Annotated in this window: 45 protein-coding genes (2 of these 45 cut by a window edge); 18 read left to right on the forward strand and 27 right to left on the reverse strand. The window is 50.1% G+C overall.

The genetic code is table 11. From position 1 onward, the window contains the following. Nucleotides 1-150 carry the 5' portion of a hypothetical protein gene (locus B153_RS0107975; protein ID WP_020596169.1) on the reverse strand. Its footprint begins 2004 nt before the window's first position, so only the first 150 of its 2154 coding nucleotides appear in the window; it begins with the start codon at nucleotides 148-150; its stop codon lies beyond the left edge, outside the window. 298 nt (nucleotides 151-448) lie between these two features. On the opposite strand from B153_RS0107975, the gene B153_RS0107980 reads away from it, so the two are divergent. Then, entirely contained in the window at nucleotides 449-1093 is a 645-nt protein-coding gene (locus B153_RS0107980) for a peroxiredoxin (RefSeq protein WP_020596170.1), read from the forward strand. On the opposite strand, the gene B153_RS34840 is transcribed toward B153_RS0107980, so the two are convergent. Beyond that, complete coding sequence (locus tag B153_RS34840; protein WP_169518474.1) at nucleotides 1090-4944, reverse strand: ATP-binding protein; 3855 nt, start codon at nucleotides 4942-4944, stop codon at nucleotides 1090-1092. The two genes, B153_RS0107980 and B153_RS34840, sit on opposite strands and share 4 nt — an antisense overlap. A gap of 955 nt (nucleotides 4945-5899) precedes the next feature. Continuing rightward, a complete protein-coding gene (gcvP, locus tag B153_RS0107990; protein ID WP_020596172.1) occupies nucleotides 5900-8806 on the reverse strand; it encodes an aminomethyl-transferring glycine dehydrogenase in 2907 nt (968 codons plus the stop codon). A 160-nt stretch (nucleotides 8807-8966) separates the two neighbouring features. Between gcvP and B153_RS0107995 the strand changes: the two genes are divergently transcribed. The 3 genes from B153_RS0107995 (at nucleotide 8967) to B153_RS34845 (ending at nucleotide 12597) form a co-directional block, all read left to right on the forward strand. Then, entirely contained in the window at nucleotides 8967-10784 is a 1818-nt protein-coding gene (locus B153_RS0107995; protein WP_020596173.1) for a hypothetical protein, read from the forward strand. A 63-nt stretch (nucleotides 10785-10847) separates the two neighbouring features. Continuing rightward, nucleotides 10848-11744 (forward strand): alpha-1,2-fucosyltransferase, encoded by an 897-nt coding sequence (locus B153_RS0108000; protein ID WP_020596174.1) that lies wholly within the window; start codon nucleotides 10848-10850, stop codon nucleotides 11742-11744. Nucleotides 11745-11766: 22 nt separating this feature from the next. Further along, nucleotides 11767-12597 carry a glycosyltransferase family 2 protein gene (locus B153_RS34845; RefSeq protein WP_083928180.1) on the forward strand — a complete coding sequence of 277 codons (831 nt, stop codon included), beginning with the start codon at nucleotides 11767-11769 and terminating at the stop codon, nucleotides 12595-12597. A 6-nt stretch (nucleotides 12598-12603) separates the two neighbouring features. On the opposite strand, the gene B153_RS36555 is transcribed toward B153_RS34845, so the two are convergent. Next, the gene (locus tag B153_RS36555; protein ID WP_020596176.1) at nucleotides 12604-13323 is read right to left on the reverse strand and encodes a class I SAM-dependent methyltransferase; all 720 of its coding nucleotides are present in this window, start codon (nucleotides 13321-13323) and stop codon (nucleotides 12604-12606) included. Nucleotides 13324-13420: 97 nt separating this feature from the next. On the opposite strand from B153_RS36555, the gene B153_RS0108015 reads away from it, so the two are divergent. Next, entirely contained in the window at nucleotides 13421-14248 is an 828-nt protein-coding gene (locus B153_RS0108015; RefSeq protein ID WP_157634611.1) for an FkbM family methyltransferase, read from the forward strand. On the opposite strand, the gene B153_RS0108020 is transcribed toward B153_RS0108015, so the two are convergent. From B153_RS0108020 to B153_RS0108035, 4 genes are read right to left on the reverse strand one after another with little or no spacing between them, the layout of a single operon-like run. Next, complete coding sequence (locus B153_RS0108020) at nucleotides 14245-15411, reverse strand: glycosyltransferase family 4 protein (protein WP_020596178.1); 1167 nt, start codon at nucleotides 15409-15411, stop codon at nucleotides 14245-14247. The two genes, B153_RS0108015 and B153_RS0108020, sit on opposite strands and share 4 nt — an antisense overlap. Nucleotides 15412-15415: 4 nt before the next feature. Beyond that, nucleotides 15416-15760: a DUF2304 domain-containing protein gene (locus tag B153_RS0108025; protein ID WP_020596179.1), complete on the reverse strand. Its 345-nt coding sequence runs from the start codon at nucleotides 15758-15760 to the stop codon at nucleotides 15416-15418. Then, the gene (locus tag B153_RS0108030) at nucleotides 15757-16443 is read right to left on the reverse strand and encodes a glycosyltransferase family 2 protein (RefSeq protein ID WP_020596180.1); all 687 of its coding nucleotides are present in this window, start codon (nucleotides 16441-16443) and stop codon (nucleotides 15757-15759) included. The genes B153_RS0108025 and B153_RS0108030 overlap by 4 nt, the downstream gene beginning before the upstream one ends. Further along, nucleotides 16433-18523, reverse strand: coding sequence for a DUF7657 domain-containing protein (locus B153_RS0108035; protein ID WP_020596181.1), 2091 nt, complete (start codon nucleotides 18521-18523; stop codon nucleotides 16433-16435). Before B153_RS0108035 ends, B153_RS0108030 begins: the two co-directional genes overlap by 11 nt. A gap of 128 nt (nucleotides 18524-18651) precedes the next feature. Here B153_RS0108035 and B153_RS0108040 point away from each other — a divergent pair, with 128 nt between their 5' ends. The 3 genes from B153_RS0108040 (at nucleotide 18652) to B153_RS0108050 (ending at nucleotide 22481) form a co-directional block, all read left to right on the forward strand. Beyond that, complete coding sequence (locus tag B153_RS0108040; protein ID WP_020596182.1) at nucleotides 18652-19677, forward strand: lysylphosphatidylglycerol synthase transmembrane domain-containing protein; 1026 nt, start codon at nucleotides 18652-18654, stop codon at nucleotides 19675-19677. Nucleotides 19678-19760: 83 nt separating this feature from the next. Further along, nucleotides 19761-21356 (forward strand): M28 family peptidase, encoded by a 1596-nt coding sequence (locus B153_RS0108045; protein WP_020596183.1) that lies wholly within the window; start codon nucleotides 19761-19763, stop codon nucleotides 21354-21356. A 438-nt stretch (nucleotides 21357-21794) separates the two neighbouring features. Then, nucleotides 21795-22481, forward strand: coding sequence for an ATP-binding cassette domain-containing protein (locus B153_RS0108050; protein ID WP_020596184.1), 687 nt, complete (start codon nucleotides 21795-21797; stop codon nucleotides 22479-22481). Between the two features lie 10 nt (nucleotides 22482-22491). Here B153_RS0108050 and B153_RS36560 read toward each other — a convergent pair whose 3' ends face one another. From B153_RS36560 to B153_RS0108065, 3 genes are all read right to left on the reverse strand, one after another. After that, complete coding sequence (locus B153_RS36560; RefSeq protein WP_020596185.1) at nucleotides 22492-22878, reverse strand: Dabb family protein; 387 nt, start codon at nucleotides 22876-22878, stop codon at nucleotides 22492-22494. Between the two features lie 200 nt (nucleotides 22879-23078). Continuing rightward, nucleotides 23079-23738 (reverse strand): porin family protein, encoded by a 660-nt coding sequence (locus tag B153_RS0108060; protein ID WP_020596186.1) that lies wholly within the window; start codon nucleotides 23736-23738, stop codon nucleotides 23079-23081. Nucleotides 23739-23786: 48 nt separating this feature from the next. Then, nucleotides 23787-24404 (reverse strand): hypothetical protein, encoded by a 618-nt coding sequence (locus tag B153_RS0108065; RefSeq protein ID WP_157634612.1) that lies wholly within the window; start codon nucleotides 24402-24404, stop codon nucleotides 23787-23789. Between the two features lie 234 nt (nucleotides 24405-24638). Here B153_RS0108065 and B153_RS0108070 point away from each other — a divergent pair, with 234 nt between their 5' ends. Continuing rightward, entirely contained in the window at nucleotides 24639-25835 is a 1197-nt protein-coding gene (locus B153_RS0108070; RefSeq protein ID WP_020596188.1) for a DUF4249 domain-containing protein, read from the forward strand. A 109-nt stretch (nucleotides 25836-25944) separates the two neighbouring features. Here the strand turns inward: B153_RS0108070 and B153_RS0108075 are convergent, their stop codons facing one another. Further along, nucleotides 25945-26448, reverse strand: coding sequence for a hypothetical protein (locus B153_RS0108075; protein WP_157634613.1), 504 nt, complete (start codon nucleotides 26446-26448; stop codon nucleotides 25945-25947). Nucleotides 26449-26600: 152 nt separating this feature from the next. On the opposite strand from B153_RS0108075, the gene B153_RS0108085 reads away from it, so the two are divergent. After that, nucleotides 26601-27044, forward strand: a complete 444-nt coding sequence (locus B153_RS0108085; RefSeq protein ID WP_020596191.1) for a hypothetical protein — start codon at nucleotides 26601-26603, stop codon at nucleotides 27042-27044. A gap of 123 nt (nucleotides 27045-27167) precedes the next feature. Here the strand turns inward: B153_RS0108085 and B153_RS0108090 are convergent, their stop codons facing one another. The 8 genes from B153_RS0108090 to B153_RS37615 all read right to left on the reverse strand — a co-directional run bounded on the left by B153_RS0108090 (nucleotide 27168) and on the right by B153_RS37615 (nucleotide 35851). Beyond that, nucleotides 27168-28142, reverse strand: coding sequence for an NHL repeat-containing protein (locus B153_RS0108090; RefSeq protein ID WP_020596192.1), 975 nt, complete (start codon nucleotides 28140-28142; stop codon nucleotides 27168-27170). Nucleotides 28143-28183: 41 nt separating this feature from the next. Then, nucleotides 28184-28351: a hypothetical protein gene (locus B153_RS37610; protein ID WP_020596193.1), complete on the reverse strand. Its 168-nt coding sequence runs from the start codon at nucleotides 28349-28351 to the stop codon at nucleotides 28184-28186. Nucleotides 28352-28540: 189 nt separating this feature from the next. Continuing rightward, nucleotides 28541-29836: a nucleoside hydrolase-like domain-containing protein gene (locus tag B153_RS0108100; RefSeq protein WP_040761028.1), complete on the reverse strand. Its 1296-nt coding sequence runs from the start codon at nucleotides 29834-29836 to the stop codon at nucleotides 28541-28543. A 58-nt stretch (nucleotides 29837-29894) separates the two neighbouring features. Beyond that, nucleotides 29895-30902: a pectinesterase family protein gene (locus B153_RS0108105; protein ID WP_020596195.1), complete on the reverse strand. Its 1008-nt coding sequence runs from the start codon at nucleotides 30900-30902 to the stop codon at nucleotides 29895-29897. Between the two features lie 203 nt (nucleotides 30903-31105). Beyond that, a complete protein-coding gene (locus B153_RS0108110; RefSeq protein WP_020596196.1) occupies nucleotides 31106-32482 on the reverse strand; it encodes a DUF3748 domain-containing protein in 1377 nt (458 codons plus the stop codon). 27 nt (nucleotides 32483-32509) lie between these two features. Beyond that, on the reverse strand, nucleotides 32510-33154 hold the full coding sequence (locus tag B153_RS0108115; RefSeq protein ID WP_020596197.1) for a gluconate 2-dehydrogenase subunit 3 family protein: 645 nt from the start codon (nucleotides 33152-33154) through the stop codon (nucleotides 32510-32512). Beyond that, on the reverse strand, nucleotides 33151-34896 hold the full coding sequence (locus B153_RS0108120; protein WP_020596198.1) for a GMC family oxidoreductase: 1746 nt from the start codon (nucleotides 34894-34896) through the stop codon (nucleotides 33151-33153). The genes B153_RS0108115 and B153_RS0108120 overlap by 4 nt, the downstream gene beginning before the upstream one ends. Nucleotides 34897-35593: 697 nt before the next feature. Beyond that, on the reverse strand, nucleotides 35594-35851 hold the full coding sequence (locus tag B153_RS37615; RefSeq protein WP_040761031.1) for a hypothetical protein: 258 nt from the start codon (nucleotides 35849-35851) through the stop codon (nucleotides 35594-35596). A 543-nt stretch (nucleotides 35852-36394) separates the two neighbouring features. Between B153_RS37615 and B153_RS34865 the strand changes: the two genes are divergently transcribed. Next, complete coding sequence (locus B153_RS34865) at nucleotides 36395-36607, forward strand: hypothetical protein (RefSeq protein WP_020596199.1); 213 nt, start codon at nucleotides 36395-36397, stop codon at nucleotides 36605-36607. 3 nt (nucleotides 36608-36610) lie between these two features. On the opposite strand, the gene B153_RS0108135 is transcribed toward B153_RS34865, so the two are convergent. Further along, on the reverse strand, nucleotides 36611-37945 hold the full coding sequence (locus B153_RS0108135) for a hypothetical protein (protein ID WP_020596200.1): 1335 nt from the start codon (nucleotides 37943-37945) through the stop codon (nucleotides 36611-36613). 173 nt (nucleotides 37946-38118) lie between these two features. Here B153_RS0108135 and B153_RS0108140 point away from each other — a divergent pair, with 173 nt between their 5' ends. The 3 genes from B153_RS0108140 to B153_RS0108150 all read left to right on the forward strand — a co-directional run bounded on the left by B153_RS0108140 (nucleotide 38119) and on the right by B153_RS0108150 (nucleotide 45476). After that, nucleotides 38119-41166: a SusC/RagA family TonB-linked outer membrane protein gene (locus B153_RS0108140; RefSeq protein ID WP_020596201.1), complete on the forward strand. Its 3048-nt coding sequence runs from the start codon at nucleotides 38119-38121 to the stop codon at nucleotides 41164-41166. Between the two features lie 115 nt (nucleotides 41167-41281). Then, complete coding sequence (locus tag B153_RS0108145; protein ID WP_020596202.1) at nucleotides 41282-42766, forward strand: RagB/SusD family nutrient uptake outer membrane protein; 1485 nt, start codon at nucleotides 41282-41284, stop codon at nucleotides 42764-42766. Between the two features lie 229 nt (nucleotides 42767-42995). Then, complete coding sequence (locus B153_RS0108150; protein ID WP_020596203.1) at nucleotides 42996-45476, forward strand: hypothetical protein; 2481 nt, start codon at nucleotides 42996-42998, stop codon at nucleotides 45474-45476. A gap of 220 nt (nucleotides 45477-45696) precedes the next feature. Here B153_RS0108150 and B153_RS0108155 read toward each other — a convergent pair whose 3' ends face one another. Further along, a complete protein-coding gene (locus tag B153_RS0108155) occupies nucleotides 45697-46719 on the reverse strand; it encodes a hypothetical protein (RefSeq protein WP_020596204.1) in 1023 nt (340 codons plus the stop codon). Nucleotides 46720-46798: 79 nt separating this feature from the next. After that, nucleotides 46799-47731 (reverse strand): AraC family transcriptional regulator, encoded by a 933-nt coding sequence (locus B153_RS0108160; protein WP_020596205.1) that lies wholly within the window; start codon nucleotides 47729-47731, stop codon nucleotides 46799-46801. Nucleotides 47732-48010: 279 nt separating this feature from the next. Here B153_RS0108160 and B153_RS0108165 point away from each other — a divergent pair, with 279 nt between their 5' ends. Continuing rightward, nucleotides 48011-49051 carry an SDR family oxidoreductase gene (locus B153_RS0108165; protein ID WP_157634614.1) on the forward strand — a complete coding sequence of 347 codons (1041 nt, stop codon included), beginning with the start codon at nucleotides 48011-48013 and terminating at the stop codon, nucleotides 49049-49051. Between the two features lie 24 nt (nucleotides 49052-49075). Further along, nucleotides 49076-49882 carry a helix-turn-helix domain-containing protein gene (locus tag B153_RS0108170; RefSeq protein ID WP_040761034.1) on the forward strand — a complete coding sequence of 269 codons (807 nt, stop codon included), beginning with the start codon at nucleotides 49076-49078 and terminating at the stop codon, nucleotides 49880-49882. A gap of 9 nt (nucleotides 49883-49891) precedes the next feature. Here the strand turns inward: B153_RS0108170 and B153_RS0108175 are convergent, their stop codons facing one another. The 3 genes from B153_RS0108175 to B153_RS0108190 form a co-directional block, all read right to left on the reverse strand. Further along, nucleotides 49892-50665, reverse strand: coding sequence for an alpha/beta hydrolase (locus B153_RS0108175; protein WP_020596208.1), 774 nt, complete (start codon nucleotides 50663-50665; stop codon nucleotides 49892-49894). Nucleotides 50666-50828: 163 nt separating this feature from the next. Further along, the gene (locus B153_RS0108185) at nucleotides 50829-51290 is read right to left on the reverse strand and encodes a GNAT family N-acetyltransferase (RefSeq protein ID WP_020596210.1); all 462 of its coding nucleotides are present in this window, start codon (nucleotides 51288-51290) and stop codon (nucleotides 50829-50831) included. Between the two features lie 141 nt (nucleotides 51291-51431). Then, nucleotides 51432-51803, reverse strand: coding sequence for a nuclear transport factor 2 family protein (locus B153_RS0108190; protein WP_020596211.1), 372 nt, complete (start codon nucleotides 51801-51803; stop codon nucleotides 51432-51434). A 195-nt stretch (nucleotides 51804-51998) separates the two neighbouring features. Between B153_RS0108190 and B153_RS0108195 the strand changes: the two genes are divergently transcribed. Continuing rightward, nucleotides 51999-53525 (forward strand): aldehyde dehydrogenase family protein, encoded by a 1527-nt coding sequence (locus B153_RS0108195; RefSeq protein ID WP_020596212.1) that lies wholly within the window; start codon nucleotides 51999-52001, stop codon nucleotides 53523-53525. Between the two features lie 137 nt (nucleotides 53526-53662). On the opposite strand, the gene B153_RS0108200 is transcribed toward B153_RS0108195, so the two are convergent. After that, nucleotides 53663-57154, reverse strand: coding sequence for an SdrD B-like domain-containing protein (locus tag B153_RS0108200; RefSeq protein WP_020596213.1), 3492 nt, complete (start codon nucleotides 57152-57154; stop codon nucleotides 53663-53665). Between the two features lie 384 nt (nucleotides 57155-57538). On the opposite strand from B153_RS0108200, the gene B153_RS0108205 reads away from it, so the two are divergent. Further along, nucleotides 57539-57671, forward strand: partial view of an outer membrane beta-barrel protein gene (locus B153_RS0108205; RefSeq protein WP_020596214.1) — the start only. It continues 455 nt past the right edge of the window; 133 of the gene's 588 nt are visible here — the first part of the coding sequence; the start codon lies at nucleotides 57539-57541; its stop codon lies off the right edge, out of view.

Consider the following 57671-nt stretch of genomic DNA (forward strand, 5'->3'; position numbering starts at 1 on the left):
GTCATTCGTTGCCGAGCTATCGGCTTTGACGTACCAGGTGCGTCCTTGCGCCAGGCTGATGGACAGTATACCCAGCCAGCAAAAACAAACGATGACAATACGCCAAAAAGCAACCGACTTTGGCGGAAAAAGAAATAAATAACGTTGCATGGAATGGAGCGCGATTGATTAATGATTGATTCGTCGTATTCGCGATCAAAAGTGATTGAACAGTGCTGCTTGGGCTATAAAAATCATCCCAATGGCTATAAGGATTTTCCCAAATCACTTCCAGGGGGCTTTTTTTACGTTAAAAATGGAGAATGGGAGGCCTCTTATAGGATTTGGGAGAAAATTGATAGCCTGAACCAGAGGCTTGATAGACCTTTGTTTCAACGTTTTGTCGAGGTGGATCTACGCCTGGCAGGGCGTTCAAACTTGTTCATTAATCACCTTTCCAATCAACACGATGACACTCCGATTAGGCGACCTCGCCCCCGATTTTACGGCTCAGACCACGGAAGGCACGATTCATTTTTATGAGTGGCTCGGCAATTCCTGGGGGATGCTTTTTTCTCACCCTGCCGATTTTACCCCCGTTTGCACCACCGAGCTTGGTCGCACGGCCTCGTTAAATGATGAGTTCGCCAGGCGGGGCGTTAAGGTGATTGCGGTTAGCGTCGATCCACTGGAATCCCATACTGAATGGATTAAAGACATCAATGAAACCCAAAACACCACCGTCAATTTCCCGCTGATTGCCGATGCCGACCGCAACGTGGCCGAATTGTACGACATGATCCATCCGAACGCCAGCGAGAAAGCCACCGTCCGATCGGTATTTATTATTGGCCCTGATAAAAAGATCAAGCTAACGCTGACCTATCCCGCGTCAACTGGTCGGAATTTTAACGAATTGCTCCGGGTTATCGACTCGCTGCAATTAACGGCCAATTATCAGGTAGCCACGCCCGCTGACTGGCAGGAAGGAGAAGACGTTATTGTGGTGCCTGCCGTCAGTACGGAAGCCGCCATTGAGAAATTCCCCAAAGGTGTAACCGTTGTAAAGCCATATCTACGGACGACTCCCCAACCTAATCTGCCAACCAATTAGCGTCGCCGGGCGGCAACATATTCGGTGGGGGTAAGCTGATACATTTCCCGAAAGCATTTGGAGAAATAAGCCGGACTATCGAATCCAACTCGGTAGGCTGTTTCAGAACTTGTATAACCTTGTTGGAGAAAATCGGCCGCTCGTCTGAGTCGATACGTCCGAATCAACTCCCCCGCCGACATGCCCGTCATCGCTTTCAGTTTTCGATGCAGACTCATTCGACTCAGGTGGGTTTGTCCTATCAACTCATCGGCACCAAAGGCTGAATTATCAAGACTCGCTTCGATTAAGTCGTAGATCTGATCGAGAAACGTGTCAGTCGTTAAATCTGGTGGCGCTTCCGTTAACAGCGGATCGGGCAGAATCAATGAGCTACGTACCCACTCGCGTAGTTGTCGGCGCTGCTCAAGGCGATTGCGTATCCGAAGCTGAAGTTCCTGTACGGAGAACGGCTTGGTTATGTAATCATCGGCCCCTGCTGCCAAGCCCTCTATACGGCTCTCGGGCGACGATTTGGCCGTTAGCAACACCACAGGAATGTGGCTGGTTCGAGTATCGGCTTTTAGTTGTTCACAAAGGGCATAACCCGTCATGACAGGCATAAGTACATCGCTGATGATCAGATCGGGCATTAATTCAATGGCTCGTCCAAGGCCATCAGCACCGTTGGCAGCACGGTAAATTAGGTAGGATGTGGGAAAACTATCCGCGATAAACTCGGCTAACTCTGGGTTGTCTTCTACCAGTAGTATGACTGGTGATTCATCAGATCGCTCATCCGTAGAAGTCTCCGTCGGATCCACTGTTGAAGTGCTATTTGGGTCTATTGCTGGCCTGTTTAATGTCACTGAACGATAGGGTAACACAACCGTAAACGTACTTCCCTGTCCAACTTCACTGGTAACCGTAATGGAGCCTTTCTGCAAGTCAACCAGTTCCTTCACCAGTGCTAAGCCAATACCAGTTCCTTCCTGCTGCCGGTAACCTGTTATTCCAGCATTTGAGTCATCGGTCTGATAGAAACGTTCAAAAATATGCGCACGCTTATCCGCTGGAATACCAATTCCTGAATCCGAAACGGTCAGGGTAATCGACGGAGCCAGATAAACGTCAATAAGACCGCCCGAAGGGGTAAACTTCAGGGCATTGGCCACCAGATTATACAAAATACGTTCCAGCTTGCGGGCATCAAAATAGTATTCCTGAGCCAACTCACTGGCTGAAAATTGTAGCCGTATCCCTTTCGTTTCAGCCTGAGGTATAAACAATTGGACAACGTCATCGACAAATTGAACGACATCACCTCTGGTTTCGTCAACCTGAAGAGCGCCCGCTTCCAATTTCGACAAATCCATAAGTTGGTTCACGAGTCCCAGCAACTGATGCGCATTTCGATCAATCGTTGCCACCTTGCGAAGGTCATCCGGGTCATGAAGTTTGCGCTGTAACTGCTGAACAGGGGCCAGAATCAAGGTCAGTGGCGTTCGGAATTCATGGGTAATATTTGAAAAAAAACGAGTTTTCATTTCATCCATCGCTTTGAGCTGCTCGGCTTCTTTTCTTCGCCAATACCCCCGAAATACTACTACGATACCACTGCTACCAGCGAGTAAATAAATCAGGTAAGCCCACCAACTCTTCCACCAGGGCGGGTGGATGATAACGGACAGCACCCGAACATGCGGACTCCATATACCCGATGTGTTGGACGCATTTAGTCGGAGTGTATAGGTTCCGGGTTCCAGATTCGTATAAACGGCTTCGGGTCGGTCGGCAAGTATCCACCCTCTATCAATTCCCTCCAGTTGATAGCGGTAGCGCAGTTTGTCCGTATTATTATACTGCAACGCAGCAAAGCCGACCATCAAAAAATTCTGGTCATGATTCAGCACTAATTGCTTAACCGTCTGAATCGGTAATGAATCCGTCAACCTTGCCTGAACAGGTCGATTATTAATTCGTAGATCGGTTAGTTCAACAGGCGGCTGATACCGATCATCGCTTAGAGCCGCAGGATTAAAAGCCGTGATGCCTTCCAAGCCACCGAGCAAGATCCGATCGTTAGGAAGATGCAGAAAATGAAACCGATTGAACTCATCGGCCAGTAAACCATCTTTTCGATTGTAGGTTTGTAGCTGTAGGGGCTTCCTGGCAGCCGGCCGGGTAATTCGGCATAAGCCCTGGTTGGTAGCTACCCACAGATACCCCCGCTGATCAGGAATAGCCGCGTAGATCACGTTATTCGGCAAACCATCCTGTTTGGTAAATCGTTGGCAACGCCCCGTTCGTTTATCAAATCGGCACAAGCCCCCTCCAAATGTTCCAACCCAGAGAATGGATGGGTCAGCGGGATCGCTGGAGATACAAAATAGGGTATTACTGCTGAGCGAGGTGGAATCACCGGGTTGATGGGCAAATTGTTGGATATGTCCTGAAACACGATTTACCCGGTACAACCCCCGCGAGCCAGTTGATACCCAGATGGCCTGTTCGTCGACTACGGCCTGAAACACGGTAGTCTTTTGGCTTACCCGAGCATAATTCGGTCGAACACGATAGGGGAACGACTTCCAACGGCGAGTTGAATGATCGAACCAGATGGCTGCCGAGTCACAGATCGCCCAAACATGCCCCTTAGGGTCTGTAGTCAATGAGATTGGCGAATGACCATCCGTTTTCTGCCAGGCAGTCGGAACGGGTATCGTTGTCAGCAATCGGCTATGCAGGTCAAGCTGATAAAACGGCGCATTGCCAACGGTGAACCATAGGTTTTGTTTTGAATCCAGCGTATACCGAAAGTTATAACTAGACGTACTTTGGGGGAAACTAGGCAGTTCCGACATTGGAACACCTAGTTGATGAACTAACAGATCAGTATAGAAATTGGTCTGATAAGGCCGCGCATCAAACTGCATAGCCTGCAAATTATACCGACGTACGCCTAACCCGTTGGTCCCAATCCAAAGCACATCCGACCGATCGATGTGCATACTTTGGATCTGCCAGTCTTGGGTTGCCTGAGCCAGCAGATGAAGCCCTACTTGCTCCTTAAAGCGAAATACCAGGTTATTATAAGCCAGATAATCGTTGCCCCGGCTGTCACTGGCAAACTGAACGAGGTCTGCCTGACGAATCGGATGGGGTATCGTAAAGCTGCGTAGTGTTCCCGAACGAGGCTCAAACACCGACAAAAAATGGGGAGAAGCCAGCAGTAAACAACCATCTTGGCGTTCGTAAAGCCCAACTATAGTCTGCTCTGGTAATCGAACGGGCGAATTCGGCCCGTCGTGGTAATGCGTAAACTGATTCGTTTGGGGGTCCAATCGGTCTAGTCCCGCTGAGGTAGCCACCCAAAGAAACCCTTGTCGATCTTCAAGTACGGTTCGAACCTGGTTACTGGTTAATGACATCGATTGACCCGCCACATGGCGGTAGTGGTAAACCCGTCGCGCTCCTGGGTCAAGACGGGCCAGGCCCTGATTCAGAAAAACCACCCATAGCTGGCCACGCCGACTTGCAACAATCTCGGTCAGACGATAATCAGAAAAGGGTTTATAGAAGGGCTGACGGTGAATATGGGTAAACGTTTCCTGAAAAGGATCGAATAAATCGATCGTACGTTCTCCGGCCACCCAAAGTAACCCCTGCGAATCGCGTGTAAGATGTTTAACGCCAACTACTGACAAGGATGAACGTCCATCGTCATCGGGTTGAAACACGTTAAAGTGCGTGCCATCGTATCGGCATAGCCCATCCAGGGTAGCCATCCAGATAAACCCACGCTGATCCTGGGTTATGGCTGGTACAAATGCCTGAGGTAAGCCCTGGCGATCGGTAATAGACTCTGCCACAGGCAACTGTTGGGCCTCAATAATTCCAAATCCAATAAGTAATACACTCAGTAAACTAAAAGAATAGACTGTTGGCCGTTTCAAAACGCTCCATAAACCTTCAAATCCCATCGGACACAGCGATATAGAATGAAAAATACAAGCACATTTTATCATTTCCAACAAGAATCGAAAGGGTTTTTAAGAAGATTGGCTGTGCGCTGGCAAGTGCTTAAGGCTCAGTTATAGACTTGCTATAGTGGAGATTTTCTAAGCTACCATTGAGGAAGTGAGGGACAACGGCAGCGGTATTGCCAATGTAGTAAAAGAGAAGAAATTACAACTTTCTTCACCACAAAGCCCACGGGTGTGGTAGCGAGCTTAAGCCTCTTGCTGAGTTACGATATTATTACTAAAGGACACGGGGGTAGCTTGAAGGTGGAGAGTCAGATTGGGGGTGGAAGGTTTGTTTACCATCGAGCTACCTTAAACAACTCACCCCAATACGTTGGTCTAGCAGAGATTCACAAAACGCCCTAATTTTGAGATGGATACACTTCTAGTCCAGGTTTATTCTTTCTTTATGAAGTAAAGTCTCAAATAGTTATCTCATAAATTAAAGTCAAAATCTCACGTTTTAGCTGAGTTTATGATACGAAATATCGCTCTGTGCCATTCGCATTATTTACACCGCGTTATTGGTCAAAGGCAGTCAGTTAAGTTTGCCAATTTTACACATTAGGAACAAGTCGAAAATTTACCCGCTCCAGCGGCCTGGCTCTTTGCCTGGTTATGGCCAACAATACATTGGATACCACGGCTTCGACCATGAAATGAATCGACTTGCGACAGTACGTGCGCAACGATAGCGACAATTAAACTGAAAATTGACACGCTGACCGATAGCTCCCAGCATAGAAAAAGCCACCAACTTACGATGAAGCTGGTGGCTTTGGGCTAGTTATACTATGGCTGATTAAACCTGTTGCGCTACTGTAGACTCTTCGGCTACTTCGTCGGCATAGGCTTCAACGGGTACACAGGCACAAACCAGGTTCCGGTCGCCGTAGGCCGAATCGATCCGGCTGACACTCGGCCAAAACTTCCGGGCACGCACCTGAGGCAATGGATACACGGCTTTTTCGCGGCTGTACGGACGCGTCCATTCATCGCTCAAGGCAACTGTAGCCGTGTGTGGAGCATGCTTCAGCACATTGCTGGCCTTGTCGGCGTCTCCGTTTTCAATCTCGCGAATCTCATTACGGATCGCAATCATGGCTTCAGCGAAACGGTCCAGTTCGGCTTTCGATTCCGATTCGGTCGGCTCAATCATCAGCGTACCTGCTACCGGGAATGACACCGTTGGCGCGTGAAAACCATAATCCATCAACCGTTTGGCAATATCTTCAACCTCAACACCCGTTGCGGCTTTGAAAGGGCGGCAATCGATGATCATTTCGTGTGCACAACGGCCGTTGGTTCCGGTGTATAGCGTATCGTAATGGCCCTGTAAACGCGCTTTGAGGTAGTTGGCATTCAGAATCGCCCGTTTCGTGGCATTGGTTAAGCCTTCTCCACCCATCATGGCGATATACGCATACGAAATGGTCAGGATACTGGCCGAGCCATAAGGAGCCGCCGAAACAGCCCCCGCTCCATTCGATTTCATACCCCGGCTATCGGCAACGTGGCCCGGCAGGAAGGGGACAAGCTGCGAGGCAACCCCAATAGGGCCCATACCAGGTCCACCGCCACCGTGCGGAATGCAGAACGTTTTGTGCAGATTCAGGTGGCAAACGTCGGCACCGATGGTAGCCGGCGAGGTCAGACCAACCTGTGCGTTCATGTTGGCCCCATCCATATACACCTGTCCGCCATGCTGGTGGATGATAGCGCAGATTTCTTTGATGCTTTCCTCAAATACGCCGTGCGTCGATGGATAGGTGACCATCAGGCAGGACAGATCATTGCTATACTGTTCGGCTTTCGCTTTCAGATCGGCAACGTCGATATTTCCGCGATCATCGCATTTCACGATAATCACTTTCATACCCGCCATTACGGCGCTGGCTGGGTTGGTGCCGTGTGCCGACTGGGGAATCAGGGAAATGTTCCGGTGCGAATCGCCCCGGCTTTCGTGGTAGGCCCGAATTACCATCAGACCGGCATATTCGCCCTGAGCCCCTGAGTTGGGTTGCATCGACATGGCCGCAAAGCCCGTAATTTCGCAGAGCCAGGCGTTCAGATCAGCAAAAAGTTGCTGGTAACCAACCGTCTGATCTTTAGGAGCAAATGGGTGTATTTTACCAAACTCTGGCCAGGTCACCGGAATCATTTCTGCAGTGGCATTGAGTTTCATGGTACAGCTACCCAGCGAGATCATCGAATGCACCAGCGAGAGGTCTTTCTCTTCCAGCGATTTCAGGTAACGCAGCATCTCATGTTCGGTATGGTGCGTATTGAACACAGGATGGGTTAGGTAATCGGAGGTGCGAATGAGCGATTCGGGCCAGGTAATTGACAGGCTTTCCAGCACTACTTCCATGTCGGCTTTCACCCCGAATACGGTCAGCAGTTCCGTCAGGTCGTGCAGGGTTTTAGCTTCATCGAACGATACACTGACATGCTCTTCATCAGGCAGGTAACGCAGGTTGATCTGAGCCGCCTTCGCCGATTTTTTCAGGGATTCGACATCATCAACCCGCACCGTGACGGTATCAAAATAATTTTCGGTACTGACTTCGTGGGCGCTCCAGCGCAGGGCTGTAGCAAAGGCTTTGGTGAGCGCATGAACCTGTTCGGCAATGCCCCGAAGGCGGCTGGGGCCGTGGTAAACGGCATAGCTGCTCGCCATAACGGCCAGCAATACCTGCGCTGTACAAATATTGGAGGTCGCTTTCTCCCGACGGATGTGCTGTTCCCGTGTCTGCAACGCCATACGGAGGGCGGGCTTCCCTTCGGCATCCTGCGAAACGCCGATGATCCGGCCCGGAATCTGCCGTTTGTAGGCATCGCGGGTGGCAAAAAAGGCGGCATGTGGACCACCATAACCCATGGGCACACCAAACCGCTGCGAAGAGCCGACAACTACATCAGCGCCCATTTCACCGGGCGATTTGAGCAAGGTAAGCGCCAGTAAATCAGCCGCAACAGCCGTTGTTACCCCTAATTCATGCGCAGTGGCAATCAGATCGGTATAGTCGAATACTTCCCCATCCGTAGCCGGATATTGCAGCAACAGGCCAAAAATATCCCCATTCGTCAGATCGACAGTTCGGTGATCACCAATCAGTACGTTAATGTCCAGGGGTGTAGCGCGGGTCAGTACGACATCAATGGTTTGGGGGTGACAACGTTCCGACACAAAAATGGTGGACGCATTTTTTCGGGCTGCCGGACGCAACGCATACAGCATGTGCATGGCTTCAGCCGCAGCCGTTCCTTCGTCGAGCAGCGACGCGTTGGCCAGATCCATGCCTGTCAGATCCGATATAACCGTCTGGAAATTCAGCAGGGCTTCGAGTCGCCCCTGCGCAATCTCGGCCTGATACGGCGTGTAGGCCGTATACCAGGCTGGGTTTTCCAGAATATTGCGAAGAATGACGTTCGGGGTAATGGTGTCGTAGTACCCGGTACCGATATACGATTTGAATACCTTATTCTGACCGGCCAGTTTTTTAAAATCGGTCAGAAACTGCATTTCTGACTTTGGCTGTGGCAGATTGAGTGGGTTTTCGAGCCGAATGGCCTCCGGCACAGTCTGGTCAATGAGTTGGTCGATGGAGTTTACGCCTACTGCTTTGAGCATGTCGGCCTGGGCCGCTTCGGTCTGACCGTGGTGACGGTCTTCAAATATGTCTGTCTGCTGAAGAGTTAACCTCATTGAAGGATGGCTTCTGTTATGTATATCGCAAATTTACGATAATAAGGTCAGAAAAGCCGTATGGTTGAGTCAATTGTGTAGCGCATAGCGGGCATCTGTTGTTTGCCTAATCGGCGGTAATGCGTTATACTTACAGCTCAACTTCCGATGCATATGCTCGATGGCAACGTTCACAGCCGATCTTTTTACTTCCTTTTCCTCTCGCTTATCAACCCAAAACTCTGTTTATACCGCTCGGTCTGCTTCCCATTCCGCTACGTCTCCGTCAACCAATACGACCTCTGAGGCTACTCCCCTGACCGCCATTCACCTTATTCAGTACAGTGTTCTTGCCATCCTACTGGCCATTCCGGTCGTTATCTATTACCTCACCATCTACCAGAATGCCTATAATTTCCCGTATGAGGACGATTTGAACAGCGCCCTTTCGTTCATTGCCGATTATCAGTTTGGCGAACTGAGTTTCTGGGAAAAGCTGAAGCTTATTTTTTCGCAGTACAACGAACACCGCATTGTTTTCGACCGGCTGATTTTTCTGCTTGATTACGCGCTATTTGGTCAACTGAATTTTACCCATCTGATTTTTATCGGCAACATAGCCCCCTTGCTCATCGGTTATCTGTTTATGAAGGTGGTATTTCGGGGGATGCCTCTCAATCAGAAACTTCTTTTTTTGCTGCCTGTCGCCTATTCACTTTTCTCATTTCAGTACTGGGAATTATCGACCTGGAGCATGGCGGCTTTACAGAATCTGTATGTAATCCCATTCGCGCTGTTTAGCCTGTATAGCCTCTGCAAGCCCGGTCGGAACGCGTTCATACTGGCTGCCGGGGCAGCCGTGCTGGCAACCTATACGAGTGGCAATGGTCTGTTTACGTTTATGGCTGGTGTGGGTATCCTGCTCCTGCTGCAAGCCTATCGAAAGCTGGGCCTATGGCTGCTCATTGCCGCTATCACGATCGGATGCTATTTTATTGGGTATATCCGTCCGCCCTATCACCCGGATATTGCCGACTCGCTATTCAATCATACCGGCAGGGCCATCAGTTATTTCTTTACACTCATCGGATCGATGGTAGGGCCTGGCAGGGCAAAAATAGCGTTGCTGTTCGGAGGGCTATCGGTTTTAGTTACGCTGGCGCTGTTAGGCTATTTATGGTTCCAGAAGAAACTGGTTGATTATTTACCGTTAGTTGGCTGGATTGCCTTTCTCTATCTCACCTGCCTGTCGCTCATGGCCTCCCGTTCGGGTATGGGGGTTGAGCAGGCATTTACCCCTCGGTATGGTATTATAGCCGTCATGCTGTTTGCGACCCAAGCCGTGCTGGCCATCGAAACCATACCCCATCGCTACGGCCGATGGGGTGTTCTGGGCCTCTTCGTACTGGTCAGTGTATTCTTCTATGTATCGGGCAATAATCAGGGGAATCGTCGTCGTCTGGCTGATCGTACCCTGCAAATGAAATACAACAGTGCGGTCTACAACGACAAACCGGCGATGGTGTCGTTGCATTGGGGCAATCCGGAAACAGCCAACGTCATTTTCAGCGATGTTACGCAAAAAGGCATCTATCAGGTTCCTGACCTTAGGTTCAGTGATTTGAAAAGCCCACTATTGCCCTGCGATGCCACAAAACTGGTTGCGACCAATGCCATCACGTATGAGGTAAAACCGTACGTTTCTGGGCAGTTTCTGGTCATTTACCGGGCGTGGGCGCTGCTCAATAAGGAATCTCCGCGCGATCTGTCCGTTCAGGTTATCGCCCGGTCAGCAACGAACTGCTTTGCCTTTGCAACCTATAAACATACCTGGGATGATGTGGTCGATCATACGTTAGGGGGGCAATATACACAACCCGGATTTTCGTGCGTACTGGACAAAAAAGACCTGAAACCGGGGCATTATGAGTTGTGGCTTTGCCTGACGACTGGCACGACCAGCGCCTACAAGCCAATTCACCTGACCTTCGATGTTTGAGTAACGAATGATCTACTTCACTTAGTCCGGTAATTTTATGGCCGAATTATACACCCATCTTGTATGAACAGGCGCGTTGCTGTCCAACTAAAAGGCGGCCTGGGGAACCAGCTATTTCAGTATGCGTTGGGCAGGAGGTTATCCCTGCAACTGGAGGCCGAACTTCTGTTCGATTGTTCAGTTCTGGAAAACCGTATTCCCGTTACCAATTTCACCTTCCGGTCGTTCGATCTGGACATGTTTCGGATAGCCGGCCGGGTAGCGACGCCGTCCGATCTACCCTTGTTTCCGAAATCCGCATCGATCCGGTCGCCCTGGCCCCATCTGGTCCAGCTAGCGCGATTATGGAAGCAAGGGTATTCGTATGTGTATGAGCGGGGATTTGCCTATAATCCGAAGATGCTACGCCAACTGTCCGACAGAGTCTATTTGAATGGCTATTGGCAGTCGTACCGTTACTTTGAAGACATAGCTGCTACCCTTCGCGCCGATTGTTCATTTCCCGATCCTTTGCCCGATTCTGCCGTCGGGCTGGCGGGTCAGATCAACGCTACGAACTCGATTTGCCTGCATATCCGCCGAACAGATTTCCTTCAGGTTCCTCTGCATCAGGTCAGCAACGCAGATTATGTCGGCCGGGCCATTGCTTATATGGCTGAACGGGTAAACGATCCCCATTTTTTCGTATTCTCGGATGACATTGCCTGGTGTCAAACAAATTTGAGGTTATCCTATCCGGTGGTATTTGTCCCCAACGAACTAGCAGGGCCTAAGAATAGCCTGCATTTCCGGCTCATGAGGTATTGCAAGCATTTTATTACGGCCAACAGTACTTTTAGTTGGTGGGCCGCCTGGCTCTCAGAGCCGTCAGATGGAAAAGTCATAGTCACGCCCCAAACATGGTTCAGCGATTCGCGCTCTATCGACGATCTGATTCCTGCTAACTGGATTCGACTATAAGCGCCCTTAACGTACCGACTCTATGGAATCCGTTCCCCGTATTTCTGTTGTGATGCCCGTTCATAATGGTGAGCAGTTTCTGGCCGAAGCCATAGCGAGTATTCTGGCACAAACGTATACTGATTTTGAATTGCTGATCATCAATGATGGTTCCACCGATTCGTCCGCTGCCATCATCGAGCAATTCATGGCGCAGGACAAACGCATACACCTTATTACCAACGCAGTAGCACAGGGATTTGGTGGCGAAAAAGCCTGTAATGCCGCCTATCGACTGGCGCGTGGGCAATATATTGCCAAGCTCGATGCCGACGACATGGCTCATCCCGAACGTCTGGCCAAACAACTGGCTTTTCTGGACGCCAATCCTGGTATCTTTTTAGTAGGGAGCTGGCTCACCATTATCGATACCCACGGGAAGGTCGTTGGCCAACGCCAATACCCCACTCAGCCCGACGTGATTTATCGGCAGTTTTATTACCAGAACTGCATTGGCCACCCGTCGATTATGTTCCGCAACCACCTCCTGTCCGATGATTTTTATACGCTTCGGTTCGCGGCCTTAAACGATTACTACAGCCATTTCCTGCATCTGGTCCAAGGGCTTCGTATGGCCAATCTGCCGGAGTATCTGGTTCAGTATCGCGTACACAACAGCAATACGACGTTTTCAGCCATCAAGCGTCAATGGGCAGTCAATATGGATATTAAACGAAGCTTTGTGACCGATTTTGGCTACCGCCCACCTCGCCATCACCGGATAGCGATGTCGATGATCACCTTTATTGTCGACCATGCCCCAGCCCGTTGGCTGGATGTTCTGCTCCGGTTGCGTTCCCGCTACAACTGGTGAAGAGTTTTATGCTTTCTTCCGGAAAATGCACTCGTAATTCAGGGTAAACTCTTTCCGCCGATCCAGAAAATCCAGCAATAAAAACAGAAGCCCTATTGAGAAATTGACCGGATAAAATACCAGTGCTCCCAGTGCCGTTCCATACGGGCTACCCAAATGGTGCTTGAACAGCGTAGGAATCGACCAGGCCAGAAAATGTCCGATCACAATGAATCGACCACCCTGGGGCTTGATTTCAAGTACCTCGAAACCATATTCTGCCGCATACGCCTTCATGGCATATTGGGTAAAGCGATGGTAATCGTGGGGCACTTCGTGTTCTTCCCAGGTTTGGGGAGCGGTCAGAAATAGCAACCCGCCCGGCTTCAGAATCCGGCTCATTTCAGCAATAACCCGCTCTGGATAGCGCACATGTTCGAGCATCTGATTGCTCAGTACAAAATCATAGGAGGCATCTTCAAAGGGCATGTCGTCGGCCGAACAGATGTAATCGATACCTGCTGAATAGGCATGATGGTCGGTGGTGCCGCACCAGTCGGTGCTAACATAGCGGGCATGGCTGAAATACGGTTTGTACTGACACTCGCCAGCCCCCACATCGACGATACTGGCCCCGGCAGGCACCAGCCTGGCCACGCGCTGAATATAGCGCCGAAGCGACCATACGTTATATCCCAGAACGGGGTTCTGAAAAAGAATTCGCTGTAACAAAGCTGTTACATTCATGAGATTACGAACTTTGAATACTGTACAGAAGTACTAAATAAAACTACTTTTGGCAGGAACTTTGCAGACACCTACAAAAATGCAGCCATTTATCACCATGTTTAAGCCTTTTTGGGACAGAGTAGTCGTTTTTTTTAAAGTACCGTTTATTTATCAGAACTACTGGGATGCCTACGCCGACTATTTTCGGCTGGTAAAAAATAAGCAGGTCGTTTATACGCTCCGTTCCGGTGAAAAATTTCTGGCCCGGGCTGGCAAGTTCGACATTGCCATGCTTACCGAAGTATTAGGCTTCAACGTGTACGAAAAAGCGGAAGATGACATAATTATTCGGCCCGATGATGTGGTGTATGATGTAGGTGCCTTTATTGGTGATTTTGCCATTTATGCCTCTAGCCGGGCCAAAAAGGTCTATTCGTTCGAACCCAGTCAGTCGAACTTTAGCCTGCTGGAAAAGAACATCGAATTGAATCGTCGGCGCAATGTGATTGCGGTCGATAAAGGCGTCAACGGAACCGCCGTGACCATCGATCTGCTGGTACCCGATCTGGCCGAACATTCAAACACCATCGATCCATCGCTGCTGGAAGGCCGGAATATGTCGTATCAGACCCAGACGATTGATTGCCTGGGCATAAACGACATCCTCGATGATCCCATGTTTATTTTCCCAACGTTTGTCAAGCTGGATTGCGAAGGGGCCGAGTTCAGTATTATTGATGAAATGAGCGTAGATGACCTGAAAAAGATACGCTGCCTCATTATCGAATACCATCTAACGGCTCAGACGCCCGACGAAATGGCAAAATACAAGCGGATGGTGGATAAACTTTCTGACATCTACTCCATTTCATCGACGCCGGTTGTCAAATCCGCTACGCAGGATATTGGCCTGCTCTACTGCCGCAACAAATTCGTTGATTAAGGCGTAACTTCAGAAGTCTGTGTCAGTTGTTCGATCAGCGTTTGATACTGACTGATAATGGTTGCCCAATTGTAGGTTTTCCGGACAGCCTCCAGCCCCCGACGGGCCAGTTCGTTCCGTTTTGTATCGTCCTGTAGCAGGTCCGTCAACGACTGGCGCAGCTCGCTGCCAGAACGGTACGTAATCCCGCCCGGAAATTCACTAATTCCCGCCACATCCAACGCGACAAACGGCAGTCCAAAGGCCATCGCATCGATCAGCATAAGGGGTTGCACATCAACCTGTGACGCCGTTGCAAACAAGGTCGCTTCCCGATAGGCGGCCGCTACATGATCGCGGCTAATAGCGGTCAGCAGATAGACGGTTTTGTTTAGTAAGTCGCCAGCCTGTTTTTCGAGCTGTTTACTGTATTCACTGCTATAACTTCCAATAAAGACCAGGGCCGTATCGGCGGGGCGGGTATCCAGAAAAGCAGCCAGCAAATCGTGCTGCCCTTTCGTCGGGTAATAATTCGACACGCATAAAACCATATGCCGGGAAGCGATCTGATACGTTTCGCGGAAGGTCTTGCCATCTGGCAAAGGCGTATTCTGTAGACTCGGCCCGTTCGGAATAACCGTATAAGCCTGGATTCCCTGCTGCTGAGCCAGGTAATGATCGTAAAACCGAATCTTATCCGCTTTCTGCGTCAGAAAGACCCGATGGTCAAATTGAGCCAGCTTGTTGCGAAAAGAAAATCCATATGGCTGAAAAACCAGCCAGCGCAGATAGCCACTCAGGCCGGGCGGACGCCAGGTAAATGACAGGCCATGACTAACCACAACCGTTTTGGCGCGTATCTGGGGGAGCACCTCAACCGCCAATTCCAGCGGCCACGACTCCCAGGCATGAAAGAAAATAACATCACCATCAAATTCGGTCAGGAATCGGCGGTAAGCGTCAATTTCACCGCGAAAGGGCCGTACCCACACGCCATTGCCCGACACCGCGAATTCGTGAATCCGAAACATGGGCCACCGTTCATGAACCCGATTCGCCTGTCGGCTGGTTGCTATTTCGATTTCGTAGCCAGCCTTATGCAAGCCCAGTGCATGCTGATAGGCAACAAACGAAACACCATTCTCTTCGGGAGGGAAGGTAAAACTGGCAATCAATACTTTCATGGCATCAGTTTAGCTTTTTGCCATCGCGCAGCGCTTCTTTGCGAATGATATTCGTAAGGGTTTCGTCGAGTCGCAGTATCCGGCGATACATTGAAATCAGCGCAAAAATGATGACCAGAAACAGTAAATAAAAAATCAGATCGACCCCACGGCCCACCCCCACCAGCAACGCCAGGTAAACGGTAAGGCTCGGGTACACAATAAAGACGACAGCAGCCGTCAGCCCCAGCATAAACAGAACCCGTAAATACAGCCGATCCTTGAATACGCGAAGCGAAGCAATGAACAGCAGCCCCAGCAGAACGATCAGCAGGAGCTGAATGGGGGTAAGCAAACCGACAGCGTTCATGAGCGTAAGTAGCGATTGACAAACAGATCGAACAGAATATTCAGCGAATTCGTCCAGGACTGACCTTTGGCTTTGCTGTAGTCGGTATAAGTAATGTGCGTACTCATTTCGACCACGTTCAGTTTGTGCCGATAGATTTCCGCCAGAATTTCGGTCGCATGAGCCATCCGGTTTTCCTTCAGCCGAATCAGGCCCAGGCTCCGCCGGTTCATAACCCGGAATCCATTATGGGCATCTGTCAGCCAAAGTCCGGTAATGATCCCGTTGATCAGCGTGGCTACTTTCAGGATCACCTGTTTAAAGGCGGGCACCGACACACGGTCTTCACGAAGCAGAAACCGGGAGCCTAGTACGACATCCAGTTTTCGGCTTTCCAGTTCGTCGATAAATCGGGGGATATCGTTCGGATTATGCTGCCCGTCGGCATCGAAATGCACCACAATATCGGCTCCCTGCTGGTAGGCAAAGGTCATTCCGGTCTGCAACGCTGCCCCCTGTCCCAGATTGACCGTGTGCCGCAAATAATAAATGGGCAACCCGGCCACTACCTGGCTTGTATTATCGGTCGACGCATCATCGATCAGGACAATTTCGTAAGGACCCTGCAGGGAGGCTATCGTTTTGCGAATCACGTTGGCCTCATTGTAGGAAGGGATCAGGATAAATACGCGCTTAGAAGTCATTGCGTTTGTAGATCTCAAGAGTTCCCAGCTTGGTAATCTGCGTCATACAGCGGATTTCGGCAGGCTGCGGAACATGATCGAATACAAAATATTTTGCGTTAAGCTGCTTCAGCTTAGGCGAGCATGGGTCCATTGCCACCGTATAGGCATCCTGATACGGATTGAAAATGATGACCGAGTCGCGCCCGTCGACGTATGAACTATATACTACGTGGGCGAATCGATTATAAACCGAATCGCGCTTCGCTTTGGGGTCTAGCACACGCATGGTCTTAAAATCCGGCATGTACTTCATCCCACTTAACTGGTTGGCCCCGGTGGCCGTAACCATATAGGTAATATACTGACTACCGAATACCGCCCAGCGTGCCTTAGGGTCCTGCTTCCGTATCTCATTAACGGTTTTATACAGGACATGGTCGGTAATGGGCGACAAACCAATAGCAAACGGGTTGATTTTCAGACTTGGTAAGGTATATAATACCACAGCGCCCACCACAACCAGTTCTTTTCCTTTAAACGTAAAAGCGGGGGTAAGCAGTAGATTAAGGGCAATGAAAAATACGGTTGGTAAAAACAACTGATGCGCCTTATAGTATCCACCCGAATCGCTGACATTCAGCCAGGCCGCATAAATCATGAACCCAATCGCCCAAACCACCAGAATCGTTTTGACAACTCCTGGAATAGCCGCATTCTGTTGTGCCCTCCGATGGATGTAAGCCATGTACAGCACCGCCAGCACGACATTGGCAATCCCAAACGGAACCTGCGTACGACGGGTGGGACTTACGTTCAACAACGTTGCTTTCGCCAGAAACTCCGGGAAGCCTATTTCAATCCAGATATACAGGACCAGAATGTATACCAGCAATAACAGAATCGTTGGATCTATTTTCTTCTCCGTGTAGAAGAAAGCCGCTGCACAGGCCGCAATAACCGGGGTGAAGGTGATAAAATGCGAGAGTTCGCAAATGTTCATCCAGGAAGCCGGAAAATGCTGATCATCGAGCATCCAGCCCGAAAAATATTCTGAAAACCAGTTGGCTACGAAACCCGTTCCGCCACTTTCGCTCCGGCGACCAGGATAGGCCGTGTTCGACAGAATGTCGATGGTGGGTTTGGCTTCATTGTAGTAGAAATACAGGAACAGGCCAACGCCCGCCAGAGCCACAGCAAACGTAATCAGCTTGGCCCATACATTACCAAACAGCCGCTCCGGCTGATAATAACGCCAGACAAACCCAATCAGCAACACGATGAGCATGTAGCCAAAGGGCACCTGATAGGGCGGGTACAGGAACAGCGCGAAGGCCAGCAAAGCCCAGCCAAACAGTATGCCATTGATCGCCATCGTTCTGACCGACCGAGCATAAAAGATATAGAGCGAACTGATCAGGATCAGAAGGCCACTGTACATCCAGCCCAGATTCACAAACGACCACCAGGCTACCCCCGGCGACAAAACAAGCCAGACGGCACCCGCTGCCGATAACCAGAACTGATTACGGGTCAGGGCCAGAAACGCCAGAAACCAGGTAATCAACCCCGCAAAAATGAAGAAATTCCACCGCCAGGCATACCCACGCTCCACATCAAACAAGTGAAACCCCCAGTTTTCGGGCCGAATCAGCGTGATGTAGTGATGGGTGGGAATACTCGTCACCAACGGCGGTTTTTCGCCACCGAGCGATTGGTTCTGTAACGGAAAATCGTTGTTCACCTGCGACAGCAGCATGGGCGTAGCTCCGGCCCAGTCGTCCATCCGGATTTGCCGGGGCGTCCCCGAAATCAACCCACGCTTGGCATCCGATCCATCGGGTAATACCTGATTCCAGATTGCAATGGATGAATAATTAATTTTCGCTAACGTCAGCAACAAAAACAGACCGACGCTAATGGCCAAAAATAGTTTTACCCGCTTATCGAACCGTATGATTTCAAAGGGGCGATCTTCTTCCGCAACAACAACGGGCTTAGGTTTGGCAACGGGCGGTGTCTGGATTGGGTTTACGGGCTGTGGCTTCGTAGCCTGGCCGGCTGTAGGGGCAGGATTGGGTCCTTTCCTTTTCTTCGACATGAGCTTGGTTACTGAGGTAGTTTATGGGCTTGGATTGGTATTTGCTAACGCCTTATCAAACTTACTAATACCGTGCCAAATTTTACACCTCCTCCGATTGTCTTTCTGAAAATAACTAATTTGCCTGCATGAATACATCGCTTATCAGGCAAATACTTCCCGTTGCCCTGGCTATTGGCTTACTATGGTACGTGTTAAAAGATGTACCTTTTGCCGAACTGGCCTCTCAATTCAAACAAGCCGATTATCGGTGGCTGGCCCTGGTGAGCGTATGCATTGGCCTTTATCACCTCACCCGGGCGGCTCGCTGGCAGCTTACCTTACAGGCCATGGGTTACCAGCCTTCCTTGTTTCGCACAACCGTAGCTTTACTGGCGGGCACAATGGCCAGCATGATTATTCCCGGTGCTGGTGAACTGACGCGCTGTGGCACGCTCCAGCGTACCGATGGCGTCCCCATAGCCAAAGGATTAGGCTCGGTAGTAGGCGAACGGGTCATTGACCTGCTCATGCTGGGCGTACTGGTTGGCCTGACGTTTTTTATTGAATTGAAGCGGGTGGGGCAGTTCCTTACGGATTTGTTCAATCCTATCCTGACCCGCATTACCTCGGGAGGGCAGTCTGAACTAATTATGATTGGATTTATCGGCGTCTGTCTTTTGGGAGCGGGCCTGGTCTACTGGCTAGTTCGTCAGCAAACCGTCCGGCAGAATCCATTCGTCAAACGAATAGCTCTCATCGCGCTCAATATCGGTCAGGGAATCATCGCTATTAAAAACCTCAAACGCCCTGGTTTATTTATCGGGCTGACCGTGGCCAACTACATTCTGGCCTTTCTGATCACCTATTTCCTGTTTTTTGCTTCAGCCGAAACCGTTTCTCTCCCCCCGGCAGCGGCCCTGACGATCCTGACAGTCAGCTCGCTGGGCGGATTGGCTGTGCCCACACAGGGCGGCCTGGGAACGTATCATTTTCTGGTTAGCCGGGTGCTGGTTTTATATGGTATGACCCTTACAAAAGGGGTGGTCGTTGCCACATTTCTGCACGCGGTTCAGACAGGGTTTTCGTTAGTATTAAGCAGCCTGAGTTTTCTGATTATCCCTATCCTGCTCACCAATCGCCCTGCCAAAGAAGCCGAGAGTCTGGTGAAGTGACCACGAGCAAGACAGGCCGAAATCTTTCCAGGATTGCATCGTACATTCGCAGAAAAAACACCCGATCAAATTAACCTGACTACATGACCTCTCATCAACTTACCCTGGCAGCCAGTCTGATTTTGCTGCCTGGCCTGTGTTTGGCGCAGGAAAAATTCGCTAATACCATTACTGCGACCGACCTTGAAAAAAACCTTCGTGTCCTGGCCGCCGACGATATGGAAGGGCGCGAAACGGGCACACGCGGTCAGCGGAAAGCCGCCGAATACATTGCCAATCAGTTTGCAGCCGAAGGACTTAAACCCATCGTCAAAGCCGAAGATGGTAAAATGGGATATCAGCAGCCCTTTACGCTCTATCGAAAAACCTGGGGCGATTTCTATGTCAACGCAGGTGGCAAACGGTTCGAGAACCAGAAAGATTTTATACCCAATGGGCTATTGTACCTGCCCAACGAAACCACCTACGAGACCGTTTTTGTTGGCTACGGCATTGGCGAGGCCAGTTACGATGATTATTCCGGACGGGATGTGTCGGGTAAAGCGGTGGTGATGCTGGATGATGAACCCAAAACAACCGACGGTAAAAAACTGATCAGCGGCTCGTCCGAATCCTCTAAATGGGGCGGACCGAACGGCTGGCGGGCCAAAAGTCTGCTGGCAAAAGAGAAAGGGGCCGCTCAGGTATTTATCGTTTCTGCCGATTCGCCCGAAGCGTTCAAGCAACTGATGGCGCAGCGGGGTGCTATGCAGGGCCGTATGAACCGACTTATGCTGAAACCGGGCACCGAAAACGTAAGCTCCGTTGGGGTGTTTCTGGTGACGACCGATATGGCGTCGGCATTGCTCAATACGACTACGGCAACAATCAATCAAACGGTTGAACAACTGGCTAAGTCGGCCAAACCTGATGCGTCCTCGCTGACCGGAACGATTCGCATGAAAGCCGACCGGGTGGAAGAAAAAACGCAATCGTCGAATGTATTGGGCTTTCTGGAAGGGACCGACAAAAAAGAGGAGGTGCTGGTGATTTCATCCCACTACGACCACATTGGCATCAGCCCCGATGGGCAGATCAACAACGGTGCTAACGACGATGGATCGGGGACAGTATCGGTGCTGGAGATTGCGCAGGCATTTGCCAAAGCCAAAGCCGCCGGAAAAGGGCCTCGTCGGTCTATTCTCTTCCTGACTGTATCGGGTGAAGAAAAGGGGCTTTTGGGCTCGCAATATTATGCCGACATGAGTCCGGTATTGCCCCTCGACAAAACGGTTGCCGACCTGAACATTGACATGGTAGGCCGGGTCGATGATCTGCATCAGGGCAAATCCTCGAATTATATCTACGTCATTGGCTCCGATAAGCTTTCGTCAGACCTGCACAAGATCAGTGAGGAAACGAACAAGAAGTACATCAACATGGAACTGGACTATAAATACAACGATCCGCAGGACCCACAACGCATTTATTACCGTTCTGACCACTACAACTTCGCTAAACACCAGATTCCCATTATTTTCTATTTCAACGGTCTGCACCCCGACTACCACAAACCGACCGACGACATCGAAAAGATTGATTTCAAACTAGCCGAAAAATCGGCCCGGCTCGTTTTTTACACCGCCTGGGACATCGCCAACCGCGACCAGCGGCTCGTGGTCGATAGTAATAAGCAGTAAGGATTCATTCCAGATCACAGACCGGAAACTCCAGTATACATTCTGCCAGATGCAGGCGTATACTGGAGTTTCTTTTTTCTGATGAATTACGGTCACCGTTAAAGCTTCTTAATTTCTTATTCGGTGTAGCTAAAGGATATAACTTTCCGGAATGCTCCCCTTTCGTGTCCTACTGATCCTGTACAGGCAATTATGCCCGCTAACGATAGCCGTCTCGGTATTGATGTGGTTGGCGGCTGGCTATCCCACTCCTAGGTCGGACCAGTTTATGCCCTTTATTACCAGGTTCTTTTGGCTACGTAGTCTATCTCAACTCGTAATCTGGTACCTGTATCGGCTAACGAATCGGAAAGGGTTCGTCTTTTATCATCACTTTGGCCTGTCCGAACTTCAGTTAGCGAGTGGCGTCTATCTCATTGATATCTTACTATTTAGCCTATGCGTTTGTCTGGCAAGCCTGTTTATTCAGTAACGACCCTAGAGGTCGATAGCGTTTGGCTGGAGTATGCTAATCAACGAATTCTACAGAACGTTTATCTGCGGGTCGATAAAGGTCAGCTTGTGGGCTTACTAGGTCGCAATGGCTGCGGTAAGTCGTCTCTGCTGGAGATCATTTATGGCATCAGGCCTGCACAAAACAGTTCCGTTCGTATCAATGGTACGTATATGGGTAACTTGTATAAGCATCAAGGTTTGCTGGCCTATTTACCCCAAAGACACTTTGTCCCCGATCAGTTAACCGTTCAGCAAGCCCTATCGCTTTACAACTCTAACCTAACAGAAGCAGGTGCTTATTTTCCTGAATTACCCGAATTAGCAGCCTACCGATTTGCAGACCTTTCGGGCGGACAAAAACGTTTGGTAGAAATCATCATGATACTTTCCTGCCCGGCGCCCCTGCTCATTCTCGACGAACCATTTTCAAACGTGATGCCCTTACATGTTGAAACGTTAAAAGCATGGCTTCAATCGCTAAAGGCCAGCAAAGGTATTCTGATGACCGACCATTCTTATCAGGACGTACTGGCAATCAGCGACCGGCTGTATTTATTAAACATGAACGGCCGCACGATTCAGCTAGAGCATCCCATTCAGCAACTCAGGGACTTCGGATACATCAGATAGCCCACACACGTTATTTTTCTACCCAGTAGTCCACCGCCTGCCCGCGCTCAATAATTGATTTCCCAATCTTCATGTGCTGCTGGTGCTCGGGGGAGGCCCCATAATTAGCCAGGTCTTTTTCGGAAGCAAAGCCAAATGCATATACGTGGGTAACCGTTTTCTGTTTTCCTTCGGGAATAGCCGTTCCGGTTTCGTAGCTCCTGACCATTTTTAGTTTGGCCGCCAGATTCCTGAATGAATTATCAACCTGCCTGATCTCGTTCGATGGAGCCCCTTCTTTAAACGTAATGATCACTACATGCCGTAGAAGCTTAGCGGGTTGGTTCTGAGCGTTTACAGAACGCATTGGAAGGCTCAGGATTGCCAGAAGTACAAGGGGGGCCAGTTGCTTTTTCATGAATAAATCGATTGGTTTTGTGTTCGCCCGGCAGCGCTGACTTTTATTGATGGAGTGCCTTTAAGCTGCCCGACCTAAAAGTAAGTGCTGGTTCGAAACAAAAACCAACGAATCGATGAATGGGCCGAGAACGTCGACCAGAAAGGCTCGCAAAGACGAATTTGGGTATACGACAACGGCTGTTATAACCGCAACGACGCTCAGAATCGGTACATCAACTGGGTTTGTAGACTCAAACTGTATGAATGATAGTAGTCGTATGCCGAATGCGATTCCACGTTATATTGAAGCGTAGGCTGAGCAATCAGGGTCAGGTGCTCCGTAAGATTGTACAACACCCCTACCCCTAGCAAGGGCGTAACCACAACGGGTTTACCAATTTTTATGGGTGTAAATTCCCCATTTCCGCTTAAATCAACATAGCTCGTCCTCCTATAAGCAAAGGTAGCCCCAAACGAAACATAAGGCGAAAGCCGTTTGGTCGACACTTGGTAATTGATCAGTAAAGGCGATTGATAGCTGTTCGAGAACGGATGGCTGTATGTATACCGAATGCTATAGGGGATACCATCCTGTACAACATCCAGTTTACTGCTAACGACATGGGCAGCCCAAATACCTGTCATTATTGACCATTTAGGAGAAAAGGCATACCGGGCCGACAGGCCTAACTGATAACTGAGCCCATTGGATTCCATAATGAACTCTGACGCGGGTGGCTGATTAGGCCCTCCCCCCAGTCTTATTTTTGAGTCATTGTGCCCATATATTGGCGCAAGATGGACCGATACAGCGAATTTTTTTTGTGCGAAAGCGGGCACCAGGCCCACCATAACCAGCAGTAAAGTCAGGGTTTTCATACAGTTGACATAGTAATTGTTGAACGAAGATGAACGCTACTGTACTCGTTAATCAAAAATTCCTCGTGCTTTCAAAACACCTTCTTTTTTTACCTGAAAGAGTTCATTGACATAGGCCCCCATGACACAGATGGCCCTATTATCTTTAATGACAAAATACGGTTCAGGGTACATTTGCTTTATTCTTTCCGCGTCCAGTGTACTCAGATCGAAGGAAATCGGTTTCGCAAATGCAAGCTTTACCGCTTTTACAGCCTTACGGTGGTAGTCGTCAAATTTGTAGGGATCACCACAGCTCGCCCACTTCCCGCTCTTTGTTGGGTACACATCAAAATACTGATATTTCTCATGATAAAGCTGCCCCTTATAATAAGATAAAAACAAAAGAACATACTTAAATTTTGCAAAGGCAGGATCGCCCATGTGGTCATACGCGATAAAATCAATGGTATCTGCCGGATAACGTCCGTACACGGGCTGGATTACTTTGTACCTGGCTTTAAACGCTTCATCGAATGCGATTTGCCCCTCAGCAAGCGTAGGTTTAAATTTCTTCACCTCGATTCGCTCTCCAACGAAAACAAGTAAACTATCGGCCCGTTTTTGAGCGAATGTAGCGTTCACAAGAAGTATAAAGAGACCGCAAAACAGCACCAGTTGTTTCATACAATTGCCCATAGATAATTCCCGATTCCGTTCTGGCTTTAGCCGTCTAGTAAGAAGCTCCGAATCAGTCTGTTATTACTCATCAACAAACCTGCCAGCTACCTAAATTCCCGATAACCTACTGTCGAAACCATAGGGTCCAGTACCCCTGGATATGATCACATCTTACTAATTGCATAGAAAATAGTAGAACACCGAACTCACCGTATTTTACCTATTCTATCCCTCAGATTTATGCGTGCTGTTTGTCTATTTCTATTCATTGGCGTATTGTTGCTGACCTTGCCAACCGCCTGTGTGGATATACTGGAAATTCCCATGAGCCAGCGGGTGAATGTGATTGTGGTTGATGGCACGCTGACCAACCTTAACGAGGATCAAAAAATTCACATTAACCGCGCCAAGTCCGATTCGCTGACTGGCCGTATGGGTAGCTTACCCATCACAGGTGCCCGAGTAGAGGTCGTGGTTGATTCGTCTCAGGTGCTGGTCTTCACCGAAACCGATACGGCCGGAGCCTATCGCTCACCAGCAGGCTTTAAAGCCCAGCCCGGGCACGCTTATCAACTGCGCTTTACACTCAAGAATGGAGCCCAATATCGGTCTACGACTGAAGTCATGAACTCCGTTGCCGCCATCAGCCAGGTGCACGCCCGATTCAACCCCACCAGTTTACCCCTTACACTGACCAACGGCAGCCTTAATCAGTACCGGGGTGCCCATGAATTAAGCATTGATTTCCAGGACCCGGCCGACCAGCACAATTATTACCGCTGGGACTGGCTATTGTGGGAAAAGCAGGAATGGTGCCGCAGTTGTGTGAATAGCGTGTATCTTATTTACAATAGCTTTGTAAACCCGCCAATCCTCTACGAAGACTGCTACGGCGACCGCAACACCGGAGGCTACTTTGTCAACGATTACAATTGCCGCACCCAATGCTGGGAAATTTTGCGCAATTATACGACCAATGTGTTCGATGATGTGTATAGCAATGGTGGGCTGATTCAGGGTCGATCTGTAGCTCAGATTCCATTTTATCAAAAGAATGCCTGTTTGGTCCAGATTCGCCAATCTTCGCTGAGTAAGGAAGCCTACCTGTATTATAGAACCGTTGAGGATCAGACCCAAAATACGGGTGGTGTAGCTGCCGTCGCCCCAACGGCGCTGGTAGGTAATATTCGCAACGTAGCCAATGAGCAGGAAAGCGTGATTGGCTACTTTACGGCTTCAGCAGTAGCGGTAGCGCTGGTCTGGGTTGACCGACAAGATGCAACGGGCCGTCCGCCGGGCTTATTTGAAGCCTTGAATGGTCGCCCACCTTCACAACCTAACAACCGGGGTGGCTACGGCTCTATCGATTATCCGACTGCGCTCTGCGTACCGAGTGATGGCCGTACGCCCAACAAACCCGTTGGCTGGCGCGATTAAGCACTGATGTTCAATGGAGCAGCATAACCCCGACTATCCTGTTCGGTTTGACCAAGACAATAACCAGCCCCACTGTACACGTCCATTCTGCAGATCAGACCATTTGCGATCATCGCCCCGGCTGCGCAACAATAACAACATCCGGCGAAGATGAGTTGAGTGACAGTGAATCCCCGGAGGGAAGAATGCGGAATCCACCACCTACTATGTGTTCGTAAAAAAGTCCTGTAAATCGCCCGACCCTTCCTTCGTAAAAAGTACCTGAGTTGGTTTCTGGAAGGGTAAACTGATAGTCTATATTGGTAAGCTGAACGTTGACTTCTTTGCCGAAAGTAGATTGAACACCCTTGCGCCAGTATACCGTTTTCATAGTGAGCTGGTTTGCCCCGGCAATGGCAAGCTCTACGGTAAAACTACTGACGCCCAACTTATTAATACCAGGCTTGTATCCCGTTGAGCCTGGTTGTAACGAAAATAAGGTATCTCCCGAGTCGATGTAGGCCGTCACGATATACCGACCAGCCGCCCCGGCCGACACCCCGGTAAATTGATCGTCGGGGCGACAGGAGAGCATCCCAACGAGCATCAACAGAAGACCAAGCTTGTTAATCAATTGGAGTATGGATACTTAATGGTGGAAGGTTTTCGTAGATGGGTTATCCAAAACGCCCCCCTTTTTAGCCAGCAATGTATGGTAAAAGCCAATCAACACAAAGCGTCTTTCCTTATTGATAGGCGCACTAAATTAGGCCTAAAAACCGATTAATGAGCGTCTTGGAATGGTTTCTTGAGCCAACGAATCCAGGCCCCGTTGGTAAAGTAGAGGTAAATCCACCAGAACCAGACGACGATGAACCACCCCGAAAATGGCTCATTTGGTTCGCCATTACTCTAGGGTTCGTTTTAGTTGGTATCGGCCTTTATTGGGTATTTAACAATCTGCCTGTATCAGGCATTGAGCCTGTGCTGTTTAAGCTATCCTGGCTGACTATTTATGTCCTGATAAGCCATTTCGTGAAAGTTACGCCTGATTATACCAATGTGGGCTGGTTAGGCGGACTAATAGATAATCCCTTTCGAATATCCGACGATTACAACAGATGGCTTGCCTTGTTTCAAGCGGTCTTACTTCCAGGCAAATTAATGGCGTATAGTCTGGTAATGAGCTGGCTTATAGGTCGCCATATTTATAAAAGGCATAAAAAGTAGTGGTGTTCCCTCAACAACACCCCGTACAAAGTACAAGACACATCTGCCGAGTGGACGGTATTCTGCGACTTAACGAGGTTTACCGAATACTGACATTTACAATGTCCATTACAAGTGAGTCCGTCAGTTCGGTACTAATCGGCCCTGAGCATCTTCTACGTGCAGGCGGGTCAGGTCAAGCCCATCCAGCACCAGTACGCCCTGAATAGATGATTGCTGTTTGGCGTCCTGCTTCCACGACCAGACCAGCTTCCCGGCTGGGGTGTACTCCAGAATCTGCGTACCACTACCGCCCTGATCGGCCCCATGTCCCTGCCAGTTTGCCACTACCCAATTGCCATTTTTCAGGATCTGAAAGCCCGCGAAAAAGTGAGGGTTTACGACGGGTGGGCCGCTGATACTATCGACAAAAGCTCCCTTCTTATCGAACCGCTGAAAATTGGCTGAATAACCGCCACTTACCAGCGTTTGCCCGTTACTGAGTCGCTGCGCCTGCCAGGCATGCTGAGCCTTCTCCTGTTTGGTAAGCTGAGCCTGCCACACAATAGAGCCATCGGGCCTCCCTTCAACTACCCGATCATTGGATGTAATCAGAAAATTTCCATCGACCGTTTCGCGGATAAGCCGGACATAGTTGAAATCAGGATAATTGATGGTTCGCAGCAAGGTCTGATTCTGATCCAGTTCGAGCAGGACGATCCCCTTTTTGCCTTGCCAGTTCAACCCAACCAGCATCACATGCCCATTGCGTAGACGTCGGGCGGCAATGGTCCCGTCGTAGGTTGTTAGCTCAGCGACTTTACTGCCCGTTTTGATGTCGCGCTCTTCATAGCCTTTCCCGGTCCCAAGCATCACTCGCCCCTGCCCAATCAGTTGCAAATCCCGGCCCGCCGGAACCGATACGTAATAGTTTCGGTCGGGGTGAGCCAAATCGATGTAATTCAGTTTGGATAGCCCTTCATCCCGTAACAGCATCTGCCGGGTGGGGTAACTACCAGAGGAAGGTTGTGAAAAACCCTCCAGCCCAACCAATACGAAAAGGGCAGAAAATAAGCGGATAATGCTCCAGTTGCTCATAAGTAGGTTATTGATTCGCATTCGCTAAACTCGTTTAGGGTTAAGGTAGTACGGTTTGAAAATTACTGTTCCTGCACAGGATTCACCTGCCATTGCCGCTCCAGAATCAGGCTATTAAACCCATCTGACTCAGGTGGGGTAACGATCAGATCGACCGTACCGACAGCCGGTTTTCTGTACGTCAGTACAGGCTCCCCCTTCCTGTCGGCATCGACACCAATAACCGGCATTCAGGACGATTTTTAATACATTCCATTCCCCAAATCTGGCCCCCATACCGTCGATACGTAAGGTGTTTCGACCACTGTTGACTTTGGTCGAACTGTCTGGGCAACAGCCGACAGTACACATAGCAAAAACCAGCAAGCTACTGACTAATAGACAGTTCATACGATTAACGATTGTTTTGTGGTTCGGCCCTATAGCAGCCATTTCCATCGGTTAGCCCAATCCAGCAGGACAGCGTTACGCCACTTGCGTACGGTTTTCGCTCCTTGCTGCCGACCGTCAAAAAGGGCTGGGTCTCTCCGGTCGGTAAACCAGTTGGGACCTAATCGAAAATCGTCGGTATCTTGTCTGCCCGGCCAGATGTTGCTGACAACAAATTTCCCTGTCTGTACCGAAAAGCCTGGAATAGTTGAGTTGATGGTGTAGGTTAAGATTTCGGCTTGTTTGGGAACGTACCTGATCGCGTAATGGCCTTTCCCCAGATAGTAACCCGGCCATTTCTGCTCCCCAATCTGCGCCTGAACGGTCATCGTAAAACAGGCAGAATCGGCCGGAATATTGATTTCAGGGCCTTGGATGTGGATTTCCATTATCGAATAAACACCTACTGTATCGGTAAGGGTCGTATTCCGGTTGAAAATCGTCCGGGGGCTGTGGGTGAATTTTTCAAAACTACCTCCCCAGCTTTCCCGGTAAGGGTCATTCGGATCGCCATCCATCACATAGAGCAACGAAGGGGTATCGCCCATTTTAGGATTGCCTTTGTAGTAGTTCTTAAAATCTTTGCCGAGAAAACCAGCTTCGCGGATATAATGGCCGTAGTAGTTTTGGGTATTCAGACTGTCGGGCGCACCTGTATTCGAAAAGAATCCGTTGTAGGAGCCGTTCGCTTCGATGAACCATAGGTTGGGAAAATTTCGGGCAATGTACGCGTAGCTGTTCGCACTCCATTTCTTATTGGGGCCACCAATCCAGTACACCTTGATCTTGCTTTGAATCGATGGATCGTCGTGCAGTGCCTGAGCCACATCGTCCAAACCACCCCAAACCAGTACCCAAAGCGGCTGTTTGCCGGGCTTTTTAGCACACTTGATGATCCAGTCCGACCCTTCGGTAGCCAACGTATACCCTCTGAACGGAGCCGCCCTACGACGACCCTGTTTACAAACAGCCCGCAACGCATCGGGCAACGGATAGCCCTGGCTGTGCTGACGTAGCTTAGGCAGGTCTTTTTCGTAAAGATCGATCATGGTCAGCAGGTTCTGTTTGGTACCGTTCCCGTACGACGGTGACGACACAAGCCCCTCCGTTTCGAATCGATCGCTGTACATCAGGAAGTGCGTCATGGACTGATTATCGTCCGGGTCAGTTCCGCCAATATCCGTGCTGATAAGAATCCGTGGCTTAGTGGGCACAGATTCTTGAGCCCTGAGCGCCAGCGGCACCAATACCAGCCAATAGGCTAAAATCATTTTTTCAATGCTCATTTTCGAAACTGTAGCCCGAAAGCCACCACTAAAAACCCTGCGACTTATTACCCGTTGGCTAAGGCTGCTGGACGTTAGGGAGCCAGGTTGATTGAGCCGAAAAGATGTTGGTCAGCGTATAGGATTTAGCTTCTTTAGCTGATAATTGTTTCGACCATCTAACTCGCTTTGACGAGTTTCCACCAGCGCCCGTGCTACCATATTCGGCGTAGAGAACGGTCTTTTCGTTGGCGGCATTGTCCCAGTTTTCCCAGCCTACGGGCAGGATGTGATCGCCCATATCGGTTCGAATAAAGATCGTTTTGGCATACGGCCGCCACGGCCGACCCAGGTAGACTTTTTTAGCAGCCGGATCGGCCAGTAGTTTACAGTCGAAGAAAACGAAGCCATACTTCTGGTAGTCGGGTGTAGCGGCTGCGGTGATGAATGAATCGGACAGACTTTTGATGGTGCAGGACTGAAAAACGGAGATCGATTTACCGAAGATAAAATCGGTAGTGCCCTCGATATAACAGTTTTCGTAATACTGCCGACTCCCTTCTGCGGCCGCATACAATGTATCCTGATTACCCAGCAGCACGCAGTTTTTGCAAACAAACCGATCCGCATCGACATGTAGCGCCACCGCCTGCCCCACCCGGCCAGCCGTGTTGCGGATGGTCAGATTTTCCAGGATAATATCGGGAGCGTCGACGAGCACTGTATAGGAAGTGTAGGTACTGAATTTGCTGTTGCCCGTTCCATCTTTGCCACCAGGGTACGCCTTCCCCGAATAATCGTCGCCTGTAATAATGACCCCTTCTTTGCTTTCGCCAAGGATGTGAATGTTAGGCTTCCAGGATGGGATAACAAGCTTTTCGGCATACGTACCATTTTTGACATATAGCGTGACGCGCACCTGCATATGATCGCGAAAGCTGTTGACAGCTTCCTGAATGGTTTTGTAATTCCCACTGCCATCCTGCGCAACGGTAAAGGTGATGGAGGTCGTGGGCGATAGCGTAGACTGACCTCTGGCAATCTGTGCACAAGCTATCAGGCAAAAAAATAGAAGCAGTTGTTTCATTTGATACTAAATAGGAAATCTGGCAGGCTCCATACTCGTTGCTCATCCGAGAGCCAATCGCGGACAACAACGTAAACCCAATCAGAGCCCATCTTAACTTCCTCCCTATCGTCAGTAAACCAAAAAAATAGCCTGATGAAAATTCATCAGGCTACTCATGAAAATTGAACCGCACCGTTAACACGAACTCTGCAATGAGCCGATCAGAATCCCGTCAACTGAAACAACTGTAGGTATCGCCCGGCAGTGCTCGACACGTACCGATTGTACACGATCTTATCCCCTTTGTTGGACCATACTACGGCATTGATCGGCCGTTGCTCATCGACCGAACGGGGGGTCAGTCGGTGGTATTTCCCACTCGTTAAATCCGTCAGAAAAATACTGTTGTCCGCCGTATAAGCCACCTGTTTTCCATCGGGACTAAAGTTGAACGTGGTCTGAATCGAAAACGGCTGGTGGGTCAGTTGCCGAATGGGACCTCCGTTGGGCGAAACACCAAAAATCTGGATCAGACCGTCAGCGTCTTTCGCCAGGAAGCCAATGCGTGAGCCGTCGGGCAGGCTACGCAACCAGTGCCGGGGGCCTTCTATACCGTGTTCTGTGAAGGTAATCCGGCGTTGCGTAACCCCTGCGGGTGGATTAGGGCGGGTCGTTGCCGTGCCTTCCAGCGGTTGGCCGGGTTTAGCCCGCGTCAGATCATCCGGCAAGTCAACCACAAACACCTCCGTAACGATCTGATTGGCCTGATTCCGAACATTACCCTGAAAGGCGATGGCCCGTTTTTGCCAGCTCCCATCGGCTTTACGGTAGCCATCCTGACCAATCCAGGTTTCATCAAACGCCCTTTCGATCTCATCACTACCCAACTTAGGCTGCTCGGTCACCTGCGTAATAACGGTGGCGAACCACTCCCCATCAAAACAGTCCGCATTGTTCGGATTGTGAACCTTTACGGGGTGAGCGGGACTCAAAACGCCCACTGTTCGGAGATCTTTTACAGCCGGGTTCGTTTGGGAAAGCCGCTCCATAACCTCATCGTTATAGGTAAAACTGATCCGCTGTCCATCTCCACTCCACTGATGGGCGTGGGTTCCTCCGCGTAAAGCTCCCGGCACGAAAGGCGGAGTCAGGCATCGGGCATCCAGAAAATGGGGTATCTGCGGCTGTTCGACATCCACCAGCACCCCGGTTCGCCGACTCATCGCATACGGGTAACGGGCATCGGCATTGCGGAGTCCATGCAAGAACAGAACCTTTGCTTCATTGGGTGAAAACGTAACCGCACCCGCTCCAGGGCCGTATTCGGTCTGGTTAGGCGTTTGATAGATCAGGCTGGTTTTTCCGGTGCTTACATCAAACAATTCAACGGAGCGGGTCTGGCCTAAACCCGTATCGACATTGCGCGTATCATAAACAATCCAGCGATCATCTGGCGAAAAAACCTGGTTATTATTCAGCGTATGCCCTTTGGCCTCGAAAGTCAGTTGCGTCTCTATCGGCATGGGTTGTTGTTCTCCTGCCAGCAAGAGCCCCAAAAAGGCCAGCCAGCCAGGCATCAGATTTTGAAGCGGTATCATGAACTTGTTCTCTCTGATCTTCGGCTATCAACCCATATCCGCATAGTGTACATCGGGGTCGAAGCTCAGGCCAAACTGGTCCAGTACCTCCTTTGGCGGGCCTGCCCACTGATGGGGAGTATTTCCCATATAACCAAGATCGGCAATCCCAGCCTTACTGGTGAAGTACCCGGCAGCCGTCAGGTTGCGCATACGCGAAAAGAAGGCGACTCCCGGCTTGTGTTCGAGTTTAGCTTTGGCCGGGTAGGCAATATCATCCACTACGGCTATACGCTGGGGTGGCGTACAATCTGTAAAGGCTTTGCCAAAACGCTGTCGGCATTCATGATCCAGCCAGCTCAGTCCTCCGCGAACCGGGGTCTGCATATCGGGCTGGTCTTTCAGCATAAACTCAATAAACTGGGGTACACCCACCTGCGATGCACTCGGCGACCGGGCATCGGCAGGCAGAATGATATCGCACAGCAACGTAACCGTAGCCAGTTCATGAGCCGTCAGGAATTTGGCCGTTTGCAGAGCATTGTCTCTGCGTTGCTCCTCGGGCGACTTTCCGTTCTTAAACTCAGTAATAGCGGGTTTGGGCACAGGGGCCGTTGGAGAAACCTCAGGCGTTGCGGCCGATAGACTCAGGGTAGTGAGAGGAATCGATTTTAGAATGTCCCGGCGGTTCATAAGGATTTCTTTTTGATTTGGTCGATGATGTAGTCCGAAGTGCGCATGGAAGAGGCCAGAATGGTCCAGGTCAGGTTTTTGTCGCCCTGCGACGGAAACGCAGCCGCATCGACGACAAACAGATTTTTCACCTCATGAGCCTGCTGGAATGCATTGAGGGCGGAGGTTTTGGGGTCGTTCCCCATCCGAATGGTACCCGCTTCGTGAATGATCCGCCCCGGCGCTTCCAGCCCGTAGTTTCGGTCGGCACTGGGAGCCGGACTAACCCGCTGCCCGCCCATCGCGTGAAGAATTTCGTCGAAGGTTTGCTGCATATGCCGGGCTTGTTTTATTTCATAATCCGACCACTTATAATTAAACCGCAGCGTAGGAATACCATACTGGTCAACCCGATTTGGGTCGATTTCACAATAGTTGCTTTCCATCGGTACGGGTTCACCCCGGCCCGCCATCGATACAAATGCGCCATAATACCGATGATAGTCCTCTTTTAAACTGGCACCATACCCACCTGCTTCTTTCTTTTTACCACTGGCATCGGCAATGAGCCCATTGTATGCTTCAATACCACTCATAAAACCAGCATCCGGCATACGCATCCCCCCACCGTATTCGATGTGGTACCCACGCGGAAAGTCCAGTTTTTTGTTATCGAGCCACCAGGGCGTATAGATATGACAGCTCTGGGCACCATCTTCATTGTACCGTTTGCGATTCATCAGGGCGGGTATGAATCCAGACATGGAAGCCCCAGTCGAATCATTCAGGTACTTCCCAACTACGCCCGACCCATTGGCAAGCCCCCGCTGAAAACGGGACGATTTTGAATTCAGCAGAAGCCGGGCCGACTGGCAGGTACTGGCGGCCAATACCACCAGTTTACCTTTTACGGTTCGCTCCTGTAAACTGGTCTTATCGACGTACGAAACCCCCGTACACAAGCCACTCTGTGGATCGGTCAGTACCTCACGCGCCATGGCATTGTTGATAAGCGTAAGCTTACCCGTTTTCAACGCTGGAATAACCAACGCCGACGACGATGAAAAATCGGCATAGGCCGAACAGGCCCGACCACATTGGGCGCAATAAAAACAGGTTCCCCGTTCCTGATTGATAGGCTTGGTCAGTACAGCCAGGCGCGAAGGAAATACAGGCACACCGATGCTACGAGCCGCTTTGGTAATCAGCATTTCGTGCAGGCGCGGTTTAGGGGGCGGCAGGAAAAAGCCATCGGGTTCATTGGGCAAGCCGACATTGGTACCAAACACCCCGATGAGTTTATCGACCCGGTCGTAGTAGGGCTTCATGTCGTCGTACCCAATCGGCCAGTCGGCACCAATCCCGGAAAGACTGTAACGCCGGAAATCATCGGGCCCAAAACGTAGCGAAATGCGGCCCCAGTGATTGGTTCGCCCGCCCAGCATCTGTGAGCGAAACCAGTGGAATTCGGTACCCGTTTCGGCCGAGTAGGGCTCTCCATCAATCTGCCATCCGCCCCAGGCAGCGTCGAAATCACCGAATGCCCGAACGGTACTCGCTCCTCGCCGTGGTGATTCGTAAGGCCATTTGAGTTGGGTAATGTACTTCGGATCAGCCGGGTCAAAATAGCCTCCTGCTTCCAGAAGGCAGACGTTGGCACCAGCTTTGGTAAGTTGGTAGGCAGCCATACCCCCACCAGCCCCGGAGCCAATGATGATCACATCATACATGGCTAACTCTTTACCATTCAGGTCACAAGACATAAATACGTATGAATTTTAATTTGGATAACCTTGATTTTATAAGGCGATACTCAATTTGTTGCTCAGTCATACCAACTTTCTCAACGTCAGTCTCTTAAACAGGGGAAAAGCGTTAGCCGTCAGACATCGCTGAAAGCGGCAACGACAATTTGTGTTCGGGGTACTGGTCGTTCCAGAAGGTCTTATAGTATACTACTGCCAGATGGTGTAATCGTACCTTTCTTGTTGTCAAAAAAATAAACCGTTTCAGGAGCGGCCCATCTGGCTGAATACTTTCCGTTTTACAATGGCTTCTGAAAAGTAAGCAGAATGCGCCATGATATACTCGTTTCGCCAGGTTGATCACTACCTAGCCATGAAGAAAAATGATGGCGATCAGAGAGAACTGGTGAGTCGCCCACCAGGAAATACTTACCCATACCAGCGCCGAAAGATACTCCCGCAGGTAAATATGTAGCCTTTTAATAGACTGGCTAACAGGTTACTCGACCGTAAGTTCGGGTATTTTAGCCAGGAAGAGATTTCCTTGATGGAAGGATTTTCGGACGATTTAGCCTGAAAATTTGCCGGACTTTATCGGAAAGGTCGTTTATAGGTAGGCTTCTAACTGCTCGATTCGCACTGTACTCCGGCGTTCCCATGGTTTGAGGAATCTCCCATGAACAATTTTCCCGACGGATTCAATTTTCGGTCGGAACTAGCGACGGAAGGTAGGCCCATTCAATCGTCCGGTTCTGAACCGCTCGCGTACTATCCAGAGCACCTGCCCAATTGGCCCCAACCAAAGGGGGCAGCTAATCCACCACCACGACCAATCCAGAAAGCTACTTATTTTTAAAACAAACAGGCCCAAAAAGGCCGTAAATAAAACGGCATAAGCCGTAATGGTTAAACGAACAGGCGGACGCTCGTCAGGATTCCTCTGATGAAAAAACTGAACATTATCAGTAGACATATAGTTTATGAATATTACAATACGGTAACTTATATAAATATAACGTAGCTTCCTTAATAAGGTTGTGCAACGGGCCTTTGAAAGGCTGAAAATTATTTAACCGAATGCTTTCAACTAACTACTCAAACACACATCGACGATAGCAACCTGGTCCTGCTTTTTGGACCTGGCAACCGAAATCAACTCTGTGTTTGTGCAGATTGTTTTTGGATGGTGTACTTATTTTACCGGATTGGCCCGATAATTTCAGCGGCCGATCGGGGAAAATCTGTATTGAGTATCCCTCAATAGTGTAGAGTTTATTCCCCATCCTCCTCGCATTGCCTATCAAAGCACGAATTCAATAATTGAATTTATTAGCATATATATATTACTCATACGAATCACGAAGGTACTTTTGGTTGAATACGCGTGCCTAACGACCACTACTATTCACTAGATTCCAGTTTTGGCCGATAAATTGCCCCTTTCCCGTGGTGTCACTTTTTCTGACTGACTTATTCATCCAGCCAGCAAACTAAAAATCGTCTTTGATTAACTCTTATGCGACAGCCACAGACCTTGCTACTTTTCGGTATTATTACGTTAACCATCATCGGCTTATTCGTATACTGCGCTGCCTTAATTGATTGGATACAGGATTATCAGACAGGCGTTTATACCAGCAACTTCACCGAAGCCATTTTGGAAACAGCCGCTATTCTGCTCTATACGGTGGGAGGCTTTTTCTTTTTCAGAAGCAAACTGGCTCACTGAGCTTCAGAAATTCCCCTTAAATGGGGTATTGGTTCGTAAATCCGTTAACAGAAACGAATGAATGACGCCAATGCCCGAAAACTGAATCCGAACACCGTAAATATGCCTGAGCGGTTTAGTATATCGAGCCTGGTATACCTTTTTGTTATTAACATAAATCTGAGCCAGTTTATCAACTACCTTTAGCTTGACAACTCCCCCTGTACGAAGGTCGGCCCCTAAAAAACTCAGATCGTCGCGGTGACCATTTTTGTGAATCTCGGAGGTTTGCAAATCGATCCAGTGAACGCAGCCGGGTTTCATCACATCGAACAAGTGCTGCGATGACTCTCCCCAAACCGTTAATCCTACCTGCGAACACCGAACCCCGGCCCGATCCTGCGATGTTGCAATCCGCATCGTCAATTCGAAATTATCACCGTCGATTTCAGTAGGTTGGCTATTGATGAATTCTACAAAAAATGTCCGGTTGGTATCGACACCGGCACGGGCCGCATCCTGAGCACGTACACTGAGCCGTTTATCCGCCAATAAGCCTTTCAGATTGATCGGGTAAACCCGACTCGTATCGTGCATCATGTTTGCCGTTGCGGTCCATCCTTTCGTCTGTAAATAAACGGTGGCGGAATCGACGGCCTGGCCATCGTGCTGGAGAACGGCAAAATAGCGGCCCGGTCGTTCGTAGTAATGGGTGTACACGCTATCGGTGGCATTGGTCTGCTCCCGCTTTCCATCGCCATATAGAATGGTAAACGATTCGTCGGGAGCCGACTTCTGACGTCGGAGTTCGAAAACAGCCGAATGCGGGTTTTCGCCCAGTGGATTCCGACATACCAACGAAACGGACGCCTGCTGCTCGGTGGCAGGGCGAATCCAAAAAAACAACCCAACTAATACAGCCATCCCTGCCAGCACCGGCCATAGCCACTTCCTGCCTGTTTGCTGATCTGCACTTACAACCTGTGGTTTCGGACCGATAGGGGGTGTTTCTGGCTCAGCCACAATTAGCTTAGGCTCAGTCTGTCGTTCGGTCCACTCCTGTACCTGTACGAAATGCTCCCAGTTGCGGTGGCCCAGATAGATGGCCAGGGCATCGCGGGTCGCCTTTTGCGGATAGTAGCGCGCGTCGGTTTTGATCTTGCCAAAAATCCGTTTCAGTGTATTGGGACTTATTCGTACGCGGGTTTTCCGGAAAAGAACCTGACTCAGATTAATATAATCGCCGTTTGTCCACTTTTCCCGGTCGGGTTTACCAAACACTTCGCCAACTCGCTGACAACAAACTTCTATCAGATAGAACGTTTCGGCCTTACCATGTTGTCCATTCTCCGTAATCATAAGCACTAATAGGCTATCATTCAGTCGGTTAGCTTATCCATAATTTCGATCATGGAAATGGTCATGCTCCGTTTATACTCCCCTTATAGTACAAATTTACCTTTGCATACTCGCATTTCACCCCGCCTTTCTGGCGGAACGATTGGCATAAAAACTATAAATATCTGAATATTATGCGACAAAAACTTTTACTGTACTGCGTTGTTTTCTGGGGCTGGTTTTCGCCCCTGCTGGCGCAGCCTAACCCACCCTCCAGCCAAGCAAACGACCGAACCGTTTCGGGCACCATTACCGACGAAAAAGGCAGCACCTTACCGGGGGTCAGCGTCATTCTTAAAGGCACCCAGCGTGGAACCGTTACGGATGGCAAAGGTACATTTCAGCTCGCAGTTCCCACAAAAAGCGCGGTGCTGGTCATTAGCTTTGTGGGTTACCTGAGTCAGGAATTGGCTGTGGGAAGCCGAACGACCATCAACGTTCAACTGGCCCCCGATACCAAAGCGCTGGAAGAAGTGGTTGTGGTTGGCTACGGTACACAACGCAAAATTGAAACTACGGGTGCTATTGCCTCCGTGAAGGCCGCCGATCTGTTGCAAACCCCCATAGCCAACGTAGCACAGGGGTTACAGGCACGGGTAGCCGGTGTTCAGATCACGCAGAATTCCGGTGCGCCGGGAGGTAATGTCAGCGTACGGATTCGGGGCACCAACTCGATCAATGGGAGTTCAGAACCGCTGTATGTCATCGACGGAATCCAGATTTCCAACAGTGGTGGCATCACGGACGTCAGCCCGCTTTCGCAAATCAACCCGAACGATATTGAGTCGATTGAAGTGCTCAAGGATGCGTCGTCGACGGCTATTTACGGAGCGCGGGCGGCTAATGGCGTGGTGCTGATTACGACCAAACGGGGGAAAGACGGAGCTACACGCGTCAGCTACGATGGCTACGGCGGAGTGCAACAGGTCAATAAAACCATCGACGTACTGAACGCCCAGCAGTTTGCACAACTCGAAAATGAAGTCTATAAGCGATCCATCTACGCCGATCCGTCCAGTCTCGGTCAGGGCACCAACTGGCAAGACCTGATTTTCCGAAAAGCACCCATGCAAAGTCATCAGCTTTCGGTATCGGGCGGTAATCAGAAAACGCAGCTGGCGCTGTCGCTGAACTACTTCAATCAGGATGGGATCATCAAAAACTCCAACTTCACCCGCTACTCGTTTCGCTCCAACATCGACCATCGGCTCAGCGACCGGGTTAAGATTGGGACCAGCCTGTATTATGGCTATTCGGTCAACAAAGGGCTGAGTGTAGGCGGCACCGGCTCCGACGTTACCAGCAGCCGGGCCGGAGTGCTGGGTGCTGCCGTAGCAGCTCCTCCCACGCTGACGCCCTACCGTCCCGATGGCAGTGTGTTTCCGTTTCAGGATCAGATGAATGGGCAATATCAGGAGGTGACCAACCCGCTGAATTTTATTACGCCCATCAACCGCCAAACGACCCAACGAATTCTGGCCAATGTGTACGTCGACTTTACGCTATTCAAAGGGTTCACGTATCGGCCTAGTTTCAATGCCGACCTGGGCAATAGCTTAGCTGAAGCCTACTCACCTTTGTCGTTGTTAAGTCAGTCGCAACTGGCATCGGGTGGCGGTAGCGCCAGTAATGTAAGCGGATATAGCCGTACCCTCCTGCACGAAAGCATTTTTACCTATCGCACTCGAATTGCCGAACATCATACGCTCACGGCTACGGCGGTACTGGCTACGCAAGCCAATGTCAACCAGAGCTATACGCAAACGGCATCGAACTTCCCGAACGATGTTACGGAAAACAACTCAGTCGGGCTGGCCGTCAATCAGCGAATCAGCAGCGATAAGAGCAAATCCCGGCTGGACTCGTATCTGGGACGTATCAATTATGGCTATAAGGACAAATATTTTCTCGACCTGACCGCCCGCGCCGATGGCTCGAGCAAATTTGGTGAGAATAATAAGTACGGTTTCTTCCCAGCCGTAGCGGGTGCCTGGCGGATCATCGAAGAGCCGTTTATGAAATCGGTTCCCGTGGTTTCGGATTTGAAACTACGCGGAAGCTGGGGCATCACCGGAAACGCCGGGGCTATCGACCCCTACCAATCATTGGCAACGGTCAGCGCATCGGGGCTCAACTACAATTACAACCACGTTCCGGTTACGGGTATCAACCCAAGTGCTATTCCGAACCCCGACCTGAAATGGGAACGCTCCACGCAGGTCGACATTGGGGTAGATGTCAGTTTGTTCCGCAACCGCCTGTCGCTGGTGGCTGACTATTACAACAAACGCACCGACAACCTGCTGTTTCAGAAAGTGTTGCCTATGTCGTCGGGCTATACGGCGCTGACGGGCAATTTCGGGTCGATTCAGAATAAAGGTCTGGAACTGGCCGTTAACGGGCGCATTCTGCCCGGTGGTGGCCGAGGGCTCCAATGGGATGCATCGGCCAATATCACCTTCAATAAGAACGAAGTGCTGGCTCTCGACGGCGTTATCGACGAACTGCCCCGCTCGGCCTTTGCCCTGCTTAAAGTCGGTTATCCGATGGGTCTCTATCGAACGTATGTATTCGACGGCATCAGCCAGACTGGCGAGACGATTTTATCGGGGTACGACGGGCGCGTGGGTGGCCACAAACTCAAAGACCTCAACGGCGATGGCACCATCACGGCCGCCGACCAGGCGATTGCCGGAAATGCCCAGCCAAAGTACATTTTTGGCTTCTCGTCATCATTTCGTTATCGCGGTTTCGACCTGAATCTGTTTGTGCAGGGTGTGCAGGGCAATAAGCTCATGAACCTGTTCCGCTACACCTTCGAAACGGCGCTGGGTCAGCAAAACGTCTTGGCGGGTCTGGTGAATCGCTGGTCACCCACGAATCCGAGCAACGAATACGCCAGTGGTTTTCAGGGCGGTCGATTACCGCTGTCGGACCGGTACATAGAGGACGCGTCGTTTGTCCGGCTGAAGAATATTTCACTGGGATACACGCTTCCCAAGATCAAAGGCATCAGCCAGATACGCGTGTATGTCAGTGCCAACAATGCGCTCACGATCACGAACTACAGCGGTTTCGATCCCGAGGTCAACAACTTCGGCAATGCCACCACGCAATTTATCGACAACGGTACATACCCCATTGCCCGGTCGTATCTGGGTGGATTACAGGTCACTTTTTAAAGAGCGAAAGAGTGAATGAGTGAAAGAGCGAATGGCTGACGCTTTCACAATACTTCTATCACTCATTCACCTTTTCGCTCTTTCACTCTTTCACTCTTTCACTCTTTTGTCTCCCATGAAAAAAACACTCCTGCTGCTGATGGCGTTGTCGGGCCTGACGGTTTCGTGCAGCAAACTGGATGAGTCGGTGTATTCGTCCATTTTTACGACAAACTTTTATAAAACCGCGTCGGATGCCGAAGCCGGTATTGCGTCGGCTGCGGGTTCGCTCATTAATCTCTACGGGTTTCCGCTGGTGGCCGTTTCGGATTTTGCCGCCGACCAGGCGTATCCGCGTGCGGTGGTTGGTCGAAATACCATTACGCTCTTCACCTACGACCCTTATTTCACAGCGCAGCGCAATTCGGGTCGGCATGAGACCGAAGGACCGCAGGGCGTTTGGCGATTCAGTTATAAAGGCATCGAGAATGCGAACTGGATTATCGAAAAAGTACCCGCTATTCAGATGGACGCCCAGCGCCGAACCGAAATTGTAGCCGAAGCTTATGCCCTGCGGGGATTGTATCACTGGACACTGGCCAAGACGTTCAACGAAGTACCGATCAAGACGAAAGCCAGCACCAGCGAAACCGAAGCCCTCGTTCCGAAAAGCCCCAAAGCGGACATCTACAAACAGATTTACGCCGATCTGGATCAGGCCATTGCCGGACTACCCTCTTATTCGACGAGTCTGGTGAAAGGCCGCCCGTCGAAGGAAGCCATTCAGGGCCTATACGCCAAAGTAGCGCTCTACAACGAAGACTGGGCAAAGGCGTTGCAACTGGCGCAGGCTACGATCAGTTCGGGTAAATACTCGCTCATGCCAAACATACTGGACGTGTTCGATGTCGATAAAGAAGATGCCGCCCGCGTCGAGAATATGTGGGCTGTAGAAGCCGACCGGGTAACCCCCAGCCGCTGGCTGACGGTGATGGGCATTGCCGGCCCTAAAAACAGTAGCGGCCCCGATTATGCCAAGGTATCGTATGGCTCCTGGTTCGCCTATCAGGCATTCTTCAACTCTTTCGATCCAAAAGACAAACGTCGTCAATTGCTCGACACGACGTACCGCGATGTATCGGGCGCGATTGTCCGTCAGAAAGATGTTACGCCCATCACACCCAAAGGGGTACTGATCCGCAAATACCGTGATCCCAATTCGATTGGGGAAGCGAATAACTGCAACTTTCCGATTATTCGCCTGGCCGATGTATACCTGATTGCTGCCGAAGCCGAAGCCCGGCTAAACGGCCCGACTGCGCTTGCCTATGGCTATATCAACACCATTCGCAAACGGGCCGGACTGAGCGAACTGACACCGGGCCTGAGTAAAGATGCGTTTCTTGATGCGGTGCTTCAGGAACGTTCGTGGGAGCTGTTTGCCGAAGCCGACCGCTGGTTCGACCTAACGCGCACCAATACCTTCCTGACGGTGATTCCGAAAGCGGTCAACGATGTGTACCCGACGCGTACGCCACAGGCAAAACACCGCTATTACCCTATTCCGCTGGAAGAAATCCAGGCCAATCCAAAACTTACACAAAGTCCCGGCTGGGAATAACTTTTTGACAGGATTAACAGGATTGAAATAAACTTGAAGCGGTTTAAACTTTTCTGCTCAAGCCAGAAACAGGTGCGTTTTTGTCATGCTGACGAAGGAAGCATCTTCGGTAGTCAGCTAAATGGTCATCTCCGAAGATGCTTCCTTCGTCAGCATGACAAAAACGCTCAATCCGTAAAAGTTTAATCCTGTTCATCCCGTAAATCCTGTCAGAAGAAACAGTAACGCAATGAAAAAATACATTCTTTATGCCTGTTTTGCGGGCTTGTTTTTTACGAACAGCCAGGTGTCGTTGGCACAATCAAAAGCACGGCCATCCTACAGCGGCATTTACCCGCACCTGGCCATGTATAACAATGAAGGCGAATGTGGCACGGGGGCTGTAGTGCCCTGGGCTGGTAAACTCTGGGTGGTTACCTATGGCCCTCACCTACCTTTCGGCTCGTCGGACAAACTCTACGAGATAACTGCCGATCTGAAACAGATTGTGCGGCCCGAAAGCATTGGTGGCACCCCCGCTAACCGCATGATTCATCCCGAAAGTAACCAGTTGTTCATTGGCCCCTACGCTATCGACAGCAAAGCCCATGTGCGGACAATCCCCTACAAAATCATGCAGGGACGCCACACCGGAAACGCTCGCCATCTGACCGATCCGAAAGGGAAAATCTACTACGGCACCATGGAAGAAGGATTCTACGAAGTTGACGTAAACACCTTAACACCAACGATGCTGTATGAAGACAACAACGTCAAAAACCCGAAGGTGTCGGACGAGTCGAACAACCAGCATTCGAATCTGCTGCCGGGTGCTCACGGCAAAGGCGTTTATTCGGGTCAGGGTGTTATGGTGTATTCCAACAACGGTGAACCTGGGCCCCAGGCCTTGGTTCAGTTCGATATTCCTGCCGGGTCGCTCTCGGAGTGGAATGGCAAAGACTGGACCGTTGTTCGGCGCAATCAGTTTGTGGAAGTCACGGGGCCCGGTGGCATCTACGGCAACAAGAATCCGGATTCCGACCCTATCTGGGCTACGGGCTGGGACCATAAATCGGTGCTACTGGGCGTTCGTGAGAAGGCAACGGGTTGGCATTTTTTCCGGTTGCCCAAAGCGAGTCATAGCTACGATGGGGCTCACGGCTGGAATACCGAATGGCCCCGCATCCGCGACGTCGGTACCGACCAGCAGCCCGACTACCTGATGACCATGCATGGGATGTTCTGGCGGTTTCCTGGTTCATTCACCGCGTCGAATACGGTAGGCATCCGCCCCCGGTCATCGTATCTGAAAGTAATTGGTGATTTTGCCCGCTGGAACAATCAACTGGTATTTGGCTGCGACGATTCGGCTCAAAAGGAGTTTCTGAACAAACGTAAAGCCAAAGGCAACATCGAAGGCCCCGGCCAATCGAACTCGAACCTGTGGTTTACGCCCCTGACCTTACCCGACCACCTCGGCCCCAATACTGCCGAAGGAGCTGTCTGGCAAAACGAAGCAGTGAAAGCCAGCGAACCCTCTGAGCCGTTCCTGTTTGCGGGTTGGGCCAATCGATCAGCATGGATACAGAACAGCAGCAACACCGACCTCACAATCACCTTTGAAGTCGATAAAGCGGGTAACGGCAACTGGACTCCGCTTCAAACAACCACTGTCGGCGCTCATGGGTCTGCTCATACGGCGTTTGCCGCCAATGCACCCGGCGAATGGATTCGGGTGAAAACCGATAAGCAGGCGACGCTGTCAGTCCAGTTTTTCTATGCCGCCAGCGATAGTCGTAACGCAGCGATCAGTCCACTGTTTAACGGACTAACCCATGTCAACTCGGCAACAACCACGGGCGGATTACTGTATGGGCTGGGTAAAAATCGACGGGTACTGGGTCTGGCCGCTCGCTCCTATTCAACGGGTCAACCTACCGACATTGGCTACTACGAACTGAATGGGTCGATGCAACTGGTTCGGAAAGATGACCCGGATATGCAGTCGTTTGTAAAGGAGAAATTCGCCATTCCACAAAAAGCCGTAACGATCGAAGAAGCCAGTGTGCTGGTCGTTGATGATAAAGGCCGTCGTTGGCGGCTCCCGTTAGGTAACAGCGCGTATACCAATCTAACCAATCAGGCAGCCTTACGCATTTGCCGGGAAGTATCTACCGAACGCGACCTGTTCAACTGCCACGGCACGTTTTATGAACTCCCGGCTGAAAATGCCGACGGCTACGCCAAAATCCGACCCATTGCCTCGCATACCCTCCGCATCAACGATTACGCTTCCTACCGGGGTCTGCTCATTCTGACTGGAATTGATCTTTCTTCGGCTGGCAAAAATGAGCACATTGTGGTGTCGGACGATAAAAAAGCGGCTGTCTGGGCGGGTGCGATCGACGATCTGTGGAAACTGGGCAAACCAATCGGTCACGGTGGCCCCTGGAAAAACACATCGGTTAGTGCCAACGAACCTTCTGACCCGTTTCTGATTGGCTTTTACGACCAGCGGTCTTTACAACTTTCGCATAAAGCAGCCTCGCCCATCACGTTCACCATCGAAGCCGACCCCACGGGCAATGGCATCTGGATGCGTTATAAAACGATCACCGTTTCGCCGGGCAAACCGAGTAGCTACGAATTTCCGAAAGATTTTCAGGCTCGCTGGATACGATTCAAAACCGACAAACCTTGCGAGGCTTCAGCTTTGCTGGAGTACAAATAGAACACGGATTGTTATGATGGTTATGATCTGTGTAAATCATAACCATCATAACAATCAGCGTTCTATCAGCCGTAGTAGAAAAAAATGTGAAAAATAAGTGCAATTCTGTTTCAGAGCACACAATAAAAAAGCAATACCGACGTTTTTAGAATGTTATGCGCTTCTCAAGCCCTGGTATTTCTCAATACCGGGGCTTTTTTGTTGGTTCCTGCAGGATCGATTAGTGAATCGAGATCATGGCCATACTCTGCGACACTAACTCCCCCATCGTTTGGCAGCGGAGAAAATCAGCGCTATGGTAGTGTTCCGCTAACGATTGGCGAAGACTTAGGACATTAGCCGCGGGTGCAATCTCATCCTGTCGCATTACCTCCATCAGGTCATGAAGCCGGACGGTTTCGGCCCGTATCCGACTGGCAATCAGCGCCCGTTCTTCAATCTGGTATTGCCGGACACTCTCAGGCGTCATGTAGCGTAGGCCCAATTCGATAATAGGCTGGTTTTGCTTGTAATACTGGGGCATATACACCGATTTACGCCCTTCGTACGATTGTTGATCGAAGTCGATGGCCCGAATGCGGTAGTAGACTTCATCAAAATCGGGGGTAATATCCACCACAAAATTGCTGGAATGCATATCGCCCAATAGCCTGACAAAACACCGTTCGTTGAACTTGACGAACTCCTTGCACAGCCGAATCGGATTCAAAGCGGGATCGTGAAGCTGATTATCGAAGAACATATCGCCCGGAATCCCCGCAATATGTTCCTCCACCAACGTTTGCCCGCTAGTCATGTAATTGATCCGGTTTGGCGACAGAATATGCTCTAACTCAAGGCCATAAATGCGCGATGCGTCAGCTCGCTTGATATAAAAATAATCGAAGTTGTCGTTGACCAGATTCCGAATCCGAACGCGAAATGGTTTCGTATTGCCATACAGGCACAGATCGACCCGGTCGATGGTCAGGTGCCGGGTAATCGACAGATCGCCATCAGCTTTCAACAGCGCATAAATCGCCTTCAGCGAAAGCTGCATTTCATCGGCTTCAGCCCCCGCAAAAAACACCGTTTCCCAAAGCGTGTCGCGTTCACGTTTGTCAAACAGCGTAATCGAACTGTTGTACCGCAGTAAATCTTCGTACTGTGTGGGCAGGGCCAGTTCGCGGTCGTACTGAAGCAGGTACGATTGAAGTGGCTTACGAATGGGATAAATGAGTTTCTTTCTGGATATGACAGGCATAAGCAGTAACCGACGTAAACCGGGAAATGACGCAATGTACAGCTTGAGCTGATAAACCAGCTCACAACGATCCGATAAGTCAGCACGATAACATTTGCCTGCGGTACTGAGCGGGCGACAGGCCCGTTTCCCGGCGGAACAACCGCATAAAATACGTCATATTATTGAAACCACACGCAAGGCTAATATCGGCCAGGCAACGATCTGTAGTCCGTAGTAACCTGGAAGCCAAAGCAATACGCTGCTGATTGATATAATCAATCGGCGTCAGGCCAAAGGTTTGCTTGAACGTCCGATAAAAATTAGGCTCACTCATGCAGGCTTCATCGGCCAATTCTTTAATATGAAGGTTCCGGTGGAGGTTTCTGGCAATATACTGAGCCACATGCGCCAGTCGATTGGTATTGATCTGTAAAGTATCCGGACTCAACAGCAACGTACGAGCCTGCGTCTGCATCAGCCGGACCACCAGTTCCTGTAAGACCAGATTGGCAAATACATCCTTCGCCTTGTTGTTTTCGGTAAAAATATAGATCAGTCGGGCAATGAGCTGATGAATCGGCTCGTCGTTGGTCAGAAAGAAATTGGTATGACCAAATTGCCACCCCTGCGGACTATCGATCAGCGGAACACGCTCATTGAGCAGATTCGTTACCTGCCGTATTTTATCGGAGTCGATCGCCAGCGCCAGGCATTGGGTCGGATTATCGGTTTCGGCTTCGGGAAAGTCGATCCGCATCATTTCCTGACCCGGCACAATAACCGACTCACCGGGCAGAAAATCGAAGGAAGGAGTGCCCGGCAAATGCATCACTTTTTTCCCCCGAATCATGCTGGCCAAAACCGGGCTGTTGAACGTCAGCTCTACTTTTTCGGCAACATGATGCGTCTCATAAATATTTAGCTCGGCCGTATCGATGGTATAGGCGGTTCGGTTTTCGACCTCCTGTTCCAGACGGCGAGCCTGCAAATGACGGGAAATATCCAGCGATGGCGCCTGTACGTTTTTCATGATAATGATCGCGGATACTTATCGTATCCAATCAACATATTTAAACTAGTCTATTCGCCGACAACGTGTTAGGCAACACAAAGTATAGCTTTTTTGTTGATAACCCCATTGGTTTTACCCTATTTTTTATTGGCATTATTGCAATTTAGCCAATTTATCAACGTGTATTCCTACTACGCCAATCCGACTCCGGACGTTTCAGCAAACTAAATTTGGACGTTTGAACAAAGTGACCAGCCTGCACCCTGCGGAACTTTGTAGGGTTAAATCGCAGAAGAAATGGCACAAATAGATAAACAAAAAATGGTACTGGTAACGGGCGGTACTGGCTTCGTCGGGATTCATTGCATTCTGCAACTGCTCCAAAAAGGCTACCGCGTCAAAACGACGATCCGCTCACTACAACGAAAGGAAGACGTAATCGCCATGCTCAAAAACGGGGGAATTACTGACCTTAGCCAACTGACGTTTGTTGAAGCGGACCTTACCAACGATGCCAACTGGAGCGAAGCCGCAGCAGGTTGCGATTATGTATTGCACGTGGCTTCGCCCATCAGTTTGCGTATCCCTAAAGACGAAAATGACATGATCCGTCCGGCGGTAGAGGGCACGCTACGGGTGCTGCGGGCGGCTCGCGATGCGGGCGTAAAGCGGGTAGTGATGACGTCCAACTTTGGTGCTGTGGGCTACAGCCATACCGACACCACAAAAGTGATAACCGAAGAAAGCTGGACCGACCCGAATGAACCGGGCCTCTCGGCCTACAACAAATCGAAAGTACTGGCCGAACGAGCTGCCTGGGCGTTTATGGAAAAAGAAGGCGGTAATCTGGAACTATCGGTTATCAATCCGGTGGGTATTTTCGGACCATCCCTTGGCCCTGAGCTGTCGAGTGGGTTTGGCTTGCTGAAGCAGGTTCTGGACGGTTCCATGAAACGGGTTCCCAATATGACGATTAGCCTTGTAGACGTACGTGATGTGGCCGACTTACACCTACGCGCCATGACCAACCCGGCCGCCAAAGGGCAACGTTTTCTGGCTATTGCCGGAGAAACCATGACCTTACCCGACATAGCTCAGTTTCTGAACCATAAGCTTGGCGACAAACTCAGGCACATTTCCACAAAGCGTTTACCCGACTGGGTCGTCCGTATAGCTGCGCTGTTCAATCCAACGGCTAAAAATCTGGTGCCGATGCTAAGCCGTTATCGTACTGCCAGCAACGAAAAAGCCAAGACGCTGCTCGGCTGGCAACCCCGAACCAATGAAGAAGCGCTGCTGGCGACGGCCGACAGTTTAATGCAGTTTGGTCATTTGTGATTTTTTCGGTCTAACTTGACGCTCATGAACGTATCTTCCATCACGTCCTGCTACCTCGGTCCACAGATTTCGCCGGAGCAATTCGTTTCGGAGCATTTCTTTCTGTACCTGATCAAAGGCAGCATCGATTACTACGACGGGATTCATCATCAGGTTCTGCAACCGGGCGAATGCTGTCTGGTACGTAAAAACCATCTGGTAAAATACACCAAGCATAAGGCCGATAACCAGTTCGAGAAAGTGGTGGTCGTGTTCGATGAAGCGTTTCTAAAAGCGTATCAGGCCCGACACACCGTATCCCTAACCAATTACAACACAAACGACGCGTATTACTTTATTCGGCAAAATGAGCTGATACCCAACTTCCTGCAATCTCTGGAGCCGTACTACAACGGTGAAGGGAGGATCAACCCTACTTTTGCCGATCTTAAGCGCGAAGAATTACTGCTTATTCTGCTGCAATCCAACCCTGATCTGGCCACCATTTTATTCGATTTTAGCAGTCCTCAGAAAATAGACCTCGAAGCCTACATGAACCGCAATTTCCGGTTCAATGTCAGCATAGAGCGGTTTGCTTATTTGACTGGCCGGAGTCTGTCGGCTTTCAAACGGGATTTTGAACGTATTTTCCACGAAACACCCAGTCGCTGGCTCGTACGCAAACGCCTACAGGAAGCGTATTTTCTGATCGAGAAACAGGCGCAGAAACCATCCGACATTTACCTGGATCTGGGTTTCGAAGACCTCTCTCATTTTTCGTTTGCCTTTAAAAAACGGTTTGGTTTACCGCCCACCCAATTGGCCGAACGCAGGCAGGTGGCCAGTTCCTGAAGCGACCTACTAGTTCAGTTTGTTGAGCCAATCCAAAATACTTTCGGCCACTTCCTGCCAGCCTGCTTCACCACAGATAAAATGGCTTCGGCCCGAAAACTCTTTGAAATCCACCACGCTTCCGGCATCCTTGTAGCTCGACGCAATCTTCCGGGTAAGCGTTGGTGGGAAAATGGTATCTTTTTCTCCGGCAATAAAGAACAGAGGCCGATGAGGTTTCTTTAGATCTACGTTTGAGAAGGCTTTCAGTACCGTATCACGACCAATTTTCCGGCTTTCAGGAACCGCAATGGCCTCATAGGCGCTGGCCGCTTCTGTTTCGGATAAGGTGTTAAAAAAGGCCCGGTTATACCAGTCGCGGGTGCCCAGATAAGGCGAATTCCCCTTAAAGAAGTCGATGGCAGGCCACACAATTTTTATGGTGGAGAAAGGCGGCATTATATTTTTTGGCGGTGCCCCGTCGATACTGACACCGGCATAGGCTTTGTCGAGTTCAATCAATTTCTGCACCACCAGACCGGCCATTGAATGCCCAATTACAATCGGCTTTTCGGGCAGGGTATCAATCAGCTTTACAATATTCATGACCACATCTTCAAAACCTGTTTTGGTCAGATCGGGATGTATATTCGTCCGCAGATCGTTGGGGTTTCCTTCGTGGCCGGGGTTAGCTGGCGTATAAACGGTGTAGCCCTGGGCTTCAAAATAGGTTTTCCAGTCCTGCCAACTGGTGTTGTTCACAAACATGCCATGAATGAGAACAAGGGTTTTAGGCTTTTTCATTTTTCTGTTCGTTTTTAAGTACGACACAAAGGTTCAGGGAAAAGCCCACAATAATTTTAACCAGGGTTAAAATCGAATGATAGACCACAGATTATTAGGATGAGTATGATTTACACGGATCATGATCAATCATACTCATCCTAATAATCTGTGGTCTATCTCGTTAGAGATGTTTTTCGAAATACACTACATCGGCTTCCGGGTTGTAGTTGTAGGGTTCTATTTCAGTAAAACCGTAGCGTTGATACAACTTCAGGGCGGGGGTCAATCGTCGTAAACTGTCCAGTTTCATCCATTCATAGCTCAGTTTCCAAGCGGTTGTCAGGGCGATTTCCATCATGACATCGGCCCATCCCTGCCCCCGGTACGTCGGATGGATATACATCCGCTTGAGTTCGCAGGTTTTCACGTCCAGTTGCCGGAGTGCAGCACAGCCCACCCAGTTACCGCCATTTTCCAGCAGCCACAATTCACCTTTTGGCGGGCCATACATAACTGGAAGCGTTTGCAATTCTTTATCGAAGTTCTGAAACTGTAAATCAATGCCAAGTCCTACAGCATATTCCTTAAAAAGAGCAATGGCAGCCAGGTAGTGTTCGGGCGTTCGGGCAACGATAATCTGCATATGAATTGATAAAGTGCTATTTCTGAAGCGACTAGAACACGGATGGGTATGACTCTTATGATTGATTAATATCCAGGCAATCTTAATCGCTCGGGCAAACGGGTATTATACCAATCCGTGTTTTATAAAAACAAAGTTAGTCTAATTGGGCAACGGGCTAATATGAGCCCCAACAATTTGCCAACTTCCAGTCTGTTTACTCCAAATACGGGTATAACGGCAAAAACCGGCAAAATGGCCTCCCTGGAACGTAACCTGCATATCCATCAGCACAAACACAATAGCCGCTTCAGGCAGGAGTTTGATGTCTGTTTTTTTCGAAACCAGCGTGTGAAAAGTTACCTGCCCCGTTCGGTGCATGGCCAGATCCTCTTCCTTTGTAACCATCTGTCCATCGGGCCCCACAGCCAGCAACTCGTCGGATAAAAGCCTATCCAGTTCAGCAACATTGCGGGTAAGCATGGCCTGGCGTAATCGTTCTTCCTCCTGTTGGATTTCCTCTAACTGACTCATAGTTAAACTTGTTCAACACAAAGATTCACTACCTGATCTTTCTCTGTAGTCAGTATGGATTGGTATTTTATCGGTTAAAGCGACCAGCGAAAAATTGATAGGATTGTTCAGTTTGACGATACGATTGCTCAACTCCTGATAGAACAATTCTATCAAACTTTGTAACAAATCCTATTTATAACTTTTCTACGACTTATGGAAGTACAAGAAGCGCCCAGCACAACCCTACCCCGCCCCGTATTCAAAACCCAATACGAAAACTACATTGGTGGTAAATGGGTAGCCCCTGTTGATGGTGAATATTTTAACAATACCTCGCCCGTTGACGATAGTTTGATTGCCCGGGTTCCACGCTCTAAAGCAGCCGATATTGAACTGGCTCTCGATGCAGCCCATAAAGCGTTTGCTTCCTGGTCACGGACATCGGCTACCGAACGCAGCAACATGCTGTTAAAGATCGCGGATAAAATCGAGCAGAATCTGGAATTTCTGGCCCGTGTCGAAACGGTTGAGAATGGCAAAGCGGTTCGTGAAACGCTGGCCGCCGATCTTCCGCTCTGCGTGGATCACTTCCGGTATTTTGCCGGGGTTATCCGGGCCGAAGAAGGCTCTGTTGCCGAACTGGATGCCGACACGGTTTCGATGATTATCAAAGAGCCTATTGGCGTTGTCGGTCAGATCATTCCCTGGAACTTCCCCTTACTGATGGCCACCTGGAAGCTGGCTCCGGCACTGGCGGCTGGCTGCTGCGTAGTGATGAAACCTGCCGAGCAAACGCCAACGTCCATTCTGGTGCTGATGGAGTTGATCGAAGGGTTGATTCCGCCGGGTGTGGTGAATATCGTCAATGGATTTGGCCCGGAAGCGGGCAAACCACTGGCCCAAAGCAAGCGGGTAGCCAAAGTTGCCTTTACGGGCGAAACCACGACCGGCCGACTGATTATGCAGTATGCTTCCGAAAACCTGATTCCGGTCACGATGGAGCTGGGTGGCAAATCGCCCAACATCTTTATGGAATCAGTGGCGGATGCCGATGACGAGTTCTTCGACAAGTGTGTAGAAGGCGCTGTGATGTTTGCCTTGAACCAGGGGGAAGTATGTACCTGCCCTTCACGGATGCTGGTTCACGAAAAAATGTATGATCGGTTTATTGAGCGGGTTATCCAACGGACCGAAGCCATCAAACTGGGTCACCCCCTCGATCCCGAAACAATGATGGGTGCGCAGGCCAGCAACGACCAGTTCGAGAAAATCCTGTCGTACATTGACATTGGCAAGCAGGAAGGTGCTGAAGTATTAACGGGTGGCGGGCCCGCCGGTCTGGTAGGCAACGGGCTGGAGTCGGGTTACTACATCAAGCCCACAATCTTCAAAGGAAACAACAAGATGCGCATCTTCCAGGAAGAGATCTTCGGGCCTGTAGTCTCGGTGACGACGTTCAAAGATGCGAACGAAGCGCTATCGATCGCCAACGATACGCTGTACGGGCTAGGAGCTGGTTTCTGGTCGCGGGATGCGCATGAACTGTACCAGATTCCCCGCCAGATTCAGGCAGGTCGCGTATGGGTCAATTGCTATCACCAATACCCAGCCCATGCCCCATTCGGTGGATATAAGAAGTCGGGTTTTGGCCGTGAGAATCACCACATGATGCTCAATCACTACCGTCAGACCAAAAACCTGCTGATCTCTTACAGCAAAAATAAATTAGGGTTCTTTTAAATAAGGAGGAAAGGAGTAAGGGGAGGAAAGGGAGTAGAGGGAAGAGAGGGAGCAAACAACTTCCCTCTACTCCCCTTCCTCCCTTTACTCCCTTCTCTTCCCTCTACTCCCTTTCCTCCCTTTCCTCCCCTTCCTCCCTACCTAGGATCGCCAATTCGGACTGGGCGCTTATTTTGAGTAAGCACATAGGGCACACAAATGTCGGCCGGACAGCCGCAGGTTGTTTTCAGCAGGATTACCTGCTTATCGGTATAACAGCCCGATGCATTGTAGACGCGAACGGTATACACCTGATCGGCAACCGGATTCAACAGCGTATTCGCAATAACCCCGTTGGCAGGAATAATCTGGGGGGCACCCAATACCGAGGCAGTCGCATTGAACGTTGCTCCCAGCGAATATTGGAAGGTATTACCAGCCTGAAATGCACTCAGTACGATCTGACCGTTAGTTTGTGGCGTATTGCCAATACAACTAGCCGGAAGGGCAGTTGCCAGGAATGTAGGTAGTGAATCTTCGACCACAATAAACGGACAGCAACTAAAATTCGGGCATTGACCCGACCCTGCTCCGTTATCTACGGCCAGACTATAACTACCTCGTTCAGTGACTTCCAGCGTGTCAGTTGTGGCATTCGGAATGGCCTGCCCATCTTTATACCACTGATACGATGTATGACCCGCCGGGGCTGTCAGAACAAACGCATAATCGTCGCCGACACACATATGTACCGGAACGGATGTACAGGCGCGGGCCGTGTCGCCGGGAATACTAGCCGTGTTATACAAAATCCCCGTACTATCGGCTTTCGCCCGAAATGTCAGGCTCAGGCTCTCACCCGGACTCATAGTGGCTATTGTCCAGCTACTGCGTGGATTACCCTGAAGCCAGGATGTTCCTGCTGGGGCCGATGCTGAATTGGGTACATAAGTCAGGCCAACAGTAGCCGAATCGCGTACGGTCACATTCGTCGCAGTTAAACTTCCCGTATTGGTCAATACCAGCGTATAGCTCAGAATTTCGCCAAGCTCAGCCTTCGATTTATCCACCCGCTTTTCAATGTCAAGTTGTGGACAAGTGGCCGGAGCAAGGTAGGTGACGCTGGCAGGTGAACAATCGGTACGCGAATAGCTGGCCGTGATCGTGTGCGACCCGCTGCCTGTTGCCAACCCACTCAGCGAATAGGCTATGGAGGTTGTACCGGCAGGTACAGAGAGCGTTGTACTGACAGCACCATCCGTTACCGTAAGCGTCCCGGCCGAAACGTTTGAAAAACTAACTGTACCGGATACCGTGTACCGATTCGTTGTTCCATCACAGGACGATGGGGTTCCCGTCAACGCCAGCGCACAGGTGGCATAGGCAGCATCGAACGAAAAGTTGTTTTGCCCAGCCTGCCCCAGCACAAATGCAATGACCCCATCCGAATTCGGGTCAGAATCAATGTTTTCCGCATTAGGCCCCGTAGCCAGATCATGACGGCTGCTGAGCATAACGGTACTGAAACTGGCTGGAAACGCTAATGAATACGACCCACCCGGCGTCAGCCCGGTCAGGCTATACACAAATCCGGGGCTGGGTGTTCCGTTGGCACTGGAAAAATAATATTCACCTGCCGAATTGGTCGTGACACTTACGGGCGACGAAAGCCCAGAACCACGCAACGTTACTTCTACACCAGCCAGGGGTGGTTCGCCGGGGTCCTGCACACCATTGTCGTTGGTATCGAACCAAACCCGGTTGCCTATTTCGATGGGTGCGGGCTGACAAGCCAGTTCCAGATCACCCAATCCATTGGCTTTCCCATATCCATACGCATCTTCTTCGTAGAGAATAACCCCTGCTGCTGGATTTGGGTCGATGCCCGTTGGATTACCATCTTTAGCTCCCGTCGCGTTGATCAATCGTTTGATGCCCCCTGTATTAAAAATTTCGGTCGGATCAATGGCCGTCATTGCCACTTTGGCACTCCCGCCCAGTTGCGCTATACCTCCCTGGGAACTTAGCCCGTGGTTAGCCCCATTCTGCACCCGGTCGCCCCAGTAATATTTACCCGTTCCGGGGCCTGCCGTAGTGGTTTGAGTAGCCGATGCCGATGTTACGACCCCACATAAACTGCCATCATTTTCAATGGTCCAGGCAACATCCGCCGGGTTACATTTACGAGCCCGAAGGATTTCGCCGGGGGTAATGCCGCTGATCAGATCGGCATTGCTGCCGGGTTTATAATTTTTATAGCCGGTTTGGTCGCCAAAACGATCCCGAAGGCCAATCAGCATGTCGCCTGTCGTTGGTTCAAATTCAATGTCGGTCAACCAGGGTTGCGGAAAGCTTACAACCCCCTCATTTCGATCCGCCTGATAAATGGATATCCAGGGCCGCCAGAATTCACTCCGTGCTGGATTCGTTGGGCTATTGGGAAGCACATCGGCCCCGGAAGCGCCTTTCTGGTACGTTAGCGGAAATGACAAGACCGTTGTAAACGAAGCCGGGGTCGCGGGGTCAATGGCATAAACCGTAGCACTCAGGCCGTCGGTTGGGCCATAGGGAACGGTTGTAGTGTCTAAATCTTCGCGCGTACAGACCACACCCACATACACCTTACCCCGGTAAAATTTGACCGCAAATGGCCGATAGCTGCCTTCCGTAGCCGTACTGCTCGTTGTACAACCCGGATTCGGAATGGGCACGCCCGTAGCCGTTTTTGTGGCCACGTCAATCGAATACAACGTCCGGTTTTTCAGGTTAACGACGTAGAGCGTTTTATCATCGTCCGAGAGATCGATACCGCCTAAACTGGTTTTTCCTACCGCATCGAAGGCAATGCTGTCGTGGCTGGCCAAACTGGCCGTTGTCGTTGGTAGATCGTTGCCATGCGTTTCGGTAGTGGACGATACGGCGGTTCCCCCTATCGTTGTAAAGTTGAAAAATTCGGTTGTATTGCCACTGGAAGCCGACGTTGGTGAGGTAATATAAATCGCATTGGGCCCACCAGCCGAAAAACCTACGTGTCGTTTGGTAAATGAGGCCGAATAAATCTGTCCGGTCGATCTGTTATAAGCCACTCCCCAGGTTGAACCAACCTCACCGACAGAGGCAAAATAGCTCATGGTTTTGCTATCGTCTTCAACGGTATAAGGTGTTCCCACCAGCGCCACCCGCTGTGTGATGGATGGGTTTCCCGAAGTCGGATCAGCCGAAATAAAACAGGTAGTAATCAGTTGGGGCGAAACCGATTGGCAATAGTCGGCCGGATAGTTGACTCCCAGATTTACATTAGCCTCTCCCCCATTCACAAACTGGACCGATGTACCGCTATTTCCTCCCCTAAACGCTTCGTAATCGCCCAACAGCAGATTGGTAAACTCAACCCGATAGGCTTCCGAATTTCCTACCACCAGCGTGTATGTGCCTATGCTAGCCGTTGCTGTGCTACTTACGGCAGTGGCGATGGCGGCTCCCGATGCATTATAAGCCGTAATCCTTACCCCACCTACACCCGGTTCTCCGTATGTATACGAAGCCGGATCGGTAATGGGTTCGTACAGACCGTTGCTGTTGAAATCCCGGAAAACTGTACCCGTAATCGCCTGCCCAAACCCCGGCAATGGCGTAGTTACCCAAGCCATAAAAAGCAGGAATAAAGGAAGAGCGTGTTTTATCGTAAAGTTGAGCATGAACCCGTATTTTATAAATGAATGCCTAATTTAAGACGACTTATAACATACTCTTTAATAAATATAGACTACAAATAGTAACCATTTGGCCATATAAATTCCAGCCAGAATTATGCCAAACCCTCAAATGGACGCATCAGAATTTATTTATAGGAGAAGTTGGCTGGCGTTTGCGTAACGCATATAACAACCACCTGAAAAAGAGCAGATTAACCTAGAACAATTAGCCTGTAGGACCCCTTTTTAGTAGCCAGCGTGTTAAAAACATTTAAATATCCTCATGAATCACAACGCCAGCAGGTGAAAAGGGCTCCCTGATCACAAACACGATATTCTATGAAACGGTATTTAGTTTTACTCTGTCTGGCGATGCCTCTGGTGGGAAGTGCCCAATCCACGACTCTTAGCCACCAACAGGACTTACTAGGGAAGGGACATATACACGTTGGCCTTATTGCTGGGCAGGGCT

It is taken from the genome of Spirosoma panaciterrae DSM 21099 (genome assembly GCF_000374025.1).
GTDB lineage: Bacteria > Bacteroidota > Bacteroidia > Cytophagales > Spirosomataceae > Spirosoma > Spirosoma panaciterrae.

Excerpts from the sequence above, each read along its gene's own strand:
- B153_RS0107980 (WP_020596170.1), top strand. The coding sequence starts at position 449 with ATGACACTCCGATTAGGCGACCTCGCCCCCGATTTTACGGCTCAGACC.
- gcvP (WP_020596172.1), bottom strand. The coding sequence starts at position 8,806 with ATGAGGTTAACTCTTCAGCAGACAGACATATTTGAAGACCGTCACCAC.
- B153_RS0107995 (WP_020596173.1), top strand. The coding sequence starts at position 8,967 with ATGGCAACGTTCACAGCCGATCTTTTTACTTCCTTTTCCTCTCGCTTA.
- B153_RS0108000 (WP_020596174.1), top strand. The coding sequence starts at position 10,848 with ATGAACAGGCGCGTTGCTGTCCAACTAAAAGGCGGCCTGGGGAACCAG.
- B153_RS34845 (WP_083928180.1), top strand. The coding sequence starts at position 11,767 with ATGGAATCCGTTCCCCGTATTTCTGTTGTGATGCCCGTTCATAATGGT.
- B153_RS36555 (WP_020596176.1), bottom strand. The coding sequence starts at position 13,323 with ATGAATGTAACAGCTTTGTTACAGCGAATTCTTTTTCAGAACCCCGTT.
- B153_RS0108015 (WP_157634611.1), top strand. The coding sequence starts at position 13,421 with ATGTTTAAGCCTTTTTGGGACAGAGTAGTCGTTTTTTTTAAAGTACCG.
- B153_RS0108020 (WP_020596178.1), bottom strand. The coding sequence starts at position 15,411 with ATGAAAGTATTGATTGCCAGTTTTACCTTCCCTCCCGAAGAGAATGGT.
- B153_RS0108025 (WP_020596179.1), bottom strand. The coding sequence starts at position 15,760 with ATGAACGCTGTCGGTTTGCTTACCCCCATTCAGCTCCTGCTGATCGTT.
- B153_RS0108030 (WP_020596180.1), bottom strand. The coding sequence starts at position 16,443 with ATGACTTCTAAGCGCGTATTTATCCTGATCCCTTCCTACAATGAGGCC.
- B153_RS0108035 (WP_020596181.1), bottom strand. The coding sequence starts at position 18,523 with ATGTCGAAGAAAAGGAAAGGACCCAATCCTGCCCCTACAGCCGGCCAG.
- B153_RS0108040 (WP_020596182.1), top strand. The coding sequence starts at position 18,652 with ATGAATACATCGCTTATCAGGCAAATACTTCCCGTTGCCCTGGCTATT.
- B153_RS0108045 (WP_020596183.1), top strand. The coding sequence starts at position 19,761 with ATGACCTCTCATCAACTTACCCTGGCAGCCAGTCTGATTTTGCTGCCT.
- B153_RS0108050 (WP_020596184.1), top strand. The coding sequence starts at position 21,795 with ATGCGTTTGTCTGGCAAGCCTGTTTATTCAGTAACGACCCTAGAGGTC.
- B153_RS36560 (WP_020596185.1), bottom strand. The coding sequence starts at position 22,878 with ATGAAAAAGCAACTGGCCCCCCTTGTACTTCTGGCAATCCTGAGCCTT.
- B153_RS0108060 (WP_020596186.1), bottom strand. The coding sequence starts at position 23,738 with ATGAAAACCCTGACTTTACTGCTGGTTATGGTGGGCCTGGTGCCCGCT.
- B153_RS0108065 (WP_157634612.1), bottom strand. The coding sequence starts at position 24,404 with ATGAAACAACTGGTGCTGTTTTGCGGTCTCTTTATACTTCTTGTGAAC.
- B153_RS0108070 (WP_020596188.1), top strand. The coding sequence starts at position 24,639 with ATGCGTGCTGTTTGTCTATTTCTATTCATTGGCGTATTGTTGCTGACC.
- B153_RS0108085 (WP_020596191.1), top strand. The coding sequence starts at position 26,601 with ATGAGCGTCTTGGAATGGTTTCTTGAGCCAACGAATCCAGGCCCCGTT.
- B153_RS0108090 (WP_020596192.1), bottom strand. The coding sequence starts at position 28,142 with ATGCGAATCAATAACCTACTTATGAGCAACTGGAGCATTATCCGCTTA.
- B153_RS37610 (WP_020596193.1), bottom strand. The coding sequence starts at position 28,351 with ATGCCGGTTATTGGTGTCGATGCCGACAGGAAGGGGGAGCCTGTACTG.
- B153_RS0108100 (WP_040761028.1), bottom strand. The coding sequence starts at position 29,836 with ATGAGCATTGAAAAAATGATTTTAGCCTATTGGCTGGTATTGGTGCCG.
- B153_RS0108105 (WP_020596195.1), bottom strand. The coding sequence starts at position 30,902 with ATGAAACAACTGCTTCTATTTTTTTGCCTGATAGCTTGTGCACAGATT.
- B153_RS0108110 (WP_020596196.1), bottom strand. The coding sequence starts at position 32,482 with ATGATACCGCTTCAAAATCTGATGCCTGGCTGGCTGGCCTTTTTGGGG.
- B153_RS0108115 (WP_020596197.1), bottom strand. The coding sequence starts at position 33,154 with ATGAACCGCCGGGACATTCTAAAATCGATTCCTCTCACTACCCTGAGT.
- B153_RS0108120 (WP_020596198.1), bottom strand. The coding sequence starts at position 34,896 with ATGTCTTGTGACCTGAATGGTAAAGAGTTAGCCATGTATGATGTGATC.
- B153_RS37615 (WP_040761031.1), bottom strand. The coding sequence starts at position 35,851 with ATGTCTACTGATAATGTTCAGTTTTTTCATCAGAGGAATCCTGACGAG.
- B153_RS34865 (WP_020596199.1), top strand. The coding sequence starts at position 36,395 with ATGCGACAGCCACAGACCTTGCTACTTTTCGGTATTATTACGTTAACC.
- B153_RS0108135 (WP_020596200.1), bottom strand. The coding sequence starts at position 37,945 with ATGATTACGGAGAATGGACAACATGGTAAGGCCGAAACGTTCTATCTG.
- B153_RS0108140 (WP_020596201.1), top strand. The coding sequence starts at position 38,119 with ATGCGACAAAAACTTTTACTGTACTGCGTTGTTTTCTGGGGCTGGTTT.
- B153_RS0108145 (WP_020596202.1), top strand. The coding sequence starts at position 41,282 with ATGAAAAAAACACTCCTGCTGCTGATGGCGTTGTCGGGCCTGACGGTT.
- B153_RS0108150 (WP_020596203.1), top strand. The coding sequence starts at position 42,996 with ATGAAAAAATACATTCTTTATGCCTGTTTTGCGGGCTTGTTTTTTACG.
- B153_RS0108155 (WP_020596204.1), bottom strand. The coding sequence starts at position 46,719 with ATGCCTGTCATATCCAGAAAGAAACTCATTTATCCCATTCGTAAGCCA.
- B153_RS0108160 (WP_020596205.1), bottom strand. The coding sequence starts at position 47,731 with ATGAAAAACGTACAGGCGCCATCGCTGGATATTTCCCGTCATTTGCAG.
- B153_RS0108165 (WP_157634614.1), top strand. The coding sequence starts at position 48,011 with ATGGCACAAATAGATAAACAAAAAATGGTACTGGTAACGGGCGGTACT.
- B153_RS0108170 (WP_040761034.1), top strand. The coding sequence starts at position 49,076 with ATGAACGTATCTTCCATCACGTCCTGCTACCTCGGTCCACAGATTTCG.
- B153_RS0108175 (WP_020596208.1), bottom strand. The coding sequence starts at position 50,665 with ATGAAAAAGCCTAAAACCCTTGTTCTCATTCATGGCATGTTTGTGAAC.
- B153_RS0108185 (WP_020596210.1), bottom strand. The coding sequence starts at position 51,290 with ATGCAGATTATCGTTGCCCGAACGCCCGAACACTACCTGGCTGCCATT.
- B153_RS0108190 (WP_020596211.1), bottom strand. The coding sequence starts at position 51,803 with ATGAGTCAGTTAGAGGAAATCCAACAGGAGGAAGAACGATTACGCCAG.
- B153_RS0108195 (WP_020596212.1), top strand. The coding sequence starts at position 51,999 with ATGGAAGTACAAGAAGCGCCCAGCACAACCCTACCCCGCCCCGTATTC.
- B153_RS0108200 (WP_020596213.1), bottom strand. The coding sequence starts at position 57,154 with ATGGCTTGGGTAACTACGCCATTGCCGGGGTTTGGGCAGGCGATTACG.